71 protein-coding genes and 1 pseudogene are annotated in these 42,496 nt (G+C 40.1%); all 72 read right to left on the reverse strand.

Annotated elements, in window-relative coordinates; translation table 11 throughout:
• Positions 1-1,244 (reverse strand): annotated as a pseudogene (locus NYE67_RS20395) (hypothetical protein); the annotation flags it as partial.
• A 2-nt stretch (positions 1,245-1,246) separates the two neighbouring features.
• On the reverse strand, positions 1,247-1,825 hold the full coding sequence (locus NYE67_RS20400; protein ID WP_340730932.1) for a hypothetical protein: 579 nt from the start codon (positions 1,823-1,825) through the stop codon (positions 1,247-1,249).
• Positions 1,822-2,118, reverse strand: a complete 297-nt coding sequence (locus NYE67_RS20405) for a hypothetical protein (protein WP_340730933.1) — start codon at positions 2,116-2,118, stop codon at positions 1,822-1,824. Before NYE67_RS20405 ends, NYE67_RS20400 begins: the two co-directional genes overlap by 4 nt.
• A gap of 45 nt (positions 2,119-2,163) precedes the next feature.
• Positions 2,164-3,783 carry a hypothetical protein gene (locus NYE67_RS20410; RefSeq protein WP_340730934.1) on the reverse strand — a complete coding sequence of 540 codons (1,620 nt, stop codon included), beginning with the start codon at positions 3,781-3,783 and terminating at the stop codon, positions 2,164-2,166.
• A gap of 13 nt (positions 3,784-3,796) precedes the next feature.
• On the reverse strand, positions 3,797-4,438 hold the full coding sequence (locus tag NYE67_RS20415) for a hypothetical protein (protein WP_340730935.1): 642 nt from the start codon (positions 4,436-4,438) through the stop codon (positions 3,797-3,799).
• Complete coding sequence (locus tag NYE67_RS20420) at positions 4,431-5,612, reverse strand: baseplate J/gp47 family protein (protein ID WP_340730936.1); 1,182 nt, start codon at positions 5,610-5,612, stop codon at positions 4,431-4,433. The genes NYE67_RS20415 and NYE67_RS20420 overlap by 8 nt, the downstream gene beginning before the upstream one ends.
• A complete protein-coding gene (locus NYE67_RS20425; protein WP_340730937.1) occupies positions 5,590-5,967 on the reverse strand; it encodes a contractile injection system sheath initiator in 378 nt (125 codons plus the stop codon). The genes NYE67_RS20420 and NYE67_RS20425 overlap by 23 nt, the downstream gene beginning before the upstream one ends.
• A 14-nt stretch (positions 5,968-5,981) precedes the next feature.
• On the reverse strand, positions 5,982-6,548 hold the full coding sequence (locus NYE67_RS20430) for a Gp138 family membrane-puncturing spike protein (protein ID WP_340730938.1): 567 nt from the start codon (positions 6,546-6,548) through the stop codon (positions 5,982-5,984).
• Complete coding sequence (locus tag NYE67_RS20435; protein ID WP_340730939.1) at positions 6,545-7,375, reverse strand: phage protein; 831 nt, start codon at positions 7,373-7,375, stop codon at positions 6,545-6,547. Before NYE67_RS20435 ends, NYE67_RS20430 begins: the two co-directional genes overlap by 4 nt.
• Positions 7,376-7,684 carry a phage baseplate plug family protein gene (locus NYE67_RS20440; RefSeq protein ID WP_340730940.1) on the reverse strand — a complete coding sequence of 103 codons (309 nt, stop codon included), beginning with the start codon at positions 7,682-7,684 and terminating at the stop codon, positions 7,376-7,378. It abuts the gene before it with no gap.
• A 14-nt stretch (positions 7,685-7,698) separates the two neighbouring features.
• Positions 7,699-8,211, reverse strand: a complete 513-nt coding sequence (locus tag NYE67_RS20445; RefSeq protein ID WP_340730941.1) for a phage baseplate protein — start codon at positions 8,209-8,211, stop codon at positions 7,699-7,701.
• A 17-nt stretch (positions 8,212-8,228) separates the two neighbouring features.
• On the reverse strand, positions 8,229-10,370 hold the full coding sequence (locus NYE67_RS20450) for a hypothetical protein (protein WP_340730942.1): 2,142 nt from the start codon (positions 10,368-10,370) through the stop codon (positions 8,229-8,231).
• A 223-nt stretch (positions 10,371-10,593) separates the two neighbouring features.
• The gene (locus NYE67_RS20455; RefSeq protein ID WP_340730943.1) at positions 10,594-10,872 is read right to left on the reverse strand and encodes a hypothetical protein; all 279 of its coding nucleotides are present in this window, start codon (positions 10,870-10,872) and stop codon (positions 10,594-10,596) included.
• Between the two features lie 33 nt (positions 10,873-10,905).
• Entirely contained in the window at positions 10,906-11,298 is a 393-nt protein-coding gene (locus tag NYE67_RS20460; protein WP_340730944.1) for a phage structural protein, read from the reverse strand.
• A gap of 28 nt (positions 11,299-11,326) precedes the next feature.
• Positions 11,327-12,370 (reverse strand): DUF3383 family protein, encoded by a 1,044-nt coding sequence (locus NYE67_RS20465; protein ID WP_340730945.1) that lies wholly within the window; start codon positions 12,368-12,370, stop codon positions 11,327-11,329.
• Between the two features lie 5 nt (positions 12,371-12,375).
• Complete coding sequence (locus tag NYE67_RS20470; protein WP_340730946.1) at positions 12,376-12,885, reverse strand: phage neck terminator protein; 510 nt, start codon at positions 12,883-12,885, stop codon at positions 12,376-12,378.
• Complete coding sequence (locus tag NYE67_RS20475; RefSeq protein ID WP_340730947.1) at positions 12,882-13,229, reverse strand: hypothetical protein; 348 nt, start codon at positions 13,227-13,229, stop codon at positions 12,882-12,884. Before NYE67_RS20475 ends, NYE67_RS20470 begins: the two co-directional genes overlap by 4 nt.
• A 14-nt stretch (positions 13,230-13,243) precedes the next feature.
• Positions 13,244-13,873, reverse strand: a complete 630-nt coding sequence (locus tag NYE67_RS20480; protein WP_340730948.1) for a hypothetical protein — start codon at positions 13,871-13,873, stop codon at positions 13,244-13,246.
• Between the two features lie 12 nt (positions 13,874-13,885).
• The gene (locus NYE67_RS20485) at positions 13,886-14,143 is read right to left on the reverse strand and encodes a hypothetical protein (RefSeq protein ID WP_340730949.1); all 258 of its coding nucleotides are present in this window, start codon (positions 14,141-14,143) and stop codon (positions 13,886-13,888) included.
• Complete coding sequence (locus NYE67_RS20490) at positions 14,127-14,579, reverse strand: hypothetical protein (protein ID WP_340730950.1); 453 nt, start codon at positions 14,577-14,579, stop codon at positions 14,127-14,129. Before NYE67_RS20490 ends, NYE67_RS20485 begins: the two co-directional genes overlap by 17 nt.
• 68 nt (positions 14,580-14,647) lie before the next feature.
• A complete protein-coding gene (locus NYE67_RS20495; protein WP_340730951.1) occupies positions 14,648-15,637 on the reverse strand; it encodes a major capsid protein in 990 nt (329 codons plus the stop codon).
• A 35-nt stretch (positions 15,638-15,672) separates the two neighbouring features.
• Positions 15,673-16,374, reverse strand: a complete 702-nt coding sequence (locus NYE67_RS20500) for a capsid assembly scaffolding protein Gp46 family protein (RefSeq protein WP_340730952.1) — start codon at positions 16,372-16,374, stop codon at positions 15,673-15,675.
• A 335-nt stretch (positions 16,375-16,709) separates the two neighbouring features.
• On the reverse strand, positions 16,710-17,627 hold the full coding sequence (locus tag NYE67_RS20505; RefSeq protein WP_340730953.1) for a phage minor head protein: 918 nt from the start codon (positions 17,625-17,627) through the stop codon (positions 16,710-16,712).
• 8 nt (positions 17,628-17,635) lie between these two features.
• Positions 17,636-18,373: a DNA-methyltransferase gene (locus tag NYE67_RS20510; protein WP_340730954.1), complete on the reverse strand. Its 738-nt coding sequence runs from the start codon at positions 18,371-18,373 to the stop codon at positions 17,636-17,638.
• Complete coding sequence (locus NYE67_RS20515; protein ID WP_340730955.1) at positions 18,366-19,769, reverse strand: phage portal protein; 1,404 nt, start codon at positions 19,767-19,769, stop codon at positions 18,366-18,368. Before NYE67_RS20515 ends, NYE67_RS20510 begins: the two co-directional genes overlap by 8 nt.
• 15 nt (positions 19,770-19,784) lie before the next feature.
• The gene (locus tag NYE67_RS20520; protein WP_340730957.1) at positions 19,785-21,056 is read right to left on the reverse strand and encodes a PBSX family phage terminase large subunit; all 1,272 of its coding nucleotides are present in this window, start codon (positions 21,054-21,056) and stop codon (positions 19,785-19,787) included.
• Positions 21,053-21,499 (reverse strand): terminase small subunit, encoded by a 447-nt coding sequence (locus NYE67_RS20525; RefSeq protein WP_340730958.1) that lies wholly within the window; start codon positions 21,497-21,499, stop codon positions 21,053-21,055. Before NYE67_RS20525 ends, NYE67_RS20520 begins: the two co-directional genes overlap by 4 nt.
• Positions 21,500-21,729: 230 nt before the next feature.
• Positions 21,730-21,906, reverse strand: a complete 177-nt coding sequence (locus tag NYE67_RS20530; RefSeq protein ID WP_340730959.1) for a hypothetical protein — start codon at positions 21,904-21,906, stop codon at positions 21,730-21,732.
• Positions 21,907-21,908: 2 nt separating this feature from the next.
• Positions 21,909-22,061 (reverse strand): hypothetical protein, encoded by a 153-nt coding sequence (locus tag NYE67_RS20535; RefSeq protein WP_340730960.1) that lies wholly within the window; start codon positions 22,059-22,061, stop codon positions 21,909-21,911.
• A gap of 1 nt (position 22,062) precedes the next feature.
• Positions 22,063-22,257, reverse strand: coding sequence for a hypothetical protein (locus NYE67_RS20540; RefSeq protein ID WP_340730961.1), 195 nt, complete (start codon positions 22,255-22,257; stop codon positions 22,063-22,065).
• A gap of 48 nt (positions 22,258-22,305) precedes the next feature.
• Entirely contained in the window at positions 22,306-22,542 is a 237-nt protein-coding gene (locus tag NYE67_RS20545) for a hypothetical protein (RefSeq protein WP_340730962.1), read from the reverse strand.
• A gap of 247 nt (positions 22,543-22,789) precedes the next feature.
• Positions 22,790-23,041, reverse strand: coding sequence for a hypothetical protein (locus tag NYE67_RS20550; RefSeq protein WP_340730963.1), 252 nt, complete (start codon positions 23,039-23,041; stop codon positions 22,790-22,792).
• A 25-nt stretch (positions 23,042-23,066) separates the two neighbouring features.
• Positions 23,067-23,267: a hypothetical protein gene (locus NYE67_RS20555; protein ID WP_340730964.1), complete on the reverse strand. Its 201-nt coding sequence runs from the start codon at positions 23,265-23,267 to the stop codon at positions 23,067-23,069.
• Positions 23,264-23,758 carry a DUF1064 domain-containing protein gene (locus NYE67_RS20560; RefSeq protein WP_340730965.1) on the reverse strand — a complete coding sequence of 165 codons (495 nt, stop codon included), beginning with the start codon at positions 23,756-23,758 and terminating at the stop codon, positions 23,264-23,266. Before NYE67_RS20560 ends, NYE67_RS20555 begins: the two co-directional genes overlap by 4 nt.
• 184 nt (positions 23,759-23,942) lie before the next feature.
• On the reverse strand, positions 23,943-24,125 hold the full coding sequence (locus NYE67_RS20565) for a hypothetical protein (RefSeq protein WP_340730966.1): 183 nt from the start codon (positions 24,123-24,125) through the stop codon (positions 23,943-23,945).
• 278 nt (positions 24,126-24,403) lie between these two features.
• Positions 24,404-25,057 carry a dUTP diphosphatase gene (locus tag NYE67_RS20570; RefSeq protein WP_340730967.1) on the reverse strand — a complete coding sequence of 218 codons (654 nt, stop codon included), beginning with the start codon at positions 25,055-25,057 and terminating at the stop codon, positions 24,404-24,406.
• The gene (locus NYE67_RS20575) at positions 25,044-25,349 is read right to left on the reverse strand and encodes a hypothetical protein (RefSeq protein WP_340730968.1); all 306 of its coding nucleotides are present in this window, start codon (positions 25,347-25,349) and stop codon (positions 25,044-25,046) included. The genes NYE67_RS20570 and NYE67_RS20575 overlap by 14 nt, the downstream gene beginning before the upstream one ends.
• Positions 25,350-25,421: 72 nt before the next feature.
• Complete coding sequence (locus tag NYE67_RS20580; protein WP_340730969.1) at positions 25,422-25,595, reverse strand: hypothetical protein; 174 nt, start codon at positions 25,593-25,595, stop codon at positions 25,422-25,424.
• A gap of 159 nt (positions 25,596-25,754) precedes the next feature.
• Positions 25,755-26,237, reverse strand: coding sequence for an IDEAL domain-containing protein (locus NYE67_RS20585; protein WP_340730970.1), 483 nt, complete (start codon positions 26,235-26,237; stop codon positions 25,755-25,757).
• Between the two features lie 174 nt (positions 26,238-26,411).
• Positions 26,412-27,761 carry a replicative DNA helicase gene (gene dnaB, locus NYE67_RS20590; RefSeq protein ID WP_340730971.1) on the reverse strand — a complete coding sequence of 450 codons (1,350 nt, stop codon included), beginning with the start codon at positions 27,759-27,761 and terminating at the stop codon, positions 26,412-26,414.
• Positions 27,762-27,766: 5 nt separating this feature from the next.
• Positions 27,767-28,123, reverse strand: a complete 357-nt coding sequence (locus NYE67_RS20595) for a replicative helicase loader/inhibitor (protein ID WP_340730972.1) — start codon at positions 28,121-28,123, stop codon at positions 27,767-27,769.
• Positions 28,124-28,127: 4 nt separating this feature from the next.
• Positions 28,128-28,943, reverse strand: a complete 816-nt coding sequence (locus tag NYE67_RS20600) for a hypothetical protein (RefSeq protein WP_340730973.1) — start codon at positions 28,941-28,943, stop codon at positions 28,128-28,130.
• Positions 28,944-28,953: 10 nt separating this feature from the next.
• On the reverse strand, positions 28,954-29,136 hold the full coding sequence (locus NYE67_RS20605; protein WP_340730974.1) for a helix-turn-helix transcriptional regulator: 183 nt from the start codon (positions 29,134-29,136) through the stop codon (positions 28,954-28,956).
• Positions 29,137-29,321: 185 nt separating this feature from the next.
• A complete protein-coding gene (locus NYE67_RS20610; RefSeq protein WP_340730975.1) occupies positions 29,322-29,540 on the reverse strand; it encodes a TM2 domain-containing protein in 219 nt (72 codons plus the stop codon).
• A 71-nt stretch (positions 29,541-29,611) separates the two neighbouring features.
• Complete coding sequence (locus tag NYE67_RS20615; RefSeq protein ID WP_340730976.1) at positions 29,612-29,887, reverse strand: hypothetical protein; 276 nt, start codon at positions 29,885-29,887, stop codon at positions 29,612-29,614.
• A complete protein-coding gene (locus NYE67_RS20620) occupies positions 29,884-30,060 on the reverse strand; it encodes a DUF6011 domain-containing protein (RefSeq protein WP_340730977.1) in 177 nt (58 codons plus the stop codon). The genes NYE67_RS20615 and NYE67_RS20620 overlap by 4 nt, the downstream gene beginning before the upstream one ends.
• Complete coding sequence (locus NYE67_RS20625; protein WP_340730978.1) at positions 30,050-30,631, reverse strand: hypothetical protein; 582 nt, start codon at positions 30,629-30,631, stop codon at positions 30,050-30,052. Before NYE67_RS20625 ends, NYE67_RS20620 begins: the two co-directional genes overlap by 11 nt.
• The gene (locus NYE67_RS20630; RefSeq protein ID WP_340730979.1) at positions 30,632-30,925 is read right to left on the reverse strand and encodes a hypothetical protein; all 294 of its coding nucleotides are present in this window, start codon (positions 30,923-30,925) and stop codon (positions 30,632-30,634) included. It abuts the gene before it with no gap.
• Complete coding sequence (locus tag NYE67_RS20635; RefSeq protein ID WP_340730980.1) at positions 30,922-31,431, reverse strand: hypothetical protein; 510 nt, start codon at positions 31,429-31,431, stop codon at positions 30,922-30,924. The genes NYE67_RS20630 and NYE67_RS20635 overlap by 4 nt, the downstream gene beginning before the upstream one ends.
• A 57-nt stretch (positions 31,432-31,488) precedes the next feature.
• On the reverse strand, positions 31,489-32,016 hold the full coding sequence (ssb, locus tag NYE67_RS20640) for a single-stranded DNA-binding protein (protein WP_340730981.1): 528 nt from the start codon (positions 32,014-32,016) through the stop codon (positions 31,489-31,491).
• The gene (locus NYE67_RS20645; RefSeq protein ID WP_340730982.1) at positions 32,009-32,557 is read right to left on the reverse strand and encodes an NUMOD4 domain-containing protein; all 549 of its coding nucleotides are present in this window, start codon (positions 32,555-32,557) and stop codon (positions 32,009-32,011) included. Before NYE67_RS20645 ends, ssb begins: the two co-directional genes overlap by 8 nt.
• Positions 32,547-33,371: a recombination protein RecT gene (recT, locus tag NYE67_RS20650; protein WP_340730983.1), complete on the reverse strand. Its 825-nt coding sequence runs from the start codon at positions 33,369-33,371 to the stop codon at positions 32,547-32,549. The genes NYE67_RS20645 and recT overlap by 11 nt, the downstream gene beginning before the upstream one ends.
• Position 33,372: 1 nt before the next feature.
• Positions 33,373-34,689: a lambda-exonuclease family protein gene (locus NYE67_RS20655; RefSeq protein WP_340730984.1), complete on the reverse strand. Its 1,317-nt coding sequence runs from the start codon at positions 34,687-34,689 to the stop codon at positions 33,373-33,375.
• A 25-nt stretch (positions 34,690-34,714) separates the two neighbouring features.
• Positions 34,715-34,876, reverse strand: a complete 162-nt coding sequence (locus NYE67_RS20660; RefSeq protein ID WP_340730985.1) for a hypothetical protein — start codon at positions 34,874-34,876, stop codon at positions 34,715-34,717.
• A 282-nt stretch (positions 34,877-35,158) separates the two neighbouring features.
• Complete coding sequence (locus tag NYE67_RS20665) at positions 35,159-35,746, reverse strand: hypothetical protein (RefSeq protein ID WP_340730986.1); 588 nt, start codon at positions 35,744-35,746, stop codon at positions 35,159-35,161.
• Positions 35,747-36,211: a hypothetical protein gene (locus tag NYE67_RS20670; protein ID WP_340730987.1), complete on the reverse strand. Its 465-nt coding sequence runs from the start codon at positions 36,209-36,211 to the stop codon at positions 35,747-35,749.
• Positions 36,212-36,289: 78 nt separating this feature from the next.
• Positions 36,290-36,514: a hypothetical protein gene (locus NYE67_RS20675; protein ID WP_340730988.1), complete on the reverse strand. Its 225-nt coding sequence runs from the start codon at positions 36,512-36,514 to the stop codon at positions 36,290-36,292.
• Complete coding sequence (locus tag NYE67_RS20680) at positions 36,511-37,347, reverse strand: ParM/StbA family protein (protein ID WP_340730989.1); 837 nt, start codon at positions 37,345-37,347, stop codon at positions 36,511-36,513. The genes NYE67_RS20675 and NYE67_RS20680 overlap by 4 nt, the downstream gene beginning before the upstream one ends.
• Positions 37,348-37,689: 342 nt before the next feature.
• Positions 37,690-37,860 (reverse strand): hypothetical protein, encoded by a 171-nt coding sequence (locus NYE67_RS20685; protein ID WP_340730990.1) that lies wholly within the window; start codon positions 37,858-37,860, stop codon positions 37,690-37,692.
• Positions 37,861-37,902: 42 nt separating this feature from the next.
• The gene (locus NYE67_RS20690) at positions 37,903-38,109 is read right to left on the reverse strand and encodes a hypothetical protein (RefSeq protein ID WP_340730991.1); all 207 of its coding nucleotides are present in this window, start codon (positions 38,107-38,109) and stop codon (positions 37,903-37,905) included.
• Positions 38,110-38,113: 4 nt separating this feature from the next.
• The gene (locus NYE67_RS20695) at positions 38,114-38,335 is read right to left on the reverse strand and encodes a hypothetical protein (RefSeq protein WP_340730992.1); all 222 of its coding nucleotides are present in this window, start codon (positions 38,333-38,335) and stop codon (positions 38,114-38,116) included.
• Positions 38,316-38,576 (reverse strand): hypothetical protein, encoded by a 261-nt coding sequence (locus NYE67_RS20700; protein ID WP_340730993.1) that lies wholly within the window; start codon positions 38,574-38,576, stop codon positions 38,316-38,318. The genes NYE67_RS20695 and NYE67_RS20700 overlap by 20 nt, the downstream gene beginning before the upstream one ends.
• Complete coding sequence (locus NYE67_RS20705) at positions 38,557-38,790, reverse strand: hypothetical protein (RefSeq protein ID WP_340730994.1); 234 nt, start codon at positions 38,788-38,790, stop codon at positions 38,557-38,559. Before NYE67_RS20705 ends, NYE67_RS20700 begins: the two co-directional genes overlap by 20 nt.
• Positions 38,780-38,953 (reverse strand): hypothetical protein, encoded by a 174-nt coding sequence (locus tag NYE67_RS20710; protein ID WP_340730995.1) that lies wholly within the window; start codon positions 38,951-38,953, stop codon positions 38,780-38,782. The genes NYE67_RS20705 and NYE67_RS20710 overlap by 11 nt, the downstream gene beginning before the upstream one ends.
• 3 nt (positions 38,954-38,956) lie before the next feature.
• Complete coding sequence (locus NYE67_RS20715) at positions 38,957-39,517, reverse strand: hypothetical protein (protein WP_340730996.1); 561 nt, start codon at positions 39,515-39,517, stop codon at positions 38,957-38,959.
• A 97-nt stretch (positions 39,518-39,614) separates the two neighbouring features.
• Positions 39,615-39,764 carry a hypothetical protein gene (locus tag NYE67_RS20720; RefSeq protein ID WP_340730997.1) on the reverse strand — a complete coding sequence of 50 codons (150 nt, stop codon included), beginning with the start codon at positions 39,762-39,764 and terminating at the stop codon, positions 39,615-39,617.
• 116 nt (positions 39,765-39,880) lie between these two features.
• Positions 39,881-40,147 (reverse strand): phage holin family protein, encoded by a 267-nt coding sequence (locus NYE67_RS20725; protein ID WP_340730998.1) that lies wholly within the window; start codon positions 40,145-40,147, stop codon positions 39,881-39,883.
• Between the two features lie 21 nt (positions 40,148-40,168).
• Positions 40,169-40,924, reverse strand: a complete 756-nt coding sequence (locus tag NYE67_RS20730; protein WP_340730999.1) for an N-acetylmuramoyl-L-alanine amidase family protein — start codon at positions 40,922-40,924, stop codon at positions 40,169-40,171.
• 12 nt (positions 40,925-40,936) lie between these two features.
• A complete protein-coding gene (locus NYE67_RS20735; RefSeq protein ID WP_340731000.1) occupies positions 40,937-41,302 on the reverse strand; it encodes a hypothetical protein in 366 nt (121 codons plus the stop codon).
• Positions 41,303-41,411: 109 nt separating this feature from the next.
• Positions 41,412-41,678 carry a hypothetical protein gene (locus tag NYE67_RS20740; RefSeq protein ID WP_340731001.1) on the reverse strand — a complete coding sequence of 89 codons (267 nt, stop codon included), beginning with the start codon at positions 41,676-41,678 and terminating at the stop codon, positions 41,412-41,414.
• Entirely contained in the window at positions 41,678-41,872 is a 195-nt protein-coding gene (locus tag NYE67_RS20745; RefSeq protein WP_340731002.1) for a hypothetical protein, read from the reverse strand. Before NYE67_RS20745 ends, NYE67_RS20740 begins: the two co-directional genes overlap by 1 nt.
• On the reverse strand, positions 41,869-42,496 hold a 628-nt coding region (locus NYE67_RS20750), incomplete at its 5' end, for a hypothetical protein (protein WP_340731003.1). The genes NYE67_RS20745 and NYE67_RS20750, both read right to left, overlap by 4 nt.

Genomic DNA, 42,496 nt, shown 5'->3' on the forward strand with positions numbered 1-42,496 from the left:
TTTTGGACTGTTGATTTTCCGCCTTTATCGTCCTCGGCCCATACACTTAACACATGGCCCACACCCTCGGCTAAATTTCCTGTTACTTCTGTTGATCCATCATATAAACGGCCATTGCGTATTAATAACTCTTTTGTAAATGGAATTGGCGTTGTATTGTTGGAAATTTGCGCCATAATATTCCTAGTAGTTCCGCCATTTATTGAATATTTAAGTGTAAATGCGTTTCCGACGTCTATATCGACAACATCGCCACTAACATTAAACTTTGCGTTTTCGGTTAAATTTTGATTATTTAACGTTGTTAAATTTACCATTGGCGGCATGTTTACAACAAAGAATTGATAACCAGACCATGGCCCGGCCACGCCGTTTTGATCCCTCGTTACTGCTGCCCATGCCAATAATGTGTTGTTTGGCAAATCTGAAATTGGCGTATGTTGTTGTTCTCCGCCTGCTAAATCTTGATAATATTTCACATCATCGCCATTGTAACCATTAACCACTTTTACAACGTAACTTGTTTGCCAATTCCCAACATCCGGATCGCTGAAATTCCAATTTAATGTAGGACGTTTGTTACCTTGGACTATAAACGGTTTTTCCATTGTACCTAATGGACTTTTTGCAATTGGTGCATTTGGCGGTCTGTTGTGGTCAATTGTGTAAACCGGCGATGTTTGATAACCGGAGTATGCGCCATTTGTATCTCTTGCCCTAACTCTAAATTGTATGGTTGTATATCCTGCATTGCTTGATGTTCCAATAACTGCATTTGGGTTACTTGTGGCAAGTGTTCCAACCACATTTCCAAACGTACCGCCATTGTAAGCCGTCTCTAAATCGTACCCACTCAAATTTCCTTCTGCATCTGTCGATGCACCCCAAACAACGCTTACGTTTTGCCCACCTCTTAAAATCGTCCCTGCTGCCGGACTTGTAAATGCCCCCGGTGCGCCCGGTGCTGTGTTTTTTAATTGCCTTTCAAGTCGCAATGTATTGTTTGTATTTGTATATACTTGCAAACTCCGCCCATTGTATTGACTTCCAATAGGTAAAAATCGATTTTCTCCGGGCGTAATGTTTATCCTAGAAAATACCACGCTATAATCGTCTGCTAATCCCTCAACCCAACCGCCTTGAATGCCAGTTGTTTCGACAACTACATAATCATAGGCTGATGAGTATGTGAAATAGTTACCGCCGTTGCTTTTTAATTGAGTTAAAACAACCTCTCTAGCCATAATTAAACCACCTCACTAACTGAAACGGTAAATGTTCCCCACGTTCCATATTTTAATGTTTTCGTTGCAACATCCATAAATAATGAACTCTCGGCAACTTTTGCACCTTTTGAAAATAGCTTTTGCAATGCGGAAACCGTTATTGTTTTATCTGCCTCATTAATCGATTGAATGGCTTTCACCTCGTAATTAGTACCGTCTAAAATAGTAACCTCTGTGCCTACTTCAAACCCTGCAATACTATCAACCGGTAAAACGGTTGTTCCCGCCGCAACTTCTCTGATAATATCCGCGATGGCTGTCTGTCTAACTAGGTTAATAGAGGAACCGTCTAATGTGTCTGTTATTGCCCCTGCATTGCCCGGTGCGCGCCCAATCGCTGCTAACTGTATTTGTGTACGAACTAACTCATTTTGTAAGTCCATAATGTACATATACGCATTATATATACCTTCCTCAAAATTGTTAGCGCGCGATTCTGTGAATGGGACCCCTTCCTCAACTATTTGTTGCGTAATCGGATCTCTAACCCGGTTTTTCCAATGGGTTTTATTGTATGGGTTGCTCGTTATAATTTTCATGTTGTCCCCTCCACTCGTAGCAATATAGGCATCGCTATTGTGTAACCATTAATCCCCTTATTGATTGAAAAAAACTTTTCTTGCATTTCTCGGCCATTCCCATCCAATAATGCCGCATGTGATATAAACCCTTGTTGATCCTCTACATACAAGTAAAAAATCAATTGATCCCCATTTTCAACTACTCGATAAATGGGCAATTCGATGTTTACACCATTTAAAGTTATGCGGCCTTTTTTTATGTGGTTTTTGGCAAAGTTTTTTATGTCTGTCAAAAATGCCGGTTTTATCATGGTTTCGCCTCCTTTTGGTTTATCGAGTTACTACACAATTTGGAACTATTGTGTTACTTCGTTTAGTAGCGAAAGGTTTAAATCAGTCGGAAAACCTTGACCGATAAAATTAAGTACTTGGATTTTTCCATTTTTAAATGAAGCATCTCCGCTAATTGACCAAGTAACATCTCCGCCGCCTTGACAATTAATAAGCATTGCCTTGCCGTTCGGGTTAGCAATAAGTGAAGAAGGAGCATCATCAAAGTAATAAGCGACTTTTGTGCTTCTACCTGTATTTATTACGCTGTCATGTGCTACGCAATCAATTAAAATAGAATAACAACCGTTTACGTCAGCTATAACAGGTCCTTTTGATTTGTAGCCTATTGTCCCAATTCTTAACACCCTCATACCGTCATGGGCAGTAGAACAGTTGTTATTAAAATTAACCGTATCAGTCAAGCCGTTTTCAAACGCTACACAGTTATATTCAAATACAAATGCGGACATTCCGGCGTCTACTACAGATGTATGATAATTTACACCATCACGACCGGCATATGCTGTAATGACATTAAAAAGCCAAGAATACTTTATACCTTTAATTTCGATTGAATTTTCAGTGTTAGCTTGTGTGTTTAGAATTTTTACATTATCTAAAATAAGTTGCCCTATGTTCCCTGTTGAATAAATATTAAATGCTTGCCCAGCACTTCCGTTTAATCCAACAATATTTCGTACAATAAACTTCTTGTCAGCGCCCAAGATACCTTTCCATAATGTAACGTTCAAACATGGGAAAATGTCAGTGTCGGGAATCCTGCCATCTAATGTATTTACCCATATGCTTGATCCGTCTGTATACCAACTACCTTTTTGTGCATCACATTCAGCTTTGATAATCTTTCTCTCGTACCTTGTCGGCAGACCGAATTCGACTTTATATTTATTATCGAATACACCTGAAACTGTACTTCGAGTCGCCTTAAAAGAAGTACCGTCGGCTGTCCAAGTCAAGTTAGGTTCTGCTGTTGAAAGTATAGTATTCTCATTTTTACCTTTTATAATATAATTCTTGGTCAATGTTTTACTGTTAATTTGCGCCATACTTCTTGATAGGTTTGACAATACGGTAATTTCAGCACTAGTAACGGCAGGATTCGCTTCAATTTGATCTATAGCGTAATTCAACGTTTGCCACGGGGTTGCTTCCGTCATCCCATCATTTGCCGCCTTGCCACTAGCACTTACATAGAATTTCGTATAATCGAATGTAATTCTGTTAACGTCGAAATTGTGCTTCATTTTACCGTCCATATCTCGATAGAGCATAAAATCAATATTATGAAAAAAATCGGGAGGGAGCGTTAACCTACCAAAACGCACGTAATTTCTTAAATTGACGATTTTTTCAGACGCCTTTTGTGCCAATTGCTTAGTAACTTTTTCAAACTCACTATTGACAAAAGTAGTAGCAGTTCCCAATCGTTCATCTAATCCCCCTACTACATTTCCAAATTCCTCTAATTGCTTGCCCGCTTTGCCAACTTCATTTTTCAAAAAAACATCGTTATTTAACAATTTTTGGAAATTAGGATTAAATGTATCGGCATGACTTGAATCGCCCGTTTCTAATTGTCTTAAATTATCGTTAAACTCCGGATTTACCGGTAAATTCGCCATTGTAATACCTCCTTTAGATATTTGTTCCGCTTAAACTCACTTGCCCATTCAACTTTTGACTTCCGTCTAAATACACCGCTTTTTGTATAACAGGCTCATCCGATCCGGCGTAAAAGTCGCCGCATACCAATAACGGAACCTCAAACGCATACTCGTTAGCCACAAAAGTTATTTGATCCGGCTGTGGTGCGATTTCATAATAAATTTTTACACCGCCGGCCCTAACGTTTAATTCCGGCGGCACTTCTATTGGTCTTTCATTCAAGCGTATTACAATGGCCGCCACTTCTTCCAATGCATGGCTCCAACCCTCTTGAATACCTCTGAAACTATCGCCCAAATACGCTTTGTAAATCTTGTTTAGTGTAGGAATATCACCATTTGATAAATTTGCCGCAATTTGGATTTTTAACATTTGGCGGTATTGCTCATCGTTCCATGATCCGCGTTTCAACTTTAAATTGCTGCCAATAAAATCTAAATGCGGTCCAACCGCGTTATCAATATCGCGGCTTGCTCTCATCAATTCATACGATGCCTCGTTGTTGTTACTTTGCTCGGATGCCAATTTAATTAATTTAGTGATCCCGGAATTTGCATTTTTATTGTAGTTGTCCGGCAACCTGTCCCGCATTAATTCAAAATGGTTATACACGATTTACCACCACGCTTGTAAAGTTTGTTTGTGCTGTTTCGGATCTTATCGTTGTAATGTTATTCTCGTTAAAATTCTCGCCATCCGTTGATAATTTGATGGTTACATCGTCAATGCCCTCAACTCTTAGCGCTGCATTCACTACTTTTGCATGTACAACGGTTTGCCCCATGCTCAATCCGTTATAAAGATTATTAGCTGTGTCATTCCCTCCGATGTATTTTACTATTTCTAATTTTACCAAATTAATGCCATCAATTGGGAAATTCTCGTTTACTTTTAATTCTACATTTACAAAAATTTGTTTTTCCGTTGAATAATCAAACCCGATTGCGTGCGCCTCTCCCATTTCATCGACTACATTAACAACCGTTGTTCCAAACGCTCTAATTCCGCCGGCTTTGGTTTCAAATATTTTTCGTGCGATTTCTTCTTTGTCTCCACCCAATACAATGCAATATACACTTTTTCCGGGTATACCATCCTCATTGGTTTCCAATTCAACATTTTCCAATGCGATTGCTGCGCGTACTCCTTCAACCTCATCCATTAATTTTGCTCTAATACTTGGTACTGTTGCGGAACCTTTAACAGATAGCCCGCCATTGAAATACCGGGCTTTTAATTGTGGATCGGTTTCGTAGTTTTGTCCTCCAATTGTGGGTTGTTTATTTGTCACGCTCACCCATCCCGGAATTGGTGTGAAAATTTCAGTTATCGTATTTGCCGGCACGTTCCCAACCTCTCCAAATTCTAGTGCCTCAATGCCCACGGTGTACTCCCCCGCAACATTGGCGACAATATCACCTTTAGTGACAAATTTTATATTGTCTTGGGTACCTACAATAGAACCTGCCGGAATAGTTGCCCCCATGTTTAAAGTTGCTGTAATTGGTCCGTAGGCCTTTTTTGCTTGTATACGTGTAATGCCCGCATATTTAACCGCCGCATCTAATGACACGCCTGTTGTGCGCTCTACCTGCGCTGAATAATAAACATCCTCGGCTAATTCGTTTTGTTCTGCCTCTGAATAGGCAATTAAACGGATAAACTTCCCTAATGGGCTGCGCTCGCTTAAATTAATATCCTCACCGAACAATTCGCGCGCCTGCGCCTCACGGATCTCTAAAAAGTCATTGTATCGAAATCGTTTAAACCCTAATTCCGTTAACATCAAATTCCCCCTCCAATCGTTCGCCGTTTGCTTTGATTAAGACAACGTAAACTTTTAACGCTCTACCCTGCCTATTGAACTCAAAATCTACTTTTTCCACGCTTGCAATGCGCGTTTCTTGCAAAATAGCGGCATACAATAAATCGGTTGTATATTCCGGGTTGTGTTTTTTGCCTAAAACCTCGTAACGATCCCAACCCAACCCATCCGGGTTTAAAAACCACTCGCCTAAATTGGTAGTAAGAACGCGTTCAACGCATTGTATAATTTCCTCATCCTCACTAACCATCACAATGTTGTTTTGGCCATCTAAAATAATGTCATTAGTTAACGGATCGATTTTAAATGATTGCACGTATTACCCTCCCATCATGTTAAATCTGTCGTTAAATCCTCACCGTTGGCCGTTATTGTACCGCCTGTGATAATTACATCCCCACCTTTAATATCTACACCGCCTGGGGAATCAATAATTAATTTCTTTCCTGCTGCCGGTTGCAATAATATATCCCCGTCTTTTGTAAGTACAATCTTGGCTGAATAATCTTTTTTACTAATAATCAAATCCTCGCCATGATCTGCGCCCATTACATCATTGAATAAATTAATGCCTCCTATAAAAATTGCATCATCAATTGAAAATTCGCGGGCCGATGTTTCGCCAATACCGCCCATCATCACATCATCAATTTGATTTTTAGAAAATACTATAACGCCCACATTACCGGGCTTATATGGCACTCGAATAATAAAGTCGCCTGTTTGCGGCGCTTGTACGGGTACATTTTGGATTAAATCGCCATCCGGTAATGTCACAACATCGACTTTCATTGTTTGATGGTCAAACGCAACCACGCGGCATAACGAACTCGTATTAATGCCCCCTAAAAGCCCATCCTTGTATTTTTTAAAAAACTCATTTGCCTCTTTACTCAAACCGGGTAAACCTCCATTTCCGTATAGTAAGAACCGCCGTTACTTTCGCCGGCATGTTTGCCACTTTCCACTCTAAAAATACCGTTCGCCGTTTTTGACTCAATTTGCAAAATGGCATCCGTTGTTATCCGATGATTTAAAAGTGTTTTCACCTTCCAACCGCTAACCGTTGATGCCTTTTTGGTTTTGGTTTCTTTGATTTCCTTTTCCACACGTTCCGGGCTGCCGATTAATCCGCTTTCTGCATTTACTACAAATCCAATGTTTGTGCCGGATGTTTTGGCTCGGATGAAAATTTTCGATTTATTTATGTGTACTTTCGCCTTACAATCTTTCGCAATCAATTTAACGGCCTCTGATAGCTTTGTATTGAATGTTTTGCCTCTTGGGTATGTTTGGTTAACCGGCAACTCAAACGCGCCAATTTCAAGCCCTGTACGCTGTAATAAGTCGTTTAATATGTCTCTTGCTGTTGTGCCTGCTTTGTAGGTTACTTTTACCGGCGTATTCAACCATGCGCCTTTATCATCGATCACATCAATTGTTGTGATTTTATCCAATCCACTCCAACCGGTTGCAACGTATTTACAGAAACCTAATAAAATTGCGCCGTAATCCTCTTTATATCCGGCGTTCACAATAACAGGTTTATCTTTCTTGATTTCATTTATTGTTTTTTCGCTCAAATTATAAATTTTGATGGTTGCCACATTTAACTCATCCCCATCATCAAACGGGACCTCAAAACCAATTGTGAAATCATCCCCATTAAATTCTTTCCCGGCAAATATTAATTGGGTTTCTCTTAAAAACAATGGAATCGCCATTTACATCGCCTCAATATATAAAAATATTTTTTCGTAAAAATTTTCATAGGTAACGTGATCCGATTGGCCGCCTATGTCTTTTGGAATAATACGAACTTTTGGGAATTGATTGTCTGCGTAACTTTCAAATAATGGTTGCCCATAAACGATTTTTTCACCGTACACCAATACATTGTCATTTCGCATTAAATCCAATGTGAAAAAATCGAAACGATCATTATAATTCACCTCAAATGTGAATATGTCCCCTTCTAAATCAATGTCGAATTGATAGGGAATTGAATCTTTCTCAATCGGTAAATATTCCATTTTGCACCCCCAATTTATTGCAGCATTCTAGCCCCGCCGCTTGTTACTGTACTTGTATTTTTGGGTTTTGTTTGAATCGCTTTCTTTTTAGTGCTACTCTTAGTTTTCTTTTGTTGCACCCCTTTTTTCGTCACCTTAGCGACTTGCCTTTTAACCGGCAATTTCAAGCCGACAACTGCGGATGCTTTTGCAATTCGTATTTGGCGTAATGTTATATCGAATTTCAAACCGTTTTTCACTTCAACATCATGCACCGTGGACAAATTTTCAATTATAACGTCTGTTAATGTGGTCCTATTTGAATATTTCAATAGTTTTCCCTTGTTCAAATACTCTTTTAATTTATTAAATCGCTGCGCCGCATCCTCCCCAACCAAAACGCCGGAAATGCTCATTGTGATTGGGTTTTTCGAAATGTGATCCGTAATATCTTCCCCGGTTTCGATAGGATGAGCGGTTGCCGTAACGCTCCTATTAGGATTGTCGGCGTACACCGTATTTAAAAATACATCCCCTAACATTGGCATTTCTAGCAACCCCCTTTTTATGCTTGTTGTAAATTCATCTTACGGAAAAGCGCATCTAATGCCTCATCCACGGCCTCTTTCACCTTTTGGCCAACTTGTTCCTCATTTAAGCCTGTTCCGTCAATCTGTATATTTACCTGCGGCGCAAATGTTCCGGCTCCACCTGCAACCCTTCCTGGATCTCTTGAAATATTTTGACTTTGTGTATCAACTTTTGGCTTTGTGCTATTACCGCTTAATATGCCCGCCATTCGTAATGCATCGGATTGTTTAGCGGTCAAAACCGCCTCGTCTTTGTGTAGTTCTGCGGTGTACCCGTCAAAAGGCACGCGGTTTAACCCGGTTGCATGTGATCCATCAACTGCCGGCTTTCCGCCTGCTAACCATTTCACGGCTCCGCCAACCTTACTGCCGATGGTATTCACCCAATCCGGCAATTTAAAACTTGTAATTTTATCTTTAAACTCGCCAAATTTCGTTCCTAAATTACTAAAAAAATCGGCAACCGGCTTGATTTTACTTACTCCCCAATCGTACATACCGCCAAATACTTCTTTGGTTTTATCCCACAATTTCCCTGCTTTTTCGGATACTGTGTCCCAATTGCGGTATAAAAGCACGCCAATTGCGATAACTGCGCCAATACCAACGACTATCCATGTTAACGGGGATGCTAACATGGCTGTATTTAAGCCTAATTGGGCCGCCATTGCGCCATATTGACCAACTTTAAATAATGCCATCGCTTTTGATAATGTGCCGATTAATAGTGCGCCCTGTGTAGCGACTTGGAACGCTACAAGACTACCCGCAACCCCGTAGCCTAATGCGGTAATTAAGCCCATATTATCTTTTGCCCATGTTAACCCGGCAATAAATAAATCAAAGGCATCTGTTGCAATATCCAGGCCTACCCCTAAACCGGTCTTTAATATCTCGCCTAATTCGGCTATTAAATCGGCGTTCTCTTTCGATAGCCCCATCTTTTGCCAAATATCCGAAACATCCCCGGTATCGTTGTAAAGTGCCATAATCGTATCTTTTACGGCCATACCTACCTCGAAAAACTTCCCGGCTCCGTCAACTCCCTTTTCGAATAATGCGGCTATCTTATCTGTATCAATCGTGCCCATGTACTCGGTAATGGCTTTCATTGCATTAATAGCCGGATCTAATAATTTGCCGCCTAACGTGCCTTTTAAATCCTCCCAACGTTGCTTCATGTTACCTACAACGTTTTCGAAACCATCACCCTCGCGCGCTGCCTGTCCTAATGCCCCGGATAACTTATTTCCATCCTCAACCATTTTTAATAAAGTTTCTTGTTTTTGGATTTCTGACAAATCTTTGAACTTTTTGCCAAATAGTTCGGTTGCTGCCGAATTTCGTGTGAACTCGGTTGCGGAAATCCCCAACGCGGCATCATTTTCAAAATTGCCTTTTAAAAACGACTTCATGCTTTCCGTTACATCCTCAATGGATTTATCCATGAATGCGGCCCCATCTGCTGCCGCTAACGTTGCACGCTCTGAAATTTTCAATGCCTGCGCTGTATCTGCCCCGGATGTTTTGGCAAAGGCCGCCATACTAATAAAACTGCCTTTTAATCGCGTTGGTAGGATGTTGGTTTGGTCCCCTATTGCATTTAATGCATCGGTTGCCGTTCCTTCCATCCCCTTATACACTTGCTCAAATTGTGAATTGGTTGCCTGCGCTGCTGCTGCGTTTTCAATCATGCTCAACCCTAAATCTTTTGCCTTATCGATTGCAAATACAGTAGCCAATACCCCTGCAACCTTTTTCGCGGTCCCCATCAAACTATCCATGCTATTGCCGGAACGATCTATTTCCCGGTTGAATTGTTGCGTTTTCTTCCGGGCATCATCTGCGCCATCCTCAATTTGATCCATGGCTCTTTTTCCTTCATCGCCTAATGCATCAATGGCCGTTTCCGCTTGCTTGGTTTCGGTGCGGATCTCATTCATAGCACTTCCGCCATGCCTTTCAAGTGTTTTAAACTCTTTCCCGGCATCCTTCACATCGCGGCCCATGGCCATCAATCCATCCTCGATTTCATCCATTGCCGTATCGACTTTTAACAAGGTTTTAATATCTATATCATCAAAATCAATACTCACAACTAAATCGCGTAATGACATACTTTAATTTCACCCCTTTTATTTGGGTTTTGGTTTGTTCTTATTGGCCAACCCTATTGCCGCTAATGTTTCTAGTACATCCGCCGCATCCCAATTGTATTTAACATCCATTGGACTAACTCCCGGATATTCTGCCGCGATACGGTAGGCCCACCAATGTTTTACTGCGCTATTAATAAAGCGCTCACCAACATCGTTGATGCTTGTGAGCGCTCGTAATTCTTTATTTGCCGCGTTGAAATCGGATAGCCGCCGTTACTACTTCCTCCAATTCCGCATAACCACCCCGGCCATCCTCATCGAAATCATCTACCTTTAATTTAGGTTGTACAACTACATTCTCTAGTACTGCCGGATATAAATGGCGGCGGGATTTATCTGAATTTGCCTCAACCTCATCCATAATATCTAGCCATGCACTCGATTTAACCTTTTGGAATGTGTATTTGTTTCCGATTTCGCTAGTAAACTCTTTAATGTTTTTGTTTGTTTTTGTTTCCATGGTATTAATACCCCTCTCATCTTTAAAAATTAATTAGTTCGTTTTGTAGTCTGCCACGTAAATTGCGATTTCTACGCCGGAAATTTCCGCTCCGTATTCGCGCCCCGGTGTTTTTAAAATACGGCAACGTGTGCCCCCTGCTTTAAAGCTGCCATCGTTCGCATCGATCACATTTGCCGCAAATTCTTTTTTCTGCTTTGATAATGATGTTAAAAATGGTAATGAACTAGAATTTTGCTTTACTGTGATTGTAATTGTTCCCGTTTCATCTGCGCTCTCTGTAAACGATACATCCCCTTGAGCGCCTACGTGCGGAATAGTGTTATCTTCATTCTTTTCTGTGGTAATAAATGTACCATCCATATATCCAACGATAAATTGGCCATCCGCAACGAACGATACTTTTTTAGGATCATAACTATTCATTATTCAAAATCCTCCCCAATTCTTTTTATTATAGCTGCATTACTCCATTAATTTGTACGCTCTCAACTGCTCCCGCAACTGTTGCGCGCCAATTTACGCCCGGTAATCGGCGGTTTGATTTATCTGCATTTGAAATATTTGCAATCATTGGTGTTTCTACGAAATATTCCGGGTTGCCATCTGCATCGCGGGCAATGATCCCCTCGCCTGTTGTTACACTTTCAACCGATGCCCCTAATGTCGCATCCACTTCCGCCACTACTGTATTAATACCGTTTTGCGAGAATGGTACTTTCGTTTTTCCACGCGTTAATACGTTATTGAATACATTTTCAGTCAATCGATTTTTTAGGAAAAATTCACCTTGTACCAAATCGAAATATTCATTGCCCATTGTACGGCCTGCCGAAACAATATTTTTTCCACCCTCACGAATGTAAGTAATGCCGCCTTTTGCCTCAATATCATCAATATCCATGGAATCATATAGAACCGGGCTAATGCCAATTAGATTTTGGAATGTAATTGTGTACGATCCGATGTTTAACGGCGCTATTGCTCCAACTAATGCCTCACCTGCATATTGTTCCGGTTTGTCGTGAACCATTACAACTGCATTTCTCGGCATGTTTTCGCCTAATGTATCGAATACCTCTTTTGTCGTTGTGACAAAATAGAATTTCATTTTTGAGGCAACCCATGCACCCAACGCCTCGATTTCTGCTTTCCCTTGCTCTGTCGATACAAGATAGAAAAAGTCGTTACGTGTTTTCGTTAATTCGTTTAATGCTGTTGCTAATTGTGTCGTTGCCTCTGTACCGTTATCATATAGCACCCCAACAACTGCGATTTTATCGACTTTCGGTGTTTGGTTTAATACTGCGGATGCTAGTTTATAAGTTTCACTCTCAACCCCATACGCCTCACCAATTGCCGTTAGCGCTGTGCCGCTTGAATACTCTCTGTACTCTGCATCTTTCTCCGTTGATAAAACCAACGCTAAACCGTAACCCGCTTGGCTTTGTGGTTGTGTTTCTTGGGTAATGTTAACCGTAACATAACGATTGCTCATTTTTTCTATTCCTCCCCGTATTTGCTATACCAAACGCCGTTAATTTCAACGTGTTCGATAGTGCTAATTGGTAAATCTTTCAATCTCTTAATTCTTAATATAACATCAAATCCATTGCGGCGCTCGTAGTTTTCAATAACAAATGCATCTCTATTTGCAATTGCTGTTTGTTCAACAACGGCAATGCCTAATTGCTGCAATTTTTCAACGCCATCGAATGCAAACCAATCATAAATCGATTGTGCTAACTCCAAACTATCATCCTCATCCATTGCGTATGAACTAATCGAAATCGTTGTTTTGTATTCGTCAATCGTTCGCAAAAATGTTACGCCGTTTACCTCAACTACTTCTTGTTCCGGTTGCCCCACGCCTTTTGCATACGGTGTAATAAATTTATACGTTGCATGTGGTCCGGTGGGTTTGTCCCCCATATCATCGGCCATTATTACCGGATGCCCACTATATGCGGAAATCGCGGGAATAATGGCGTCTCTTAATTTAGATAACTTCAATTGACCACAACCCCTTTTGCAAAGTACATAAATACGTCACTGTATGCGCTGTAATCTTTAGATGGCTCTATTGTGTAGGATTGCCCCATGTACTCCATGCGCTGCCCCACTTGTAGCGGCTCCAATGTGTACAATTTCCAATCCTTCTCGGTATATATACCGTTGGGCATTCGTCTTAAATCATCATCGGATAGCGGCAAAACGATCCCGCCGGTTGCCCTTGTTGTTTCCGCTCCTTCAATCCATTTCCCTACCTCGTTGCGATAACCTGGGGATTTATCAAATACAATAAAATCAACCCAAAACTCTTGCACAAAATCCGCAAATTCAAACGCTTTCGCCATTGGATCGCCCCCAATCATTCTATTTCATGGCGTATGGAACCAATTAAACGGCCTGTATCTTGCAATGGGTTTGATGATCCTTTTGCGGCAACGGTTGCGGCTGCATTTGGCGGGCTGTTGATGCCCTTCATATGCTTTTGGATCAATCCGGCAAATTCCATACCAATCCCGTCAAGGAACGCATCCGGGTTAACGTTCAAATCCAATACATCGTTTAAAAGTGTTTCCATCCTATTTGCAATGGCGTTAATGTTGGCATCGAATCCAGTACGTAAAAAAGCGCGTTCCGGGATTGTCACCGACTTAACGAGTACAAATAACACTTCTAGTTGATCCTTGCCCTTGTTCCGTGCCAACAACCCGTTCCCATTATCGGTTGGGACAAAAAATAAATCAGGGAAATCCCCGGCGCGTTTGTTTTTTGCCGATCTATGCACCGGGATTGTTAAATATTTTCCCTTTTTCGGTGTAATGGTTGTACCAAATTCATGCACGTATGCAATCGTTACCAAATCCGCATCATCACCGTATTTATAATTATCCTCACCGAACACGCCAACTTTAATGCTTTTCTTGCCTAACTTTTTTAATGCCTGGGTTAACTTGGGGATGTTATTAGTTTTCTTTACGATCTTAACGCCCATAATCAACCACCCTTAAAAGATTTTCAATTTCATATACGGCCTCAAATATCGCATTGCTGCCTTTTCATATGAATTACTGTCAAAGAAACTTTTGCTCATATCGCCTAACGATTGTGAGGCAATACCCGGATTTTGTTTCATGCCCATAATTAAATGATTGATCGCAATTTCAACGTCTGCCGGGATTTCCCCCTCAACGAACTCACAACCTATTTTCCTGTTAATGAATGCTAACGCTCCCGCGCGGTATTGCTCATCCGTTAGTGCCATCGCGTAACACCTCTTTTAAGCGTTCTTTTAATTTTTTTACACCTGTATTGTGTACATATTCAATATTGCGCTTATCCAATTCCGCTTTTACTTGCTCAATATCCATTTCCTCAACTTGTTCCTCAATCAATTCGGCGGTTTGCTCATTATCTTGGTTATCAACATTAATTTCTTGGTCAATGTTATTCACCTCGTTATTTGGCGTTTCCGGCTCGTCTGCTGCTTTTTTATCGTTGTCCGGTGCGTTTGTTCCGTTGTCTTTTAAATCCTCGTTATTTGGTGTTCTCTGCCCTTCTAACGGGTTTCTCATATCATCCGGTATATTTGCCTCGTTTTTATCGAAATCCTCCCCTATGGACTTCTCCGGGTTTGGTTTGGCCACTTGTTCCTCACCTAATCGGCGCATCCTTTGGAAAGTTGTAATATTTGTATGCATTCCTTTCATCCTCCCTGTTAATAAAATAGGGATGTGGGATAATTCCCGCATCCCTAAAAGGTTACAAATTATAGTTTGATTTTGAATGTATGCTTTACAATTCGAATATCTTTTTTATCAAATACTAATTGATAATTTGCGCCATCGGCTAATTCCGCATTCGTTGGGAATACATCCTCAACATTTGCCTCTGTCCATTTAATTCCACGTGGATGTAAAATGAAAATTTTACGGTGGATTAAATAATCCTCGCCTGAATGGGCCATTGAATCGCGGGCCGTTTCCACTTCTTTAATGCGCTCATGCTTACCATTACCCAACGCAATTGCACCTTGTCCAAATAAATAGACTGTGCCCGTTAATGAATTAGCATCAAATGGCATTGCATCGTCAACGATAACGCGTTTCCCCATGTAATACGGCACTTTAATTGTTACGCCATATTCATTTTGTCCAACTTCAATGTATTCAATTAGCTTTTGTTTAACTAAATACGCCTCAACCACACTATGCATCATTACCGCCGTTAAACCGTCTTTCGCATCGCCTAATAGCTGCGTTGCATCCACAAAACCGGATGTGCCAAATAGCGCCGCATCACCTGTACTACCCGAAATATCTAACGTATGCTCTGCCATCGATGGCGACTTGAACACACCTTCTAACGTTTTAAGTAAAATCTTTTGATCCTCACGAACCCAATAATTTGCTACTAGGTTGGCGATTGCGCCCATCGGATCTGCGCCGGATAGTAAAGCGGAAAGACCATTAGCACCCCATGCATTACCGCGTACCTGCTTACGAGCGCGGTCTTTGCTTGCTTTGATGCCTTTTGGTGTAAATGCCCCTGTTGCTGTTACAACTTCACTGTCACCCTCTAAATCTTCCCAAAACGGCATGTTAACCAATGTATTTGGGCCGCTTGCTAATGCATCATAAGCCGGATCATGTTTAACAATACCCGATTGGATTAATGCTGATTTTTCGGTATTGCGTTGGATTACATATGGAACGAATACTTCCGGTTGGATAACGTCTCCAATATTTGTGATTGCCATTATTTAATGCAACTCCCTTTTCCCTAAATTATTTTTTACTTACCTGCTGCCTCTAATCGGTGGTACTTTTCAGGATCTTCTCGGAATAAAAGTGTTTTCTCCGTTAATGTCATTTCAGAAAACTTCTTTTCCGATCCGCCGCTTTGACGTTTTGTAGGATCTGCGCCGTTTTCTTTAAATTTCTCATCAACGGCTTTTTGAATTGCTGTTTGCCATGCATCGCGGAACGCTTGCACATTCTCCGTTGCAATTTCAATCGATGGGCCTATTAAGAACTTTTTGAAATCTAGCGGCAATGGATTGTTCGGATCATTTAACAAGTCGATGGTATGCAATTCAACTTCGCGTGCATTTAATTTCGCCTCACGCTCTTTTAAATCGTTTTCAAGTTTTTCTCTCTCAAACTTGGATTTTTCTTCATCGGTCATTTTTTCTTTTAACAATCGCTCGTTTTCTTCCTGTTCTTTTTTCAGTTTGGCTGCGTATTCGGTGCGAACTTTATCCGCCGCGCTTTGTGCTGCCTTTTCCTGCGCCTCGGCAATCATCTTTTGCACTTGCTCCATTGTTAATGGTTGCGGATCACCGCCCCCACCGCCTGCATCGGCTTGGGTTTGTGCTGCGTTTGCCTCATCCTGCGTGATTGTCCCGGCATCAACTAGCTTAGCCAACTCCGCTTTGAATTGCTCAAACGTGATTGTCCCATCTTTCAACTGCTGCAATAATTGTTCGATATTCATTTTGTTCTCTCCTTTTGAGTTATCAATTCATTCCCCTCTGACTAGGTTAGTAGCTTTGAGTTTAATAGAATCCATCCCTCATATTTTCTATTTTCAATTATATCCTGTTTGCTCAAAATTTTACAATTTTTTATTTAACTACTCGGTTTTTTCGTAGAAAAAAACGGTATAGTATTTATTCTTGTTTTTCTTATCATTCTTGTTTATATCCATCGACTGTTACCTTAACGGCATTTTTCACTGTTACTTTGACGAATAACAATAATGATAAAAGCATTGATATATAAGGGTTTGTAACTGTTACCTTACTGTTACTTTTCGCTGTACCCTAACCGTTACCTTAAACGCTCTTTTTTCCACTCATCAAACGCCATATTTTCTAACTCGGAATGTTGCGGTTTTTCAATACGTTCCACGGCATAGGTGAGGAAACAACGGCAATTTATATCGGATGCTGCGGCTCCTAATTGCCCCGGCGCTTTCCCTTGGCTCAACCCATCATCAAAATCTGCATCAATAGGGATCGTCACGTTATTTAGTTTTTTATGATTAGAAAGATTTTTCCGGCCACTCCTAACGCGTACATCCTCCATGGTATTCCATGTTTTGACCATCACCACGCCATTTTTAGTTGCATGGTCCATGGCATCATGTTTCGCGCTTTCCTGTACCCGGTGGCCCTCTGTCCTTACAATCCGCATGGCTTTTACTGCATCATTTTCTAATTCTGTTTTCAACCGTCTCGCCATCGTTGAATACGTTTCATTGTTTTGTAAACCCTGTGTAACCTGCTGTTGGATCGAATAGATAATATTGGCCCGTTGCCGCTCTAATCGTTGATTTAATGTCAATCCTGCAACCGGGTTTTCTAACATAGCCGCCAACGTTTCCGGCCTCACCGTTGAATAGTTTAATTTGGCTTGGGTTGCCGTTTCTACTGCATGGGCCGTTAAATAATATCCATCTAGGTATGCATCTTGTAAAACGTTATCCATGTGCTTGTACACGTCTTTGTAATTGGCACGCAATAAAAAATTTACTTCCCGCATCATCTTTTTCATCCGGTCATGCTTTAACATTTCAGGTAGTGTTAATTGGCCGCCTTGCTCGTATTTCTCAAATTGCGCGGCTAATAATGCCCGGATTTCTAATAATGTTTTTGCATACCTTTTCGCAACATCGCGTTCACCTTTTCCAACCAATTTCCCAACGCGCCGATTGATCCGCTCAATGTGTTTTGTTAAATCTTGCATGGATTAAATCACACTCCTAACGGCGTATGCTCTGAAATGCGCTTGTTGATTATGTCGATGTAATTTTTCTCTTTCTCTATCAAAATATAATTTCTCCCGGTATTCAACGCGGCAATTGCTGTTGTGCCGCTGCCTGCTGCGTTATCTAAAACAATAGCGCCCTCGTTTGTGTATGTTTTAATTAGATATTCAAACAGCTCTATTGGTTTTTGTGTTGGATGCAAACTATTATGATTGCTATTTTTAAATAGTTGTACGCTCGATGGGTAACGTTCGCCGCTGTTAATAATCGGCTTTCGTTTCTTTGTGCCCTCTCCAAAAACGCCCGTTTTCGTTCGCATCGTGTTTCTATTGTCTTTATATGGATCGCCCATTTCCATTTGTGGGTTATATACCGGCGTTGTTTTACAAAAAATTAAAACGTTTTCGTGTTTTTTTGCCGGGTATTTTTTTACCTGCGCCGGATTAACCAACATCGTTTTATTGTAAATCCACTCACATTTAAAAAGTTTTGGGTTACTCATAACTAGTGCACTCGTAAATGGTTGTGTTGCTGTTAAAACAATCGCCCCGTTATCTTTAATAATCCTTTCATATTGTTCCCACAATGGCCCAAATGGAATAATGGCATCCCACTTACAATGCGTTGTTCCATACGGCAAATCGCATAAAATCATATCAATAGACTTATCCGGAATTTTCTTCATTTCTTCTAAGCAATCGCCATGAATAACTCTATTAATCATCTAAATCACCGCCCGCATTTTCCGGATTATCTTTATTAGGGATGGTATTTAAGTTGTCCAAATCAAGTTCCCCATATATTTCTTTTTCATCTTCCATTCGGCGCAATTCCTCGTCTACATCATTGATAACCGACACAACCGATAACGCCGTTCGTTTCGATGCAATGGCACTCAATGCGGTTGCTGTCTGTGCCTCATCCAATAAGTTTGCCGGGATGTTACGGGTATAAATGCAATCAATCATGGCGTAATCGAATGGAAACCCTTTTGTTTGCCACGCGGAACCAATTACCTTAAACATATAAAGCATAGCGGCCTCATGTTTGCGCTCAAAATATTTGGATTTTGTTTCAAGTGCAAATAATTTATAACGCATTGCCGGGCCTGTTATTTGGCTCCCAAATGCTGCATCAGTAAAGTTAATGTGTTTGGCAAATCGTTGTATTAATGCCTCTAGCCTGTCTAAATGGCTATCGATGTATGCCGGGTTTAAATCTTTCGTTAACCATTCTATTTTTTCCCCATCCTCTGACGTTGGAATGTATAACGCGCCTGTACGCATCATTAATGCCAATGTTTCCTCATCCGGCTCATATCCAATAAAAATCATGTATGCTAATCTAAATTGTTCGATCTCGCTATTCATATCCGACATAGCGCGGTCAAATCCATCAATTAGCGTAAACACTTTATCCCCATCACCTTGTAATTCCTCGTTGTTAGGGATGCCAAACAATGGACAATAATTAAACATATGCGGCTTTGTTTTTTCTGTATTTAAAATCAGGTTTGAAAAGTCGGCACCCTCAAATATATATTTTGTCTTAGCATTGTAAAACTCCACACATACCTTGTTTTCTTCCCACGTTGGATAATAAACAAGGCCATATTCCGGCTCCGTAAACGTGGTTTTGGAAATAACAATAGCCTCCCATGGATCTATACGCATTACTCGCTCTTTTCCCTCTTTGTCGATGTAGCACAACCCGGCATCATAGCCGCTAATACTAGAAAACTTACACCATTCCGCATTCAAATCATCTAAATTATTAATCTTCCTAAATCGCTCAATAGCTTTGATCGCGGTTGCATATCCCGGCGCATCTTTATCATATTGAATACCAACCGGCATACCGAACATATAACCAACCTTAGTATCAACAATTTCCCCAAAATAATCATTGGATAGTTTGTTGTTGATCTTTTTAGCTGCCTCACCTTCAAATTCCCGCGTTAAAATTGGTGTATGTTCTTTTTCTTGCTTATACCGCCCATAATTTTCTGCCGTTCGTGTATTCATATCCATATGATCCGCGATAATCTCGGCTAATACTTCCGGCGTTGGTACGCCATTTGCTGCATCTAAAATTTCCGCGTATTTGTAAAATGTACTCATCATTTGCCCCCTTATTTAGTAAATCGATTTCGCTGCTCGCATTTTCCCTTTGTATGATCGTTTTTCCTCGATGAAATAGCGTAATGCGGCCATTGCATCATCCATGAAGTCTATCGGTTCATCTAAATACAATCCTGTTTGCTTGTCCTTTTTCCATTTCCATTGTTGTATTTCTTTGATCGTATTGATACATGATGGATGGATATATATTTTTGTTTGTTTCAAATAGTCAATTTGGGCCTTAACGCTACTTTTCCCGTTTTGTTTGCCTTTGTTAACGCCCTGCGCCCTATACCCTGCTTTCTTCCACATTTTAATTCGATCCGGCTCGGCACTATCACAATACATCGTTATTCTTTTATTAAATTCACGTTCATTGGCTAATTCGATAATCTCGTTTGTATCCATTTCATTCACGTACAATTCTTTGCAAATATAAATGTCCCCGTCTTTCCATCCGCCCTCTAAAATGGCATTTGCATGGTTAAAACCGAAATCCTGTGCGCTATTCATAGAATCAAACATATGAGGGCTTGTATCAAACTCTTTAATTTCGTAGTTTGTAAGGATTAGGCCGCCTAACTCGCCCCATTCACCTAAACCGTAAACCTTATATCCGTCTGGATCTTGTTGTTTACGCCTCAACATGCGCCGATGGTATGCCTCATCGATAAAACGGTTGGTTAAATACGTAGAATGGTGGGCCAATATATCATCATCTTGGTAATCGAAAAATTTACGCTTGATCCAATGCATAGCACTAACCGGGTTAAATGTGATTGTTATTTGGTAGTACAAATTGGGATTGGGTAATTTACCTCGTAGCCTGTCGTCTAGTATGTCTAAATCTGCCTCTTGTAACTCGGTCCCTTCCTCTACCCAAATCCATGTTAAATCTCCTTCCGGGAACGTTATGGACTTTAATTTCTCCCGGTCTTTGTCATGCTGTACGCCTCGGAATATAACCTCGCTACCGGTAATTTTGCAGCGCATCCGCATATTACTCTCTGTAACGCTCCAATACTTCTCATAGTTTTTGCCGTATATACGTTTAATTGCCCCGTACAACTCTGAAAATGTACTGTTACGGTTGGTTACATCGATTTTACGAACGCATAACAGGTTGGCCCCTTTGTATCTTGGATCGGATAATTTAACAATGTAATCCTGCGCAATATTTACGCTTTTCCCACTACCGGCGGAACCTTTTAAAATCCTATATCGCTTTTTACTTTGGTTAACCGGTTTAAATACTTTATTGAAATTGACTTTTACCGCATTACTCATTGTTCATCATCGCCATAATCAACAACAATATTCACCGATAAATCACCCTCTACCTGCTGTTTCTCGGTCCACATCGCATGGCGTTTCCCCAACAACTCGGCGGCTTTTATGCGGTCTTTTGGTTGCGCTGCATCTAGCGTTTGTAGTTTTTGGTAGCCATCCCCATCCAACAACGGTACTTGCTCCTTTACCTCACCGCGCATAACCGATGTTAAAAAGGCCAATATTTCATCCTGGTTAGCAATACGCTCCGCATCCTTAATAGCCATGACTTGCTCTATATACTCTTTTATAAGCGGTTTCGCTAGGTTTTCGGCGGCAATGAAACGCGCGGAATTTTTGCTATATCCTGCTCTTATTGCTGCCTCTGTTGCATTGCCACACTCAATATAATAATCCGCAAATTTCCGTTGCTTTATGGTTAATTTAACCTCTTTTGCCATACTTACACCCCCTATGCCTATTGTATCAATCTATAAAAAAAACGTCATGGCAACCACTTTGGCCATGACGTTTTTTGATGCTGTGCATCTTATTTACACCATGGGTTGGTGCTCCCTCATTTGAACTATACCGGGCAAATGATCCGGTCCGTATTTCTCAATACGCTACTCGAAAACAGTATACCATTAATTGGCACAATATGACAATATTAGAAATAAAAAAACCCGGCTCATTGGCCGGATTGTTTGATTTCAATTGTGATTTTAACTTTCTTGCCCTCATATTCTGAAATTTCCTCGGTTAAATACCCGTCTTTAATAGCTATATCCCCATACCGACTATAGTAGCTACCGCATTCAAACTCACGTATAACTATCTCGCCCTCATACACTTTCTTGGCATCCAATTTTATCTCCCCTTTTCGATCCAATATAGTGAATTTAAGTCTTTATCAATTGATTCTATTGATTTCAACAAATGCTTTTTCTCTTTCGGATCATCCGTATTGTATAGCCTTTCAAGCAACTCGCCTTTGTATTCCTCTAATTCAGTGATTTTCATTTTATTTAACCTCGCTTTCAATTTTCCGTATGTTTGTAAAGAAATGCTTACTCTTTTGTTTGGCTCTGCCCATGCCCTCTATTGTTACAAACATTCTTGTAAACTCCACAACAACCCCACGCTCTCCAGGTTTCAATATAGAACTTGATGAATGCCCCACAACTTTTACTTTTTCGCCTATTTTAAAATCATGCATCGCCTTTTTCCCCTCTCAAATTGGTTTGCCGGGTTGCCCCGGCGGTTGTTAGTTGATCTCAATGATTGCCTTCTCTAACTTGTTAAACAATCCTTCAAACCATTTAAGCGACTTTTTACCAACTTCAAATTCGATTAAACCAACTAACTCCGCTCTTGGTAGTGAAACGATTTTTATGTTTAACAATTCGATGTTTTCAATCTCGAATTTTAATTTTGTTGTACCGTATTCAATTTTGTTCTCGTTTATTTCCAACTCTACATTGTAATGTTTTACTGTTTTCATGTTAATCATCCGCCTTTTGGTTTGTTTTACTTCCTGAATTAAATATAACACTTATCGTTACCATTGTAAACACTTTTGTTATAAAAAAATACAACTATTTTTCAAGCTGCATCTTTTCACGGCGTTTTTACTTTATAGTCCGAAGGCCATCCGCTCAACCTGTGTGACTGTTAGACGTAGTAAAGTATCGAATTGACAAATTTATAATAACATAGGTTTTTTTGTTTGTAAATGGAAAAACCGGGGATCATGCCCCGGCCTCAATTCTACGTTTCTCATTCTCTGCAAATTCCCTTACCGCTCGTAATATCTTTTCCTGCGTGCGCGGCCCTATGCCATGTAGTTGCGGGATCATTTCCTCGACAATATCCCATGTAAATTGTGATCCCTGCCGGATGCCCTCGCTCCTCGCCATTTGAATTAATGTTTTGTTTGCCTGCTGCTGCCCGTCTTTAAATCCATCTTGATACGCCTTATCTAACTTTTGTTTCATGCCCATTGCTTACCCCTCCAATGTTAAAACGTTATTTCGCGCCCTCATCAATCACTGTATAGCCTTTAACCGTTGCTAACCCCACTAACGCGCCTTTATTTGCATCGTGTTCCTCTTTCGTCTCGCCATCCGTATGTGCTTTTAGTATGTTCAAAATACGCAATTCCCACCGGCCTAATTCGATATTCCAACGTACTTTTGCAACGTTATTTTGAAACTCTAATTCTTTCATTCTGCATTTCCCCTTTCGGCTTTTTTCGCCTCTGCTGTACGTTTGCGCTTTACTGCTGCTCTTAATGATTTCAGCTTATCCATTTCAATAAAACCCGGATCTATTGCATGTTCCGCGTAAATATTTGGACACTCGGCCAATACAAGCAATATCAACTCCGGATTGTTATAATTAAACATTTTCTTCCGTAACGGGAAATCGCGCGGCTCCATGCCCTTAATATCTATGATTTCAATTTTACCGTTTGGATGAATGATTTTAAAATCCGCGGTGTACGTGATCGCCTCAAACTTTTTGCCGTGACTTTCAAAGGCCGGCAATAACTCGAATTTAGGTTGTAACTCAAAATCTCGTATAATACCCGCATCCTGTTTTTGTACTAATATCTTGTAATATTCAAACTCTGCCATACTATCAAATACAAGGCCGCCAAATTCAACTTTTTTGGCCTTGTATTTGTTTTTCTTTTTCCTTCTCACTTCATCCCGCAATACCCTAACAACCTTTCCACCCTGCGCTCTATTACTCGTTGCGCCGGCACTGGTAAATTTCTCGATCCGGTCACTATCGCGCTGTACGTATCAATATTCATACGTAAATGTTTAGACATTTCTTGATCCGTCAAATCCATTTGGCTACGCGCTGCAATGATGTTGTCTCTTAATCTAGGCTTTTTCATTGGCGGGCCTCTAAATATGCCATGTATAGCGGTTTCCCGTTTGGCTGCATTATCGGCGTGAATTGCGTTGTCACTTCATACCCTGCATCCTGTTGTTCAACCACGAAATCTAAAACTGCCATATCAAATTCATCTTTGCTATGTGCTGTTATAACCTTCCATGCATATAATATTTTCATTGCTCCCCCTCCAACTTTTCGATTAAGATTTTACGATAACACTTTTCGCAATAATACTTGTAATACGGCTCTTTGTACCCCTTGCACTCTACACATTTGCCCACCAAACTCACTTTTCGCCTTTTCATCTCAACGCCTCCGCCTTTTTTTATTGGTCCCCTTTTGCCGTTTCTATGTTGAAAATTGTTAATTGCTCTACGTATACACCGCATATGCTGCAACCCCAATGATCCGGCGCGGTTGGAATCATCTCGCAACCGCAACCCGGACAATTAAATTTAGTAGTTTCGTTGCTGTCTTTCGTGGTTTTCCTTGTTCTTTTCCATGTATGCATTTTCAATTTGATCCTCGCTAAATCCTAGCATGTACCCCAATGCTACGTACTCGCCAAATAATCTTTGGTACGCTGCCGCGCTGTTCGTTTTGTTTATTGCATCAACATCCAATTGCATTGCATTCCATACAACTTGTTTGAATTGCTTTGTAATATCCGGCTCTACCGGTCTGAAAATTGGATGAATACTACTTGGTAACACGTTCATTAATCCCAACTCCACCAAATCAATCCCGGCCTCTAAAATGAAATGCAACCCGTCAACATATTCCTCTAACAATGAGTTTTTATAACCCTCAATGCCTGTACCATGGCATTCGCTACATTGGATGTACTCATGGCCGCCGTTACCCTCTGCATCCTCTTGGACCATCTCATAATTTTCATCTGTTGTACCTAAGCAACATGAACATTCCACTTCAACTTTCGTTCTCGGCTCATTGTTCTTTTTCCAATACTTGAATTGCTGCCATTCGTTCGCGCATTCGCCAAATTCAACGATCATGGCCAACATCATGCGACTGAATTTATCCTCCCCCTTGTAATCGATGTGTGCTTTTAACCCTGCTTGGATTTCGTATAATTTATTTAACTGCATGTTTTAAATCTCCTTTTCTCACAATTTCGCAATTTTTATCAATATTGATAACTTCACCGCATTTTTTGCAGCAACGTAGCATTTGCCGTTTCACATACGCCGATGTAAACGATGCATTGGCGCAATTGTTACAACGCCCGGCTCTCTCGTTAACAGGCCTTTCCCATGGCGTTACATTCTCACCACATTCAGTACAAACATGGCGGGCCGGCATAGCCTTGGTTGCTGCCTTTTTAGCTGCCGTTTTAATTGGCCCGCAATGCTTGCACATGAAACCCCTGTTAAAAATCATTTAATCAACTCCGCAATCGCGGTCCCCAAACCAAACCCAATAATGCTAAACACTATTAAATACCAAATTCTATCAATCGCCTTTTCGCTCAACCTCACCCCTCATTTCCCCCTTTCGATCTTTTGCGCCTATTTCTCGTAAATATTTCAAACGCCAAAATTCCGATGCCTCTTTGAGTTGTTCGTTTTCTTTTATTAACTTTTCAATCAATTTTCTTTCAATTGATCCCACGCTTTCATTCGTCATAATACACCCCTTAATTCTTTTGAGGATTGCTCACATTGGATTTTTATTTGATTTTGGTACTTTTCCCTATCTGTAGACAAAAACCTCGTACGTGAGCAATTTGTTGTGTTTTGAGCGGTTGTCTTATTTATCCACCCTATCCCCAATCTTTTCCCCAAATTATTTAATTGTCTCCAATTCACCGGTTAACTCTTCAAACCAGGCTTTGTCCTTTGTTGACAATGCTAAATCAATCAATGATTTAATGTCCTTATCATCTTTCTTTGAGATAGCGGCCAACTTAACATCGTTGTAATAAGCCCAACCTAGTATCCCTTTCCCTTGAATACAAACACGTTTATGATGCTTTTGAATATCTGTAACGCGGCAAATCATGCCTTTGTGTGGTCCGTTCTTAGTAATTTCCACCCAATCATACAATTCAAATGGCTCCCGTTCTTTTTTAGGTTCTTCCGGGAATAATGCCACTTGTTCCGATCTTTTCGCCTTTTCTGTTTTCTGCTTTTTTTCCTGCTCTTTCAAACGTTCCGCTCTTGCTGCGCCTCTTGCTACTCGTTGTTGTACTTTTCCGATGGTGCAAGTACAAAACCTTTCAAGAACTAACATGCGCCCCGTATCGTTACACATTGAACATATCGCCATAATAATCCCCCTTATCCCATTATCTTTGTGGTTCATCTCGTTTCCTGGAATTCCTGTGATCCTTCATTGTTTCGGTTCTCGCAACTATGATGTTATGCACCGGCGGCAAATAGGATTGCTCCCTTGCCCATCGGTGTATTTCTGACATTGTCGGCTTTCTTTGCTGCTTGTCCATTATTTTTGGCCTCCCCATTCAAGATTGAGGAACTTGTTATACTCTTTCGCAAATGCTAATGATACTGTCCCAATTGGGCCGTTTCGTTGCTTGGCAATGATAACCTCGGTTATTCCTTTCGCCTCGCTTTCGGCATTGTAGTATTCATCGCGATATAAAAAGCCTATAACATCCGCATCCTGCTCAATTTGCCCGGATTCCCGCAAATCGCTCATCATTGGCCGTTTGTCTTGTCGTTGTTCCACTTGTCGGCTCAACTGCGATAATGCAATAACAGTACAATCCAATTCACGTGCAATTTGTTTTAATTCCCGGCTAATTCCGCTAATTTCCTGCGTTCGGTTCCCTGCATGTTTAGGATGGCCAACAACTAGTTGCAAATAGTCAATAACGGCAACAATATGTTCTCCCGGATGTTTACGCGTTAAATATCGTAATTTGCGGCGTATAAAATTAATATCCTGCGCGGGTTTGTCATATAGATATAAAGGGTTGTTACTCATTTTCGCCATGGCAACTGTTGTTTTCGCCCAATCATTTGCATTGAAATTGCCCATGGGATTCCGCATTGCCTGCGCATCAATATTCCCTGTACTCGATAGCATCCGTTGTGCAATTTTTTCATCCGGCATCTCCAAACTAAACATTGCCCCAACGCCGCGTTTCTTTTGCGAGTTATCCCCGGATGTATAATTTTCCAATATGTTGTTTGCAAATGCGGTTTTCCCCATCGATGGCCGCGCTCCAATGATTACTAATTCTTGGCGCTGCAATCCACTCAACATTTCATCTAAATTTTTAAAACCCGTTGGCGCTCCCGTAATTTCGCCGTGGTCTTGTTCCATCCAATCATATAGACGAATTAAAACTTTACTAATGTGCCCATCATCATCCTCATCATCAGTTTGTAACTCATCCAATTTTGTGAGTGCCTCAATTGCATCTTTCCGGATCTCTCCCGGCTCTTTCATCGTTGTATCTTGCATCATACGGCGTGCAATTTCGAATTGCTCCCGCTTTTCGTAATACTCTAATACAACGCCTTGGTAATATTTAAAATTTGCAACGCTTGGGATCGCTCCCGCTAATTCCATGAGATAGGTCAAACCGCCAATTTGTTCTAATCCCTGCGCCCCTGCTGTTTCGGCAATGGCTACAATATCAATAGTTACGTTCGTTTGTTCTAATTTACGAAAGATGCTCATTAACTCCCTATGACGTGAGTAATAAAAATGCTGTGGTTGCAATGTGCAATCTTTCAAAATTTCAGGTTCTAACAATATACCGCCAATTACTGACTGTTCCGCCTCGTTAGATGCCAATTCTCCATATATTTCCGCCTGGTTCATGCTCTTTAACCCCTCTCAATACCTAACGTTTTCCGCATCTCTTTCAATGCTGCCGCTACTTGTTGCGGATCTGCCTTATCTTGTTTCGCTTGTTCATAACCCAATAACAATTGGTTGGTTTGTTCAATTGTCGGCAATGCGCGATCCCGCTTTTCGGTAACGTGTAGTAAATCCGCTACACTTGGCGGGAATTTATTTTGTTTGTAATACGCTTTTAGATTTTCACTTATCGCCTCGAAATCGTATTCTTTCAGCGTATCAAACCACAAATCTAGTAATAACTGTTTGTTATCAACTTTGAATTTGTTCTGGTACATCGTTGCGATGATTTCTAAAATGACTGCCGTTTGTTTTTTGTCCACTTCCTCACCCCTCTAAATTTAAATCTAAAAAGCCGCCTTGTTTTATAGGTTGTCCAATCGCTAGTTGACGCGGTTGGTTTAACTTGTCCTCTGCATCGTCTTTAGTCGTTCCGCGCATTATGCCAATCGTGTAGGCCTCTTTCTTCCCTGCATGGGCCTCTGTATGGGTTTTAATCGCGTAATAAACAACGATAGGATCGTATTTCACCCATTTTGTCATAGTGTTATAAATAACACTTGGAGCGACTTTACCGTTTGCCCGCGTTTCCCTTATAACATCCCAATACTGTTTATTGATGTTAATAAAATCAGAAATGTCACTGTAACGAGACAACAAATTTTTAATTTGTTCGGTATAGTCTTTTGAAAGATTCTTTTCATTCTTTTCATTCTTGTTTATATCCGCCGACTGTTTCTTTTTCGTTACCTCACCACTGTTACTTTCTGTTACTTTAACAATATCGTCACCTTGGTAAATGTCCCAATTCACAACGGTTATGAGCGTATATTTCCTGTTACTTTTATCTGTGTAAATCATGTTACTTTGTTCTAACCAATCTAGTACCGATTGGATCGTTTTTGGATTAGGTTCTTTGTATATTCCGCGCTCATACCATCCAACTTTGCCTGCAATTGTCCGAACACTTGTTAAATGTTGCCCCCTCTTGATTTCCAATTTGCTGCCATCTCTCATAGGGATTGTATTATCATTGTGGTTCGCCATGTACTTAATGTATTGCCAAACCCTATGATAAATCGGCGGCATCGCCCAAATATCACTGTCCAACTCCTGCCGGAAATCTTTTATCCACCCTTGCATGGGCCTCCCCTCAATCCGCCGCTCGTTTTTCTAGCCATTCCGTTACCTCTGATAAATCAAACCGGATTAATTTAACGCCTACGCGTGTACATGGCAATCCTTGTTTTCTCCATCTATCAATTGTCGTAACGCTTACTTGTAAGTGCTCTGCTAATTGTTGCTTTGATAATAGATTGTTAACTGCTGTATTCATAGTAACCTCCTATATTTGGAATCTCTAAATCTATATTTCCTATCCATAATCTATCATAGATGTCCTTATCTTGTCTATAACTTTTTGGTATATTTTTCATTAATATATAATACATTGGTAAATTGCCCACCTTTTATGTAAAAAAAGGCAAATAAAAAAACCCCGGCTATTACACCGGGGATCGATTATTTAACTAAAAACGCTGCATTATATTCCTCGTTCCATTTCGTCTCATCCGTTACGATGTATCGGATCAAATCAATGAGCGCTAACAAGCCTGGTACGAATGTCCAAAAAAATAGTAAGTACATAATACCTTGCCCGGATTTCCCTAAATAGAACTTATGCGCTCCGAAACCGCCTAAAAATAACGCCAATAAGATTGCTACGCCTTTATTTTTCATAATGTTTTACCCCTTTTCATTTAATGGTTTATTTTATGCTTTCCAATGTAATAAAATGATAAACGTGGTTACTAAATTAATGATCCATCCATTAATAACACTTGTTTTTTATTACTTTTCAAAATATCTAGCACCTCATCAAGTTCCATTAATTCCCCGTTTTCACCTTTGCCACGGCTTAACCTTGCTGCGGCGTAATACTCCGGCACTTCCTTTATTTCTAGCATTAAAGTTTCGTGATCTTTTTCATCGCCGGATACTGTGTCCGTGTATTCTTGTACGGCCTCGCCTTCAAATTCCGCTTGTATTAATGCATAATACGGATCTAAAAATTCGAAATATCTCATTCCGTTCCACCATCCTTATCCAAATTTTCCCCGATTTCCTCGACAACGGTTACTTTTTCTAAATCATGTTTCTTTTTACATACAGGCCCAAAACCGGTTTCCCGGCTTTTTTCTGATTTCAATTTTCTGTTGCAACGCCCGCAATATTTTTCTTCAACGGTTTCATTGTTCATCGTTATCCGCTCCCTTTCCTATGTCCTGGGGATCTTTAAAAACCGGCTCCCGTTGCTCTGCTGTTGCTAACATTAATTCCATACCGTTGTACATACCGCGCATGTATTCATCTTGATCCCAATTGCCGGGCATCCCTTGGACTGCAACTAATTCCTTCATCCGTTGTAATAAATCAGTGTTAACCATTTCGATTGTTGCATTTTCCGGGAATGAAAATACGCCGGTTTTCGGTATATGTGCCGCTTCAATATCAATCTCAACGTCTTTGATAATAAAACTAGGTTTCGTTATGTCGTTCATTTGGGTTGTGAAATCATCCATTTTCTCGCTATGTTCCGCCAATTGATCCAACAACGATCCAACCCATCTTTTAATGCTGTTATACTCCACCGTATCAATTTTTAAGTTATCCAATGCCACAATCATTTTAATATACGTTTCTCGCAAATCGTTTTTAGCTGCAATTAGTTCCTCATGCTGCTTTTTCTTTGTTTTATGCTCCTTTACACTCAATACAATCATTACAATAAAAATAACAAGAAATATAATTGATCCAATAAAATCCAACATTTACCTATTCCCTCTTTTCTTCCAATGTGCCCAATTTTTCTTTTGGGTTTTGTATTTTTTGATAGCCAAACTTTTATTGTAATTTGGCGTTTTAACCTCAATTTCATCAAACCATATCGCCGGGGCATTAACACCGGCAATCGTTCGCGGTTTGTCATGCTCCACCCAATCCAACAATGCAGCCATTTCCTTGTCCTGTTGTTGTTTTTGATAGGCTTGTTCAAATCCCTTGGCCACTTCTTCAACTGCTGCCGGTTTTCTGAAAAATGAAAGTACTTTATCTAAAAATTTCATCCGTTTTGCCCCCCGTTATATGAATATATCCCATGTCCAATGCGTACTATTCTATAACCGTCTTTAATAGCCATTTTCATAAACCCGCTCCCGTTTTTGTTGTTCCAATGGTTCCGCCCTTTACGGCGCATCCTTTCAATGATTTCGTTTAATTCCATTGGCTTTTTGTTGTGGCGTAAAATGTACTCCAAATATTCGTTGTCTAGCTGCCTTTCTTCCTGTTCTCTCACTCTACGAGAAATAAATCTTTTTGGCTCGCGTTGCTGTTGTGTTTCCGGCTTTTCTACCCCTAAAATGTGCATTTTCACTCGTTTGTTTTCAAAATCTGACATGTGTAAATGATGTTTTTCTACTACGCCTAATAACCGGATTCTTGCACCGTCTACCTCTGAAATGATATACACGCCGCCCACATTGTAATCAATTCCGCCTAACCTTGTCGCACCCTCTACTACAACCGCTTTCCCAAATAATTCAGGATCAAATACTTTTGTTTGAATAAACACCAAAATTTCCCCCTTATGGTTAAAATAAAACCGGGTTTAACCCCGGTTTGTTGCTTTTCAGAAAGGCAAATCATCTTCCGAAACTTCAATAGGCCCCTTACTGTTTGCAAATGGATCTTGTTCCACGCGTGTATATGATTGATTGCTTTGATTTTGCGCCGGTTGTTGCTGCTGCGTTTGCTGCCCATGTTGTTGGGTTTGTTGGTATTGCTGCGTATATTGTTCACCCGGCGTTTGTGTCGCTTGTCCATCGCCCTCCCGGTTGCCTCTTGGCTCCAAAAATTGTACGGCATCCGCGATAACATCCGTTGTATATACACGCTTTCCATCCTGCCCCTCAAATGATCCCGTTTGTATGCGCCCCTCAACCCCAATTAATGATCCTTTTTTCATGAAATTAGCTAGGTTTTCCGCTTGTTTTCGCCATGCTATGCATCCTATGAAATCGGCCTCACGTTCACCGCTTTGCCCGGTAAACGTGCGGTTTACTGCAATAGTAAACCGCGCCATTGGTACGCCGGATGGTGTATAGCGTAGTTCGGGATCTTTCGTTAACCGGCCCACTAATACAACTCGATTAATCATTATTTAGTAACCTCACTTTGTATTTTTTGCTACGGCCTCTCCTTAAAATGTCGCTAAAGTATTTTGAGTGTTGCCCAATACTATCTGCCGCCCCTTTCATACTATTAAACACTTCGGAAACACCCGTTTTTAAGTCCGTTACTTCAATTTTCTTTTTCTGTAATTCGTGTTTAATTCTAACGCCTTTTCTCCTTGAATCTCCCGTGTAATCTATCAATCCATTTTTATGCGCGTGTCTTGTGTTTTCTCCACTTGTCGCCCACTCCAAATTAGAAACGTGGTTATTTGTTTTATTTCCGTCTTTGTGATTTACAGTTTCTTTATTATCCGGGTTTGGAATAAAGGCTTTAGCTACTAATCGGTGTACTGTGGTGTATTTGTACTTTTTATTTGAGTACAAAGAGACTTTTTGATAACCGTATCTATCTAGCGGCGTTTTTAATACAACGCCGCTCTTTTTCGAAAACACTCTACCGGTATCGGAAACCATATAAAGGTTTTCGTAACCTGCAACATCTTTCCAAACTTCATTATTTAACAAGTTCGCCCGTCTCCCCATCAATAGTAGGGATGAAGCCTCCATCTACCATTTGAGAATTTTCTAATTCCCGATGCACTTCTATACCACTCGCTTCATCGTTAACGCCTAAAAATTCAACACTAATCGGTAGATATTTGATCAATTGGCGTAATGTTGTTTTCTTTGCCATGGCCTCAAATTCAGACACCCACGGGCCGAAATTTTTAGATTTTGCGTATTTATCACGGTATTGCAGCATTTCTTGATGGCTCATAACAATAAACGATGATCCACCATCTTTTAACTTACAAACGGCATAATAGGCAATTGGTGCGCCTTTATCAGTCAATGTTGGTTTGTGTATCAATTTATCATCCAACCCATATTCAAACTCGAATACATCGTTTTCATAAACAACGCGTGCTTCAATAGTTGATACTTGCCCGGATCGGCGTACTAAATCAATTAACCCCTTGTAACCAATTAAAAATTGACATTCCGTTGTATTAGTCTTGTTATTTTTAAATGGTATTAAATACGCTTGTCCCATCAATCCCGGTTCTAGTCCTAATTTAGCGCTTTCCATAACCGATCCCATAAGTGAGTTAATGTCACACTCTAACAATTTGGGATTAGTACGAATAACATTTAATGCAATACGGCTCATTCGATCCGCCGTTACGTGTTTAGGTAATACCGCTTGGATTGCCGGCATCATTTTTTCAAGATACGCCCCAACCTGCTGCGATGGCGTTAATGGTTTTTGTTGTGCCGGTGTTTGTGTAGCTGTTTGCGCAATTTGGTTTTTCAATTGCTCTGCTTTGCTTGTTGTCATTTTAGTTTTCCTCACTTTCGTTATTCATCATTTCCATTGCATCATCATAGCCCGGCCAATTGTCCACGCCTGCCGCCTCTAAACACGATAACTTTTCTGAATCACTATCGTAGCTGTCTAAAATGCTTTTTTCGATGATTACAAATTCCGGTACAATGTCCGGCGTTTCGGTTTTCTTAGCTGCTGCAATGGCCGCTTTCTCCAATGCTTTCAATTCCTTTTGAGCGGCTTTTAGTGCTTTTTCTGCTGCTTTTTCCGCATCTTTGCGCGCTTTTTCATCGGCTTTGCGTTGCTTGGACAATTCTTTTTCAATTGTTTCGTATTCCTTGGTAATCGTTTTAATTTCACCGTGAACATTCTTTAACAAACGTTCGTAAAACTTGTTACGCTCCTCTTGGGAATCCAATTTAATGCGCAATGTTCTATTGCCATTAACTGCGGTTTTCCATGTAACCTTATGCGATCCGGCAAACGCCATTTCCGTTGTTCCTAATGTTGCTTTTAACTCGTTTTCGAGTGCTGTTTGATTTTCCTGCATTACTTTTATAACGCTTTTATATGCGTCTATTTGTTCCACAATTTGAATGCAATTGTTTGGCAAATTCACTATATAGCCCTCTCGTTGTTCACTATCCGGGTATTGTTCATTCAACATTTTCTTTTCCTCGTCATGCCCACTAAACGCCGGCGGAATCCGTTGTAATACGTGATTTTCCCAAAAATTCTTTTCAATCATTATTAAGTAATCGATAAATTCTTGGTCCCGTTCGATGTAATAATGTTTATAAGTATTGCCGCCGATTAAAACGGCTAAATATGCAAATTGATAACCCATAACCGCCATGTTATGTTGTACCTGGATGTAATATTGGTTCGGTACATCCTCGCCATCCCATTCATCCCGTAACATGTAATGTGCTGTTTTTGCCTCGAATACGCCTTTTCCTAAAATCGGATCGTAAACAATCCCGTCTAGGTTTGTACGCATGAAATCATGTTCATCATGTGCAAACAATGCTTTCCGATGTACCACTTTTAAAGGTTTTAATCCTTGTTCTGCTCGTTCCTCATTTATTCGCCTTTTAAATTCGTCACGAACGATGGGCTCCAATACGTTGCCAAATCTTGCCGCCTCTTTTACGTTGTCCGGTTTGTCCGGTTTATACATCCCGATTTTATCCATGTATACCATCACCGGGGATGCATATTTGTTAGCACCTGCCACCGCCGATGCATCGGAACCGCCAATTCCTTTAGTACGCAACTCCAACCATTCAACCTCGTTCATGTTCGCCGTATTTGCTATTAACCTCGCCATTTTACCCCTCCTGTAAAACTATTTTTTATTCTTCCTCGGCCTCTTGCGTGTACCCATGTTTTGTTAAAAATTCCTCAATAGCTACCGCAATAACAACATATTGTTTTTGTTCTTCTTCAAAACAATAACGCTGCAACCGTTTTTTTAATTCCGGTTTAATTGCTGCATTCACTTGTAATAACGTCATTTTTTCACTCCTTCTCTATTTCCTAATCTCATATTATCCTATGATGATATAAAAGTAAATACATATTTTAGCAATTTAGTAAATTAATTAATAGAAATCGAACATCGGTTTAATAGTTTACTGACAACAGAAAAACCCACACCAATAATGGCATGGGTTTCATCTCGATATTTTGGGCACAAAAAAACCCGGGTTATCCGGGTAAAATTTAAAACTTAGGAATTATACACCCAATTAAGGGATAGGTTTCGCACGTTTCCGCGTGCTATTGTGGTGAGGTAATTATAGTACGTATTGTATTATTTTGTCAATTGGTCTATCGATTAGGGAATGTTTGCATTTTTCGATGAAATCACAAAACACCATCTCCAAAATCCCTTCTAATGTAAATGTATGATCCGGGTATTCCTCGTTCATATCCTCTAATAGTAGTTCACCACGCAACGCGGTTTTATGCTGCAATGTTGTTTTAATTAATTCAAACCCGCGTATCTCGCTAAAATAAACGCCGTTTCTAACTTCATCATCCGTATAATGATAATTTGCTGCCGGCGATAGGTAGCGCCCTTCTAACTGTCTGTATATCATCCGATAATCATATTCCCGATCAAGAAACTCTAAAAAATCATCATACAATACCCGCGCTAAATCCTCCGGCCCAAATTCTTCCTCTATTTGATCCGAAACGCGATCACAAAACGAAACGGCTCTAATGAATATGTCTTTCGGTACATAAAACTTAAACGTATAATATGGGTTTCTTTGTGTCACAATACTATTTGTATTCCGTTTAAAAAATCCGCGCTTTTCATTGCGTTTATTAATTAAATAACGTTCGATGCCCATAACATCCATTTGGGAATAAATCATTTATAAATTCCTCCTATAATCATGTATGACAAACCCGCCGGAAACCTTGGTAATGTGATTTTTAATTAACTTAAACGCTGTCTTTCTAATGGAAATATCCCATTCAATACTTAAATTTTGGATAACTTCAAAATATTCCTCGTTTAATAAGACGTGGACAAACTTACCATTTTCATCGTACTCATAATTAATGAAATCCTGTTCTAAATCCATCAATTGGCTTTCAACAATTTCCGATGCCATGGCGGTCAATTCGATCCCACGTTTCATGGCCAAACGTTGTAAAATTTTCTTTTCCATTTCGGATAATTTTACTTTTATATCTCGCTTTGCATCGGAACGTTTTTTTCTTTCGGTTGTCCCGGTGGGTTTAACTGTCCTGTTTACCGGGTTAATTTGATTGTTAAATATAGTTTTTGTCGGTTTCAACCGCTTTCCCCTTTCTTCAATAATAGCCCCACCCATTTAATAGCCCATGGTCGTGTGGTCGTGTGGTCGCTTGGTCGCTCTCCCCTACCGTTTTTGGCAAAAACGAGCATTATATTACAAAAATGAAGCCAACTCGTTTTCATCCGGCTCATAAACGCTAATTGTTTCCTGTTGCTGCATCACAATGGCGGGAATACCCTCTCTATCCTTTTGGATCAATCGTTTAATATACTTACTAAATTTCCCTTTACTCTCGGCAAACGCTAATAAATCGGCCTCGAATACATCCTCTTTATCAAAACTAACCGTTTTGCATTTCCGGGCATCGGTATTTGTCATTTAAACACCCCTTTTGCCAAATAATAAAAGCCTACTGCGTTGGCGTATACCGGATGTAACATTTTAATGCTCGTATTGATCCTTAATTGTGGTTGTAATACCTGTGCATTTGAATAATGCGCTTGAATATGTTTTGCAATCATTTCCGCGCTACCGCCACAAATAAGTACATTATCGGTCTTGCTCCACTTTTTAGACGTATTACGGATGATCCCCCGCGCCATGGCCTCGAAATCTTTATTGTTCACTGTTTCCACACCAAAATTGAATGTACCGCTTTTACTATTGATGTGTTTTTTGTCTTGGATTGCTGCCGCGTTCACTGTACCGCTCCCAATGTCTAATACTTTTACATCACCTGGGATTGGATTGGACCAATACGCCGCCGATCCTTCCGGCGCTACTTCAACGCCTTTTATGTGTAGTTTTTTAGTGTAATCATTGATTGTTATAGTATGTGTTCCTATTAAGGCATTTTTTATTTTTTGTTTTTCATCCGGGTTATGCTTCCCAATGGGTTGCCCTGTTACAATATAAATTTCATCCCCATTGCTGCAATAACGATGCAACGCCAACAAAATCCTTATTTTTGCATCCTCATGGGCTTTACTATCTCCAAACATATTGCCACCAAATTCATCCTCACGCGCTGCCAATGTCCCGGCAAACCCTTTGCGATTGCCATAACTCCAAACCATATCATCCGGGCCATGCTGTTCATCAACGTTGCGCTCAAAATACTCACAAATATTGGATAAAAAAGATTGTTCTCCCTCATCGCCCACAATTTTCACTTTATGGCCCCCTGCATCCACGCCGATTACTTTTTTCATCGTTTCGCCTCCATTTATTTCATTGGCAATAAAATCAGGATCGTCTCTCCAAAATTTTATTGCGGTTGTAATAAACAATGTATTGGTCCATTCAAAAATTTATGCGTGATTTTGTCGATTTTTGTTGGGATTTTTTTAATTAATTGGATATATGTTTATAAATACCTATATACTGTATTTAAATTGCTAAATATTTCTTTATTCTGTATGAATATGTCAAAATAATGTTCCCAAATGTGAATTTGGTAACATTTTTAATAAAGCGCGATAAAAAAAGCACCCGGCGCATAATTGCGCTGAATGCTTTTAAATTTTAGTTGCTACGTAGTTTGTTCGAATTACTTAGTAATCCTCTTCGATTTCTCTTCCGTATTCTTCGTTTAATCCCGTAACTGTTGCACCCAAATTAGGTTTGTTTTCTTGATGCATTTTGTTAATAAATTCAGCTAAATACTCTTGAAATTTATCCTCTGAAATACCTGTTACACTGATTAATGCATAATGTCTTTTCATATAATTTTCCCCTTTTCCTATACAATTTGGTTCAATTGCTCATTAACTTTCCATTTGCTTTGCTAACTTAAATCCCTCGTCACATATACTTAATAATACTTCCTCGGTTATTTTAATATCATTCCCGAAACTATTCGCCAAATAATAAAGTGCATATCGTGCCGCAACGCCATATTCTGCGCCGTTCATATCCTTTTTATCTAAACCCTGCTTTATGATCGCCGCCGCTTTACATACTTCAATTCCCACTAATTCAACCCCCTATTTCAATAACAATATCGTGATCCTCGACAATCGCAATTTCTTTCCCCATGAAAAGCAATTGTTTTTTCGAGTTAACCCAAAAATGCTTATCCTCTACCAAACTACGCAAATGCCTAAATGCCGCCGTTGATAAAATGATGTATCTTGCACCCGGATTAGTTAAAACTGTGTGACGTGCCAACCTATAAATCTCATCCATCGCCTCGCCCATGCGTTAACCCCCTGTTATGTTCATACTTTAAAACATCCTCATATGCGTACACTTTTGGCGTTTTCGCCGTTTTTACAATTAACCCCTCGATTTCTTTTGGGAAATCATCGTGACGCTGCGCCCAATTTGCAACTACTTGGCGCGCAACTCCCCAACGTTCCGCCATGCTCATTTGTGTCTGTAATGGGAAAACTCGCTTGTATTCATGTTCTTTTAATGCCTCAATAATTTTCTCGTTCATAATCTAAACTCCTATCAATAATGTATTCAATGTCTTTCGTATCAATAGTTAAGTTTAAACGTTCCTCATCGTACCCATCAATACTTGTTTCACTTGCCCCTGTTACTTTAAAATGGAAATCCCCCCCATCTCTTAAAAATACGCGGATCGACTTGCCTAATAAATCGTATGTCCTTTTATACGTTGCGACTTGTATTAAATTATTAGTTGTCATGTTTACCCCTCCCACACAATTTTTCGATTGCTTTTACATCTATTACATATGCGTTGTTTTCATGTGGTAAATGCTCATTAACTAAAATGTGATCCGGCAAATACCCCCATTCTTTTTTTATTAGTTCTGCAATTTTTGGATTGACCATAATTTTTTCATTCACTGTTTACCCCTCCATAAATTCGAATATATCCATTTGGCCATCCGGCGCGCTCTTTTCTTTGCGTTCTTTCCCGGTTTCCTTGGCTGCTGTTGGTTTTTTGTTGCTTGGCCTTATATTTGTTACCGTAATCTTAACTCGATCAATTTGGGCCGTTTCCTGTGGTTCTATGGCATGTTCTTCAAACGGTGTAATAATTTTGAAAAAATCCGTTATATATGATCCTATTGGTCCATTGTCCGGCCGTTGCATCAAATACACATGGAAATAGTTGTTGTGATCTCTTTCGCTTACTATAAACCGCTCGCCCACGTTGTAACCTATCCGCCGCTTGTTAACCTCTGCAACAAACCGTTTCAACGGCTTTTGTTCTAATGTCGTATTTTTCGGCGCAATTTCCTCTATTTGTGTACTTATTTCATTTGCTGCAATCCTCGTATATTTATGGCCATTTTCATCCGGCTCATCCAACTCTAATCCAAACGGGTAAAACTCCCTTGGATCTGCTATATAAATGATGGTTGCCGGTTTTCCTTCATTGGTAAAAATTCGTTCGCCAACTTTCAATGTGAAAAACCCCCATTTGTTTATTATGTCCCGGCGTGATAAAATACTGTTGCCGGTTCTCATTAATCGCCTTTTGTGTTTCCGGCTTTTTTACCCCTCAATCGGTCAAATGTACGCCGCATTTGGCCGGTTTTTTTGTGCAAATACCCCATAAACGCCCCATCCAATTTTGATCTACCGCGATTTCTAATAACTTAATTTTTTCCGCTTTTGTTAACTGCGCCCATGTTTTGGCATTAATTCTCATTTTATTCCCTCCCTTCCAATCTTTGTTATCCATACTATACACCATTATGTTACCATTGTAAACATACAATATAAAAAATATACGGGATCAACTAACAATCCCGCGAAAATTATATTTTATTCTTGCTTTTTAGCGCTCTGTTTATACAATTGGTGCGCAAATACTGCCGCGCCGGAAATTAAAACCCCTTGAATAAACCCATACACATCAAACCCTAGTAAAAACAACGCTAATACAACGCCCACAATCAATAAAATATATGGAATAATCCAATCGGAAATTTTTGGCGTACTTTTTAACATCGTTCCCAAAATCACTAAAACCGGGATTAAAATTAAACCATCCGTTACAATGTATTTCCCTAATAACTCAACAATATCCAAAACATTTCCCCCGTTCTTCTATTAGTCTAGCAATCCTAAACGATCTAAAACCGCCGCCATTTGTTTACGCGTGATCGGATCATTTGGGTTTTGACCATTCATAATTGACGTTTTACCGTCTTTCCCCTTTTTCTTTTGTGCCTTTTCCCATGATGTTGCCGCCCAATCAACAACCGGCTCCTTTTGTGGTTGTGGTTTCGGTTTTTCGGCCACTTTTTTCAATTCCTTTAAACCTAAATATTTTGCAACGCCAATGGCATGTGCCTCACCTACTGCCTTTAAAAATGCGGCGCTCTTTAAATGGTTGGCATCGGCTACTGTATCAATGAATAATGTTTCTGTTAATACTGCCGGCATATTTGTAGTACGTAACACCGCAAAATTGGCACGCTTTTTGCCTCGGTCCTTAACGGATGGATCGATTTTGCGCATTGCTTTTAAAACTTCATCATGTATTGAATTTTGTAATGATGAGGTTGCCGGGTTAGTCGTACCATTGAAAATAAAGGTTTCAAACCCTGTACCGCCTCCCGCGTTAATATGTGCGCTAATGAATGCATCCGCTCCCCATGCATTTGCCATATCATCCCGCTTGCTTAATTCCAACGTTTGATCCCCTGTGCGCGTTGTGCGCTGCTCAAACCCTGTATAATTGGCCTCTAAATAGTTCATGGCATAGGAAACAATGGAATGAGTGAGGTTTTTTTCCTGCAATCCGTTCCCAACTGCGCCGGGATCTGTACCGCCATGGCCCTTGTCCCATACAATTCTTTTCATGTGTAACCCTCCTTAGTTTTCTACAAAATATTTTATAGCGAAAAATATTAAACCAATACCGCCGCCAATAAATCCGGTTAAAACAGAGCGTTGCAACCATACGATATTGTTTTTTAATTCTGTAAATGTTTCCTTTTGTGTAGCCATTTTTGCATCAAAATCTTTTTCTTGTTTCAATAATTCCTTTGCAAAATCAACTTTAATATCATCAATGCGGTTGTGGGCACTTTTAACGCTTTGTTCTGTTTGTGTTGCCATGTCGGATACTTTGCCGAACTCATCCATTTTTTTTGTCAGATGCTTCATATTTTCCTCTAATCTGCCCAACGAAACCAAAATTTGTTTTGTCTCCTCGCTAATGCCTGCACTTGGTGTCATATTTTTCAATCCCCCCCTTTCGGCATTTGATATGCAAATTATACCTTATTTATCAGTAAAAACCATAATATAACAAAAAAACCGGGGAAAATACCCCCGGTTTTAATAACTATTTTGTTTTTTCCTCGGACCATGTTTCTAATTCCTCTATCGGTGGTACTCCATCCGGGTATTTATAATTCAATGTTTCGTCGAATTCCTCTTGGGTAATATATCCCTTTTCGAATGCTAAATTGATTGCTTGATAATCGTAGTCTTTCGCCCCTTGTTGCTTTACCGGCTCATGGTATTCTTCCGGTATACCTGAAAATTTCCTGTTTCCATGAAAATATATGTTTTTTGTGTATGCTGCTACTAAAAAAGGATAAATCGCCATTACATTCCGCCCCCGCTCATCATGTGTTCTATAAACTCCATTAACATTCTATCCGTTCTTTCCAATTCCTGCTTTAACGATTCATTTTCCTTTTGTAAAAGTTCGAGCGGTGTCTTTTCTTTATCAAATGCTTTCACCGGCGCCCCAAAACCTCCGCCGGGTAATCTCGGCCTAATCATCAATGGCTCGCTCATTCTGCTAACACCCCACTTATTAATCTAATTGCGCCGTTACCGCCGATAACCTCGACAATTAACGAAATTTTTGTTTTCGCCTCATCTACTTGGATTTTAAACTCATCCTCTAATATTCCTGTGCTTACGTTTTCCGTTCTGTTCCATACCATATCCTCGAAAACTTCCGGCTGCCCTTCATTCACCATCGAAATACGCGCCTTTACTTCTAACGTTGAATCCCGCTCTATCCACAATACAAGGCCTCTAGCCCGGCCATTTGGCGGCGTTACCTTGTAACGATTTTCTCCGCGTGCTAACGTAACAAGATTTTCTTCTTTTTTCATTGTGATTGTTTTGATTGTTTCCGCGCTGTAACTATCCACCGCTTTCACTTTGATTGTGTTTGCTCCAACGTTTAACAATTTAACCGGGAAATTGAATGTAAATTGGCCGTTTAATCCGTTGTAAATTTCGGTAAATGCTGCATCGTTTACGGAATATAAAACCGTTATTTGGTTGCCATCCGGATCACTTACATTGCCGGTAACTGTCACCGTATCATTGTTAATTAATCCGTTTGTTGTTGCAAATGTATCAATTGTTATTGTTGCCGGTCTGTTTAATGTTACATAAAATGTACGG

This window comes from Solibacillus sp. FSL W8-0474, from assembly GCF_038004065.1.
Lineage (GTDB): Bacteria > Bacillota > Bacilli > Bacillales_A > Planococcaceae > Solibacillus > Solibacillus faecavium.

What these genes read in the sequence shown, in the direction of transcription:
- NYE67_RS20675 (WP_340730988.1), bottom strand. Translation starts at nt 36,514, where the DNA reads ATGACAAATACCGATGCCCGGAAATGCAAAACGGTTAGTTTTGATAAA.
- NYE67_RS20680 (WP_340730989.1), bottom strand. Translation starts at nt 37,347, where the DNA reads ATGAAAAAAGTAATCGGCGTGGATGCAGGGGGCCATAAAGTGAAAATT.
- NYE67_RS20535 (WP_340730960.1), bottom strand. Translation starts at nt 22,061, where the DNA reads ATGAAAATCACTGAATTAGAGGAATACAAAGGCGAGTTGCTTGAAAGG.
- NYE67_RS20455 (WP_340730943.1), bottom strand. Translation starts at nt 10,872, where the DNA reads ATGGAAACAAAAACAAACAAAAACATTAAAGAGTTTACTAGCGAAATC.
- NYE67_RS20465 (WP_340730945.1), bottom strand. Translation starts at nt 12,370, where the DNA reads ATGAGCAATCGTTATGTTACGGTTAACATTACCCAAGAAACACAACCA.
- NYE67_RS20525 (WP_340730958.1), bottom strand. Translation starts at nt 21,499, where the DNA reads ATGGCAAAAGAGGTTAAATTAACCATAAAGCAACGGAAATTTGCGGAT.
- NYE67_RS20450 (WP_340730942.1), bottom strand. Translation starts at nt 10,370, where the DNA reads ATGTCATTACGCGATTTAGTTGTGAGTATTGATTTTGATGATATAGAT.
- NYE67_RS20435 (WP_340730939.1), bottom strand. Translation starts at nt 7,375, where the DNA reads ATGGCGATTCCATTGTTTTTAAGAGAAACCCAATTAATATTTGCCGGG.
- NYE67_RS20700 (WP_340730993.1), bottom strand. Translation starts at nt 38,576, where the DNA reads ATGAACGAGAAAATTATTGAGGCATTAAAAGAACATGAATACAAGCGA.
- NYE67_RS20520 (WP_340730957.1), bottom strand. Translation starts at nt 21,056, where the DNA reads ATGAGTAATGCGGTAAAAGTCAATTTCAATAAAGTATTTAAACCGGTT.
- NYE67_RS20730 (WP_340730999.1), bottom strand. Translation starts at nt 40,924, where the DNA reads ATGAAAAGAATTGTATGGGACAAGGGCCATGGCGGTACAGATCCCGGC.
- NYE67_RS20475 (WP_340730947.1), bottom strand. Translation starts at nt 13,229, where the DNA reads ATGGCGAAAGCGTTTGAATTTGCGGATTTTGTGCAAGAGTTTTGGGTT.
- NYE67_RS20500 (WP_340730952.1), bottom strand. Translation starts at nt 16,374, where the DNA reads ATGAATATCGAACAATTATTGCAGCAGTTGAAAGATGGGACAATCACG.
- NYE67_RS20540 (WP_340730961.1), bottom strand. Translation starts at nt 22,257, where the DNA reads ATGCATGATTTTAAAATAGGCGAAAAAGTAAAAGTTGTGGGGCATTCA.
- NYE67_RS20510 (WP_340730954.1), bottom strand. Translation starts at nt 18,373, where the DNA reads ATGATTAATAGAGTTATTCATGGCGATTGCTTAGAAGAAATGAAGAAA.
- NYE67_RS20630 (WP_340730979.1), bottom strand. Translation starts at nt 30,925, where the DNA reads ATGAAATTTTTAGATAAAGTACTTTCATTTTTCAGAAAACCGGCAGCA.
- NYE67_RS20420 (WP_340730936.1), bottom strand. Translation starts at nt 5,612, where the DNA reads ATGTTAACGGAATTAGGGTTTAAACGATTTCGATACAATGACTTTTTA.
- NYE67_RS20445 (WP_340730941.1), bottom strand. Translation starts at nt 8,211, where the DNA reads ATGCCAATGTTAGGGGATGTATTTTTAAATACGGTGTACGCCGACAAT.
- NYE67_RS20495 (WP_340730951.1), bottom strand. Translation starts at nt 15,637, where the DNA reads ATGGCAATCACAAATATTGGAGACGTTATCCAACCGGAAGTATTCGTT.
- NYE67_RS20740 (WP_340731001.1), bottom strand. Translation starts at nt 41,678, where the DNA reads ATGGCGATTTATCCTTTTTTAGTAGCAGCATACACAAAAAACATATAT.
- ssb (WP_340730981.1), bottom strand. Translation starts at nt 32,016, where the DNA reads ATGATTAATCGAGTTGTATTAGTGGGCCGGTTAACGAAAGATCCCGAA.
- NYE67_RS20570 (WP_340730967.1), bottom strand. Translation starts at nt 25,057, where the DNA reads ATGCAGTTAAATAAATTATACGAAATCCAAGCAGGGTTAAAAGCACAC.
- NYE67_RS20565 (WP_340730966.1), bottom strand. Translation starts at nt 24,125, where the DNA reads ATGAAAATATTATATGCATGGAAGGTTATAACAGCACATAGCAAAGAT.
- NYE67_RS20405 (WP_340730933.1), bottom strand. Translation starts at nt 2,118, where the DNA reads ATGATAAAACCGGCATTTTTGACAGACATAAAAAACTTTGCCAAAAAC.
- NYE67_RS20620 (WP_340730977.1), bottom strand. Translation starts at nt 30,060, where the DNA reads ATGAACAATGAAACCGTTGAAGAAAAATATTGCGGGCGTTGCAACAGA.
- NYE67_RS20720 (WP_340730997.1), bottom strand. Translation starts at nt 39,764, where the DNA reads ATGAGAATTAATGCCAAAACATGGGCGCAGTTAACAAAAGCGGAAAAA.
- recT (WP_340730983.1), bottom strand. Translation starts at nt 33,371, where the DNA reads ATGACAACAAGCAAAGCAGAGCAATTGAAAAACCAAATTGCGCAAACA.
- NYE67_RS20655 (WP_340730984.1), bottom strand. Translation starts at nt 34,689, where the DNA reads ATGGCGAGGTTAATAGCAAATACGGCGAACATGAACGAGGTTGAATGG.
- NYE67_RS20685 (WP_340730990.1), bottom strand. Translation starts at nt 37,860, where the DNA reads ATGAAAAGACATTATGCATTAATCAGTGTAACAGGTATTTCAGAGGAT.
- NYE67_RS20460 (WP_340730944.1), bottom strand. Translation starts at nt 11,298, where the DNA reads ATGAATAGTTATGATCCTAAAAAAGTATCGTTCGTTGCGGATGGCCAA.
- NYE67_RS20410 (WP_340730934.1), bottom strand. Translation starts at nt 3,783, where the DNA reads ATGGCGAATTTACCGGTAAATCCGGAGTTTAACGATAATTTAAGACAA.
- NYE67_RS20545 (WP_340730962.1), bottom strand. Translation starts at nt 22,542, where the DNA reads ATGAAAACAGTAAAACATTACAATGTAGAGTTGGAAATAAACGAGAAC.
- NYE67_RS20610 (WP_340730975.1), bottom strand. Translation starts at nt 29,540, where the DNA reads ATGAAAAATAAAGGCGTAGCAATCTTATTGGCGTTATTTTTAGGCGGT.
- dnaB (WP_340730971.1), bottom strand. Translation starts at nt 27,761, where the DNA reads ATGAACCAGGCGGAAATATATGGAGAATTGGCATCTAACGAGGCGGAA.
- NYE67_RS20480 (WP_340730948.1), bottom strand. Translation starts at nt 13,873, where the DNA reads ATGGGCGTTAAGATCGTAAAGAAAACTAATAACATCCCCAAGTTAACC.
- NYE67_RS20485 (WP_340730949.1), bottom strand. Translation starts at nt 14,143, where the DNA reads ATGGCACTAACGGATGAGCAATACCGCGCGGGAGCGTTAGCATTCATT.
- NYE67_RS20490 (WP_340730950.1), bottom strand. Translation starts at nt 14,579, where the DNA reads ATGCATACAAATATTACAACTTTCCAAAGGATGCGCCGATTAGGTGAG.
- NYE67_RS20745 (WP_340731002.1), bottom strand. Translation starts at nt 41,872, where the DNA reads ATGAGCGAGCCATTGATGATTAGGCCGAGATTACCCGGCGGAGGTTTT.
- NYE67_RS20625 (WP_340730978.1), bottom strand. Translation starts at nt 30,631, where the DNA reads ATGTTGGATTTTATTGGATCAATTATATTTCTTGTTATTTTTATTGTA.
- NYE67_RS20585 (WP_340730970.1), bottom strand. Translation starts at nt 26,237, where the DNA reads ATGGCGATATGTTCAATGTGTAACGATACGGGGCGCATGTTAGTTCTT.
- NYE67_RS20670 (WP_340730987.1), bottom strand. Translation starts at nt 36,211, where the DNA reads ATGGGTGGGGCTATTATTGAAGAAAGGGGAAAGCGGTTGAAACCGACA.
- NYE67_RS20575 (WP_340730968.1), bottom strand. Translation starts at nt 25,349, where the DNA reads ATGATTTTTAACAGGGGTTTCATGTGCAAGCATTGCGGGCCAATTAAA.
- NYE67_RS20580 (WP_340730969.1), bottom strand. Translation starts at nt 25,595, where the DNA reads ATGACGAATGAAAGCGTGGGATCAATTGAAAGAAAATTGATTGAAAAG.
- NYE67_RS20600 (WP_340730973.1), bottom strand. Translation starts at nt 28,943, where the DNA reads ATGCAAGGGTGGATAAAAGATTTCCGGCAGGAGTTGGACAGTGATATT.
- NYE67_RS20615 (WP_340730976.1), bottom strand. Translation starts at nt 29,887, where the DNA reads ATGAGATATTTCGAATTTTTAGATCCGTATTATGCATTAATACAAGCG.
- NYE67_RS20515 (WP_340730955.1), bottom strand. Translation starts at nt 19,769, where the DNA reads ATGAGTACATTTTACAAATACGCGGAAATTTTAGATGCAGCAAATGGC.
- NYE67_RS20695 (WP_340730992.1), bottom strand. Translation starts at nt 38,335, where the DNA reads ATGGGCGAGGCGATGGATGAGATTTATAGGTTGGCACGTCACACAGTT.
- NYE67_RS20555 (WP_340730964.1), bottom strand. Translation starts at nt 23,267, where the DNA reads ATGAAAGAATTAGAGTTTCAAAATAACGTTGCAAAAGTACGTTGGAAT.
- NYE67_RS20735 (WP_340731000.1), bottom strand. Translation starts at nt 41,302, where the DNA reads ATGACACCAAGTGCAGGCATTAGCGAGGAGACAAAACAAATTTTGGTT.
- NYE67_RS20665 (WP_340730986.1), bottom strand. Translation starts at nt 35,746, where the DNA reads ATGATTTATTCCCAAATGGATGTTATGGGCATCGAACGTTATTTAATT.
- NYE67_RS20705 (WP_340730994.1), bottom strand. Translation starts at nt 38,790, where the DNA reads ATGACAACTAATAATTTAATACAAGTCGCAACGTATAAAAGGACATAC.
- NYE67_RS20660 (WP_340730985.1), bottom strand. Translation starts at nt 34,876, where the DNA reads ATGACGTTATTACAAGTGAATGCAGCAATTAAACCGGAATTAAAAAAA.
- NYE67_RS20400 (WP_340730932.1), bottom strand. Translation starts at nt 1,825, where the DNA reads ATGAAAATTATAACGAGCAACCCATACAATAAAACCCATTGGAAAAAC.
- NYE67_RS20505 (WP_340730953.1), bottom strand. Translation starts at nt 17,627, where the DNA reads ATGCAAGATTTAACAAAACACATTGAGCGGATCAATCGGCGCGTTGGG.
- NYE67_RS20440 (WP_340730940.1), bottom strand. Translation starts at nt 7,684, where the DNA reads ATGGAATATTTACCGATTGAGAAAGATTCAATTCCCTATCAATTCGAC.
- NYE67_RS20550 (WP_340730963.1), bottom strand. Translation starts at nt 23,041, where the DNA reads ATGGGCATGAAACAAAAGTTAGATAAGGCGTATCAAGATGGATTTAAA.
- NYE67_RS20605 (WP_340730974.1), bottom strand. Translation starts at nt 29,136, where the DNA reads ATGAATACAGCAGTTAACAATCTATTATCAAAGCAACAATTAGCAGAG.